The 55,951-nt window shown below is 63.6% G+C and carries 53 protein-coding genes and 1 other RNA gene (2 of these 54 running past the window's edge); 22 read left to right on the top strand and 32 right to left on the bottom strand.

Features of this window, described 5'->3' with window-relative positions; genetic code table 11:
• From JN279_RS19040 to JN279_RS19020, 5 genes are all read right to left on the bottom strand, one after another.
• Positions 1-2,226, bottom strand: the 5' portion of a protein-coding gene (locus JN279_RS19040) for an efflux RND transporter permease subunit (RefSeq protein WP_202353602.1). 936 nt of this gene lie to the left of the window's left edge; 2,226 of the gene's 3,162 nt are visible here — the first part of the coding sequence; the start codon lies at positions 2,224-2,226; the stop codon falls past the left edge of the window.
• A complete protein-coding gene (locus JN279_RS19035; protein ID WP_202353601.1) occupies positions 2,223-3,512 on the bottom strand; it encodes an efflux RND transporter periplasmic adaptor subunit in 1,290 nt (429 codons plus the stop codon). Before JN279_RS19035 ends, JN279_RS19040 begins: the two co-directional genes overlap by 4 nt.
• Before the next feature lie 213 nt (positions 3,513-3,725).
• A complete protein-coding gene (locus tag JN279_RS19030; protein WP_202353600.1) occupies positions 3,726-4,322 on the bottom strand; it encodes a LysE family translocator in 597 nt (198 codons plus the stop codon).
• Between the two features lie 117 nt (positions 4,323-4,439).
• A complete protein-coding gene (gene ilvN, locus JN279_RS19025; RefSeq protein ID WP_096447268.1) occupies positions 4,440-5,015 on the bottom strand; it encodes an acetolactate synthase small subunit in 576 nt (191 codons plus the stop codon).
• 78 nt (positions 5,016-5,093) lie between these two features.
• Positions 5,094-6,875 carry an acetolactate synthase 3 large subunit gene (locus JN279_RS19020; protein WP_096447270.1) on the bottom strand — a complete coding sequence of 594 codons (1,782 nt, stop codon included), beginning with the start codon at positions 6,873-6,875 and terminating at the stop codon, positions 5,094-5,096.
• A gap of 475 nt (positions 6,876-7,350) precedes the next feature.
• Between JN279_RS19020 and JN279_RS19015 the strand changes: the two genes are divergently transcribed.
• Complete coding sequence (locus JN279_RS19015; protein WP_202353599.1) at positions 7,351-9,153, top strand: NAD(P)/FAD-dependent oxidoreductase; 1,803 nt, start codon at positions 7,351-7,353, stop codon at positions 9,151-9,153.
• 89 nt (positions 9,154-9,242) lie between these two features.
• Here JN279_RS19015 and JN279_RS19010 read toward each other — a convergent pair whose 3' ends face one another.
• The 3 genes from JN279_RS19010 to tmpA form a co-directional block, all read right to left on the bottom strand.
• A complete protein-coding gene (locus JN279_RS19010; protein WP_096447274.1) occupies positions 9,243-10,385 on the bottom strand; it encodes a PcfJ domain-containing protein in 1,143 nt (380 codons plus the stop codon).
• Between the two features lie 711 nt (positions 10,386-11,096).
• Positions 11,097-11,681, bottom strand: a complete 585-nt coding sequence (tmpB, locus tag JN279_RS19005) for a (R)-1-hydroxy-2-trimethylaminoethylphosphonate oxygenase (RefSeq protein ID WP_202353598.1) — start codon at positions 11,679-11,681, stop codon at positions 11,097-11,099.
• A complete protein-coding gene (tmpA, locus tag JN279_RS19000; RefSeq protein ID WP_202353597.1) occupies positions 11,678-12,829 on the bottom strand; it encodes a 2-trimethylaminoethylphosphonate dioxygenase in 1,152 nt (383 codons plus the stop codon). Before tmpA ends, tmpB begins: the two co-directional genes overlap by 4 nt.
• Before the next feature lie 120 nt (positions 12,830-12,949).
• Between tmpA and JN279_RS18995 the strand changes: the two genes are divergently transcribed.
• Positions 12,950-13,837, top strand: coding sequence for a LysR family transcriptional regulator (locus JN279_RS18995; protein WP_202353596.1), 888 nt, complete (start codon positions 12,950-12,952; stop codon positions 13,835-13,837).
• A gap of 10 nt (positions 13,838-13,847) precedes the next feature.
• Here JN279_RS18995 and JN279_RS18990 read toward each other — a convergent pair whose 3' ends face one another.
• Genes JN279_RS18990 through JN279_RS18980 form a run of 3 tightly spaced genes read right to left on the bottom strand, consistent with a single transcriptional unit; the run spans position 13,848 to position 15,284 of the window.
• The gene (locus JN279_RS18990) at positions 13,848-14,378 is read right to left on the bottom strand and encodes a GNAT family N-acetyltransferase (RefSeq protein ID WP_202353595.1); all 531 of its coding nucleotides are present in this window, start codon (positions 14,376-14,378) and stop codon (positions 13,848-13,850) included.
• Between the two features lie 29 nt (positions 14,379-14,407).
• Positions 14,408-14,716, bottom strand: a complete 309-nt coding sequence (locus JN279_RS18985) for a hypothetical protein (protein WP_096447284.1) — start codon at positions 14,714-14,716, stop codon at positions 14,408-14,410.
• Positions 14,717-14,720: 4 nt separating this feature from the next.
• Positions 14,721-15,284, bottom strand: coding sequence for an XRE family transcriptional regulator (locus JN279_RS18980; RefSeq protein ID WP_096447286.1), 564 nt, complete (start codon positions 15,282-15,284; stop codon positions 14,721-14,723).
• Positions 15,285-15,438: 154 nt separating this feature from the next.
• Here JN279_RS18980 and JN279_RS18975 point away from each other — a divergent pair, with 154 nt between their 5' ends.
• Positions 15,439-17,271 (top strand): ATP-binding protein, encoded by a 1,833-nt coding sequence (locus JN279_RS18975; protein WP_096447288.1) that lies wholly within the window; start codon positions 15,439-15,441, stop codon positions 17,269-17,271.
• 224 nt (positions 17,272-17,495) lie between these two features.
• On the opposite strand, the gene JN279_RS18970 is transcribed toward JN279_RS18975, so the two are convergent.
• Positions 17,496-18,287, bottom strand: a complete 792-nt coding sequence (locus tag JN279_RS18970; RefSeq protein WP_096447290.1) for a GGDEF domain-containing protein — start codon at positions 18,285-18,287, stop codon at positions 17,496-17,498.
• 105 nt (positions 18,288-18,392) lie between these two features.
• Positions 18,393-19,358 carry a tRNA (adenosine(37)-N6)-dimethylallyltransferase MiaA gene (gene miaA, locus JN279_RS18965; protein WP_096447292.1) on the bottom strand — a complete coding sequence of 322 codons (966 nt, stop codon included), beginning with the start codon at positions 19,356-19,358 and terminating at the stop codon, positions 18,393-18,395.
• Here miaA and serB point away from each other — a divergent pair.
• Together serB and JN279_RS18955 are read left to right on the top strand one after the other, a co-directional pair.
• Positions 19,348-20,235 carry a phosphoserine phosphatase SerB gene (gene serB / locus JN279_RS18960; RefSeq protein ID WP_202353594.1) on the top strand — a complete coding sequence of 296 codons (888 nt, stop codon included), beginning with the start codon at positions 19,348-19,350 and terminating at the stop codon, positions 20,233-20,235. The genes miaA and serB overlap by 11 nt on opposite strands.
• On the top strand, positions 20,232-20,804 hold the full coding sequence (locus JN279_RS18955) for a GNAT family N-acetyltransferase (RefSeq protein WP_096447296.1): 573 nt from the start codon (positions 20,232-20,234) through the stop codon (positions 20,802-20,804). The genes serB and JN279_RS18955 overlap by 4 nt, the downstream gene beginning before the upstream one ends.
• Positions 20,805-20,838: 34 nt before the next feature.
• Here JN279_RS18955 and JN279_RS18950 read toward each other — a convergent pair whose 3' ends face one another.
• The 6 genes from JN279_RS18950 to JN279_RS18925 form a co-directional block, all read right to left on the bottom strand.
• The gene (locus JN279_RS18950) at positions 20,839-22,353 is read right to left on the bottom strand and encodes a DegQ family serine endoprotease (protein WP_096447298.1); all 1,515 of its coding nucleotides are present in this window, start codon (positions 22,351-22,353) and stop codon (positions 20,839-20,841) included.
• A gap of 150 nt (positions 22,354-22,503) precedes the next feature.
• Positions 22,504-22,692, bottom strand: coding sequence for a DUF2065 domain-containing protein (locus JN279_RS18945; protein WP_096447300.1), 189 nt, complete (start codon positions 22,690-22,692; stop codon positions 22,504-22,506).
• A gap of 3 nt (positions 22,693-22,695) precedes the next feature.
• Positions 22,696-23,664 carry a protease modulator HflC gene (gene hflC, locus JN279_RS18940; protein ID WP_096447302.1) on the bottom strand — a complete coding sequence of 323 codons (969 nt, stop codon included), beginning with the start codon at positions 23,662-23,664 and terminating at the stop codon, positions 22,696-22,698.
• Positions 23,664-24,779: an FtsH protease activity modulator HflK gene (gene hflK, locus JN279_RS18935; protein ID WP_096447304.1), complete on the bottom strand. Its 1,116-nt coding sequence runs from the start codon at positions 24,777-24,779 to the stop codon at positions 23,664-23,666. The genes hflC and hflK overlap by 1 nt, the downstream gene beginning before the upstream one ends.
• Positions 24,780-24,948: 169 nt before the next feature.
• On the bottom strand, positions 24,949-25,467 hold the full coding sequence (locus JN279_RS18930) for a dihydrofolate reductase (protein ID WP_096447306.1): 519 nt from the start codon (positions 25,465-25,467) through the stop codon (positions 24,949-24,951).
• The gene (locus tag JN279_RS18925) at positions 25,467-26,483 is read right to left on the bottom strand and encodes a DUF4424 domain-containing protein (RefSeq protein WP_096447308.1); all 1,017 of its coding nucleotides are present in this window, start codon (positions 26,481-26,483) and stop codon (positions 25,467-25,469) included. Before JN279_RS18925 ends, JN279_RS18930 begins: the two co-directional genes overlap by 1 nt.
• Before the next feature lie 171 nt (positions 26,484-26,654).
• Between JN279_RS18925 and cobF the strand changes: the two genes are divergently transcribed.
• The 8 genes from cobF to JN279_RS18885 all read left to right on the top strand — a co-directional run bounded on the left by cobF (position 26,655) and on the right by JN279_RS18885 (position 36,464).
• Positions 26,655-27,431, top strand: coding sequence for a precorrin-6A synthase (deacetylating) (gene cobF, locus JN279_RS18920; RefSeq protein WP_096447310.1), 777 nt, complete (start codon positions 26,655-26,657; stop codon positions 27,429-27,431).
• 322 nt (positions 27,432-27,753) lie between these two features.
• Complete coding sequence (locus JN279_RS18915; RefSeq protein ID WP_096447312.1) at positions 27,754-29,289, top strand: FGGY-family carbohydrate kinase; 1,536 nt, start codon at positions 27,754-27,756, stop codon at positions 29,287-29,289.
• A complete protein-coding gene (locus JN279_RS18910) occupies positions 29,286-30,062 on the top strand; it encodes a DeoR/GlpR family DNA-binding transcription regulator (RefSeq protein ID WP_202353593.1) in 777 nt (258 codons plus the stop codon). The genes JN279_RS18915 and JN279_RS18910 overlap by 4 nt, the downstream gene beginning before the upstream one ends.
• Positions 30,059-31,765, top strand: coding sequence for a glycerol-3-phosphate dehydrogenase/oxidase (locus JN279_RS18905; protein ID WP_096447316.1), 1,707 nt, complete (start codon positions 30,059-30,061; stop codon positions 31,763-31,765). The genes JN279_RS18910 and JN279_RS18905 overlap by 4 nt, the downstream gene beginning before the upstream one ends.
• Before the next feature lie 347 nt (positions 31,766-32,112).
• Entirely contained in the window at positions 32,113-32,772 is a 660-nt protein-coding gene (locus JN279_RS18900; RefSeq protein WP_096447318.1) for a DUF2291 domain-containing protein, read from the top strand.
• Positions 32,769-34,349, top strand: a complete 1,581-nt coding sequence (locus tag JN279_RS18895; protein ID WP_096447320.1) for a sugar ABC transporter ATP-binding protein — start codon at positions 32,769-32,771, stop codon at positions 34,347-34,349. Before JN279_RS18900 ends, JN279_RS18895 begins: the two co-directional genes overlap by 4 nt.
• Positions 34,312-35,478, top strand: a complete 1,167-nt coding sequence (locus tag JN279_RS18890) for an ABC transporter permease (protein WP_202353592.1) — start codon at positions 34,312-34,314, stop codon at positions 35,476-35,478. Before JN279_RS18895 ends, JN279_RS18890 begins: the two co-directional genes overlap by 38 nt.
• Positions 35,479-35,510: 32 nt before the next feature.
• On the top strand, positions 35,511-36,464 hold the full coding sequence (locus tag JN279_RS18885; protein ID WP_181823900.1) for a D-ribose ABC transporter substrate-binding protein: 954 nt from the start codon (positions 35,511-35,513) through the stop codon (positions 36,462-36,464).
• 54 nt (positions 36,465-36,518) lie between these two features.
• On the opposite strand, the gene JN279_RS18880 is transcribed toward JN279_RS18885, so the two are convergent.
• The 4 genes from JN279_RS18880 to modA all read right to left on the bottom strand — a co-directional run bounded on the left by JN279_RS18880 (position 36,519) and on the right by modA (position 39,565).
• Positions 36,519-36,860, bottom strand: a complete 342-nt coding sequence (locus JN279_RS18880) for a winged helix-turn-helix domain-containing protein (protein ID WP_095202221.1) — start codon at positions 36,858-36,860, stop codon at positions 36,519-36,521.
• Between the two features lie 76 nt (positions 36,861-36,936).
• Positions 36,937-38,049 (bottom strand): molybdenum ABC transporter ATP-binding protein, encoded by a 1,113-nt coding sequence (gene modC, locus JN279_RS18875; RefSeq protein WP_202353591.1) that lies wholly within the window; start codon positions 38,047-38,049, stop codon positions 36,937-36,939.
• Positions 38,046-38,750, bottom strand: a complete 705-nt coding sequence (modB, locus tag JN279_RS18870) for a molybdate ABC transporter permease subunit (RefSeq protein ID WP_096447324.1) — start codon at positions 38,748-38,750, stop codon at positions 38,046-38,048. The genes modC and modB overlap by 4 nt, the downstream gene beginning before the upstream one ends.
• A 20-nt stretch (positions 38,751-38,770) precedes the next feature.
• Complete coding sequence (gene modA / locus JN279_RS18865; protein WP_096447326.1) at positions 38,771-39,565, bottom strand: molybdate ABC transporter substrate-binding protein; 795 nt, start codon at positions 39,563-39,565, stop codon at positions 38,771-38,773.
• Between the two features lie 211 nt (positions 39,566-39,776).
• On the opposite strand from modA, the gene JN279_RS18860 reads away from it, so the two are divergent.
• A complete protein-coding gene (locus JN279_RS18860) occupies positions 39,777-39,986 on the top strand; it encodes a TOBE domain-containing protein (protein ID WP_096447328.1) in 210 nt (69 codons plus the stop codon).
• A gap of 10 nt (positions 39,987-39,996) precedes the next feature.
• Here JN279_RS18860 and JN279_RS18855 read toward each other — a convergent pair whose 3' ends face one another.
• Together JN279_RS18855 and JN279_RS18850 are read right to left on the bottom strand one after the other, a co-directional pair.
• Positions 39,997-40,791, bottom strand: coding sequence for a thymidylate synthase (locus JN279_RS18855; protein ID WP_096447330.1), 795 nt, complete (start codon positions 40,789-40,791; stop codon positions 39,997-39,999).
• A 179-nt stretch (positions 40,792-40,970) separates the two neighbouring features.
• Positions 40,971-41,282, bottom strand: coding sequence for a DUF2853 family protein (locus JN279_RS18850; protein ID WP_096447332.1), 312 nt, complete (start codon positions 41,280-41,282; stop codon positions 40,971-40,973).
• A 169-nt stretch (positions 41,283-41,451) separates the two neighbouring features.
• Between JN279_RS18850 and ssrA the strand changes: the two genes are divergently transcribed.
• Positions 41,452-41,812, top strand: a transfer-messenger RNA (tmRNA) gene (gene ssrA / locus JN279_RS18845).
• A gap of 109 nt (positions 41,813-41,921) precedes the next feature.
• A complete protein-coding gene (locus tag JN279_RS18840) occupies positions 41,922-42,473 on the top strand; it encodes an AAA family ATPase (protein WP_096447334.1) in 552 nt (183 codons plus the stop codon).
• Positions 42,474-42,518: 45 nt separating this feature from the next.
• Here JN279_RS18840 and JN279_RS18835 read toward each other — a convergent pair whose 3' ends face one another.
• Entirely contained in the window at positions 42,519-43,724 is a 1,206-nt protein-coding gene (locus JN279_RS18835; protein ID WP_096447336.1) for a multidrug effflux MFS transporter, read from the bottom strand.
• A 188-nt stretch (positions 43,725-43,912) separates the two neighbouring features.
• Here JN279_RS18835 and JN279_RS18830 point away from each other — a divergent pair, with 188 nt between their 5' ends.
• The 4 genes from JN279_RS18830 (at position 43,913) to JN279_RS18815 (ending at position 45,726) form a co-directional block, all read left to right on the top strand.
• Positions 43,913-44,602 (top strand): TetR/AcrR family transcriptional regulator, encoded by a 690-nt coding sequence (locus tag JN279_RS18830; RefSeq protein ID WP_096447338.1) that lies wholly within the window; start codon positions 43,913-43,915, stop codon positions 44,600-44,602.
• Between the two features lie 146 nt (positions 44,603-44,748).
• Positions 44,749-45,285, top strand: coding sequence for an SspB family protein (locus JN279_RS18825; RefSeq protein WP_096447340.1), 537 nt, complete (start codon positions 44,749-44,751; stop codon positions 45,283-45,285).
• Between the two features lie 11 nt (positions 45,286-45,296).
• Entirely contained in the window at positions 45,297-45,491 is a 195-nt protein-coding gene (locus JN279_RS18820; protein WP_096447342.1) for a DUF4169 family protein, read from the top strand.
• 10 nt (positions 45,492-45,501) lie between these two features.
• Positions 45,502-45,726: a ribbon-helix-helix domain-containing protein gene (locus tag JN279_RS18815; RefSeq protein WP_096447344.1), complete on the top strand. Its 225-nt coding sequence runs from the start codon at positions 45,502-45,504 to the stop codon at positions 45,724-45,726.
• On the opposite strand, the gene JN279_RS18810 is transcribed toward JN279_RS18815, so the two are convergent.
• Positions 45,723-47,519 carry a chloride channel protein gene (locus JN279_RS18810; RefSeq protein ID WP_096447346.1) on the bottom strand — a complete coding sequence of 599 codons (1,797 nt, stop codon included), beginning with the start codon at positions 47,517-47,519 and terminating at the stop codon, positions 45,723-45,725. The genes JN279_RS18815 and JN279_RS18810 overlap by 4 nt on opposite strands.
• Before the next feature lie 151 nt (positions 47,520-47,670).
• Here JN279_RS18810 and JN279_RS18805 point away from each other — a divergent pair, with 151 nt between their 5' ends.
• Entirely contained in the window at positions 47,671-48,108 is a 438-nt protein-coding gene (locus JN279_RS18805) for a MarR family winged helix-turn-helix transcriptional regulator (RefSeq protein WP_096457472.1), read from the top strand.
• Between the two features lie 25 nt (positions 48,109-48,133).
• Here the strand turns inward: JN279_RS18805 and ubiA are convergent, their stop codons facing one another.
• Both ubiA and JN279_RS18795 read right to left on the bottom strand, forming a co-directional pair.
• On the bottom strand, positions 48,134-49,048 hold the full coding sequence (gene ubiA / locus JN279_RS18800) for a 4-hydroxybenzoate octaprenyltransferase (RefSeq protein ID WP_096447348.1): 915 nt from the start codon (positions 49,046-49,048) through the stop codon (positions 48,134-48,136).
• A gap of 51 nt (positions 49,049-49,099) precedes the next feature.
• A complete protein-coding gene (locus JN279_RS18795; RefSeq protein WP_096447350.1) occupies positions 49,100-53,089 on the bottom strand; it encodes an AsmA family protein in 3,990 nt (1,329 codons plus the stop codon).
• 132 nt (positions 53,090-53,221) lie between these two features.
• Here JN279_RS18795 and JN279_RS18790 point away from each other — a divergent pair, with 132 nt between their 5' ends.
• Positions 53,222-54,190 (top strand): Dyp-type peroxidase, encoded by a 969-nt coding sequence (locus JN279_RS18790; protein WP_096447352.1) that lies wholly within the window; start codon positions 53,222-53,224, stop codon positions 54,188-54,190.
• Positions 54,191-54,240: 50 nt separating this feature from the next.
• Here the strand turns inward: JN279_RS18790 and JN279_RS18785 are convergent, their stop codons facing one another.
• The 3 genes from JN279_RS18785 to JN279_RS18775 all read right to left on the bottom strand — a co-directional run.
• Positions 54,241-54,762: a hypothetical protein gene (locus tag JN279_RS18785; protein WP_096447354.1), complete on the bottom strand. Its 522-nt coding sequence runs from the start codon at positions 54,760-54,762 to the stop codon at positions 54,241-54,243.
• A gap of 180 nt (positions 54,763-54,942) precedes the next feature.
• Entirely contained in the window at positions 54,943-55,446 is a 504-nt protein-coding gene (locus JN279_RS18780) for a hypothetical protein (RefSeq protein WP_096447356.1), read from the bottom strand.
• A protein-coding gene (locus JN279_RS18775; protein WP_096457475.1) for an FAD-binding oxidoreductase crosses the window boundary here: on the bottom strand, positions 55,447-55,951 show its 3' end. Its footprint extends 914 nt past the window's final position; only the last 505 of its 1,419 coding nucleotides appear in the window; the start codon falls outside the window, past its right edge; it ends in the stop codon at positions 55,447-55,449.

Genomic DNA, 55,951 nt, shown 5'->3' with positions numbered 1-55,951 from the left:
CGAACCGAAGATCGTGGAAACCTGGTCGGTGCCGAAGCCGCCATAGAGGGCGGAGCGCAGCGTGTCGGTATCGATGCCAAGCTGGGCAGCCTTGTCGCGATCGATGACCAGCGACGCCTGCAGCGCATTGTTCTGCAGGTCGCTGGTAACGTCGGTGAAGGTCGTGTGGTCGGCCGCCATCGCGTCATTCAGTTTCTGCGCCCACTGGTCGGTCAGGCCGGTATCGAGGCCCTGCACGACGAGCTGGTAGGCGCTCGCCGACGAGCGCGAGCCCAGCCGCAGATTCTGCACCGGCTGCATGTAGGTCTCGATGCCCGCCACACCAGCCAATTGCTTGCGCAGGTCAGCCTGCACCTTCTCGATGTTGGGTCGCTGGCTCTTGTCCTTCAACTGCACATAGAGCTGGCCCTGGTTCAGTGCATTGTTGCCGCTGCCTGCTGACCATGCCACATGCGAAACATAGGGCGAATGGGAAAAGACGCTTGCCACCTGCCCCTGCAGCTTCACCATGGCGTCAAAAGAAATGTCCTGGCGCGCAATGGTCGTCACCGAGATCTGGCTGATATCCTCCTGCGGGAAGAAGCCCTTCGGCGAGGCCTGGATCAGCCACACCGACGCCGCCGCAGTGCCGACAAAGACGAGGAACACCAGGAAGGTGTGCCGCAGGCAGAACGTCAGAACCCGATCGTAGCTGCGTGTGACGAGATCCTGCTTGTGGCCAGGACCGTGCTTGTCGCGATCGGCCTTGGTCACCGACAGCAGTCGCGAGCACAGCATCGGCGTCAGCGTCAGCGACACGAACATCGATGCCAGGATGGCGACCGTCACCACGACGGCGAACTCGTTGAAGATGCGCCCGATGACGCCGCCCATCAGCAGCACGGGAATGAACACGGCCACCAGCGAAATCGAGATCGAGATGATGGTGAAGCCGATTTCGCGCGCGCCCTTCAGCGACGCGTCGAAAGCCGACAGCCCATCCTCTTCCATGTGGCGGAAGATGTTTTCCAGCATCACGATGGCGTCGTCGACGACGAGGCCCACCGCCAGCGTTAGGCCCATCAGCGATATGTTGTCGATGGAAAAGCCGAACAGGAACATCGCGCCGAGCGTGGCGATCAGCGAGATCGGCACCGCCACGGCCGGGATGATGGTTGCCGTCACCCGGCGCAGGAACACGAAGATCACCATCACCACCAGCGCGATGGTCAACAGCAACGTGAACTGCACGTCGTTGACGGCTTGGCGGATGGAGGTCGAGCGGTCATTGAGCAGCTTGATCTGGGCGGCGGCTGGCATCTGGTCCTGGAAGGACGGCAGCATCGCCTTGACCTTGTCGACGACGTCGACGGTATTGGCGTCAGGCTGGCGCTGCACGGCCATGATGATGGCGCGGGTGCCGTCATACCAACTCGCCGTCGTCGTGGTCTGCACTGAATCCACGACGCGGGTCACCTCGCCCAGCCGCACCGGGTGGCCGTTCTTGGTGGCGATGATCAGGTTGGAGAAGCCGGCGGCGTCGGTCAGCTGGGTGTTGGCGGTGATGGTGAGCTGCTGCTTGTTGTTCTGCAGCACACCGAGAGGCGTGTTGCTGTTGGCCGATGAGACCGCCGCCTGCAACTGGTCGATCGAGATGCCGCGCGCGGCAAGCGCGGTCGGGTCGATCTGGATGCGTACGGCGTATTTCTGCTGGCCGAAGATCGAAACCTGCGCCACCCCGTCGATGGTCGACAGCGACGGCGAGATGACGTTTTCGGCGAAGGCATCGAGGTCGGTCAGCGGAACCGTGTCGCTGACCAGCGACATCAAGAGGATCGGCGCGTCGGCAGGATTGACCTTGCGGTAGCTCGGCGGTGACGTCATCTGCGGCGGCAGCGATTTCTGCGTGCGCGCGATCGCCGCCTGCACGTCCGCGGCGGCGGCATCGATATCGCGGTTGAGCACGAACTGGATGGCGATCGAGGTCTGGCCGAGCGAGTTGGTGGTCGAAATGGAATCGATGCCGGCAATGGTGGCGAACTGCTTGATCAGCGGCGTCGCCACCGATGTCGCCATGGTTTCCGGCGAGGCGCCCGGCAGTGAAGCCGAGACGTTGACCACGGGAAATTCGGCGCTCGGCAGTGCCGCCACCGGCAGGAATTTGTAGGCGAACAATCCGCCCAGCACGAGGGCGAACGACATCAGAAGGGTGGCGACGGGTCTGCGAATGCAGAATTCGGAGATCATTGGGCCGCCTCGCCGGCGTTGGTCGCCTGGGCCACCTTGGGTGCGGCAGCCGCAGCCTTGGCCTGGCCTTCATGCACGGCGGCGCCATTCTTCAGCCTCGTCTGGCCTTCCGTGACCACCTTCTCACCGGCCTTCACGCCCTGGCTGATGGCGCTGTTTTGGCCTTCGGTCAGCGCCACCTGCACCGGCCGCATCTCGACGGTGTCGTCCGGCTTGACCACATAAACGAACGGCCCCTTCTGGCTGGGCTGCACCGCGACGGTGGGAACGGAGGTCATCTGCGGCATGATGCCGGCGTCGAGGATGACGTTCACATACTGGCCGGGCCACAGCGAAAGATCGGCATTCGGAATGCTTGCCCGCGTGGCGATCGTGCCCGACGCGGTGTCGACGCTGGAATCGACGAAATCGAGCGTTCCCTTGCCGATCGGCGTGGGGTCGCCGTCCTTGGTCAGCGTCACCGCGCCTTGCTGGGGATTGGCAAGCGCCTTGTGCAACAGCGCAAGGTCGCTTTCCGGCAGATTGAAGTTGACCTGCAGCGGGTCCATCTCTGTGATGGTCACCAGCGGCGTCGCCGTGCTGCTGTTGCCATTGCTGGTGGTGACGAGATCACCGACGGCAACGCTGACGGCGCCAAGCCTGCCGGAAATCGGTGCGGTGATGGTGGCAAAGCCAAGCTGGACATTGTCGGCGTCGATCGTCGCCTTGTCGGCATCGACGGTTGCGGCCGCCGCCTTCTGCGCGGCTACCGCCTGGTCGTAGGTCTGCTGTGTGCCGGCCTGCTTGGCGACAAGGTCCTTGGCGCGCTGAAGATCGGAATTCGAACTGGCAAGCAGCGCCTGGTCCTTGGCGAGCGTCGCCTGGTCCTTGGCGAGTTGCGCCTTGAGCGCGCGGTCATCGAGCTGGAACAGAACGTCTCCGGCCTTCACCATCTGGCCGTCCTTGACATCGATCGACACGATCTGACTCGAGACCCGCCCGTTGATGTTGACCACGGCTGGAGAGGAGACGAAGCCGATGGCATAGCGCCGGATCGGGAAGTCGGCCGTCGTTGCCATCGCCGAAACGATCGATGCCGAACGGGCGCCATTGCCACCGGCCCCCTGCTTGCCCCCGGCTGCCTGCCCCCCGGCTGCCTGCTTGTCGGTTGCCGCTTTGTCTGATGTCGCGACCTGCTTCACGCCGATGAGCTGCTGAACCTTGCCCAGCGCGTCGGGCGAAAGGTAGAGCCAGGCCGCGCCCGCACAGGCGATCGCAAGCAATGAAAGGATGACTTTTCCACGCATCGACAAAGGCCTCTCCGTCCGACACGCCATAGCCAGGTGGTCGTATTCTAGCGCAACTCACGGCTGATTGCCGCGATTTCGCCGAATAGATAGGACACGCATTTGTTGGAAAAGGGCCAAAACACGGCATTACGAAGATTTAATGTGCACTGCACAATGACTGTGCAGCCTGCCATGGCCGCCGGCCGAAGCCCGTCGAACCGTCGGAGAATCCTATTTGAGCATCGGCCACAGCGTCGCCGCCAGCAGCACGCCCATGGCGATGTTGAACCATTTCAGCCGCACCGGATCCGACAGGAATCCCCGCAGCGCCGTACCGAATCCCGCCCAAACCGAAACGCTCGGCAGGTTGACGATGGTGAAGGCGATCGAGATCAACACCACCGACAGGAACGGGTGCTCGGCATTGGCATAGACGGCCATGGCGGTGATCGCCATCACCCAGGCCTTGGGATTGACCCACTGGAATGCCGCCGCATCGATGAAGCGCATCGGCCGCGCGTTCGTCTCACCCTTGCCGGTCAGCGAGCGCGACATGGCGATCTTCCAGGCGAGATAGAGCAGATAGGCGGCACCGGCGATCTTCAGTCCAGTGTGCAACGCCGGAAACGCCGTCAACACAGCGCCAAGGCCAAGGCCGACGGCAAGCAGCAGGACGAGAAAGCCGATGCTGATGCCCAGCATATGCGGCACCGTCCTGGCAATGCCGAAATTGACGCCGGAGGCCAGCAACATGAGGTTGTTCGGCCCCGGCGTGATCGAGGTCACGAAGGCATAGACGAGCAGTGCGAGGAATGCGTCGAGTGACATGTTATCCTCCCAGATACGTCAGCATCATTGTCACTTTTTCGCCGACTGCGCAAAGCCCAGCGCCCGGCCATTGATCGAGCCAGGCGTTGAGCGGATCTCTTTGCGCGGAAGCGGGTTCTACATCCCCTGCGGGCCGCGGTTCATCGCCGCCACGCCGGTGCGACAGATTTCGACCAGGCCGAGCGGCTTCATGATGGCGATGAACTGGTCGAGCTTGGAGCCCTTGCCGGTGATCTCGAAGATGAAATGCTCGGTGTTGGCATCGATGACCGAGGCGCGGAAGGCGTCGGCCAGCCGCAGCGCCTCGACGCGGGCGTCGCCAGTGCCGGCGACCTTGACCAGCGCCAGTTCCCGCTCCAGCGGCCGCTCCTGCCCAAGCTCGTGCGAGCGGACAGTCAGATCGACCACACGATGGACCGGCACGATGCGCTCGAGCTGGTTCTTGATCTGCTCCATCACATGCGGCGTGCCGCGCGTCACGATGGTGATGCGCGACAGGTGCTTCTCATGCTCCGTCTCGGACACGGTCAGGCTCTCGATGTTGTAGCCGCGTCCGGAAAACAGGCCGATGACCCGGGCGAGTACGCCGGGCTCGTTGTCGACCAGCACGGAAAGCGTGTGGATCTCCGGCCGCTCCGTTTCCTTGGCGATGAAGTAGGCGGAGCCGGTCGGTTGAAGGTGCTGTGCGTTCATGACATGGATCTCAAATTCTTGATCTAATTATTTGTTTGCGCACGGCTTCTTTCGACAAGCCCTGCCTTGGCCCGTCGATTACACCAGTTCCCTGCCCTTGGCGTCGATGGCGTTCGCCACGGCCTCGTCGGTGGCTTCGTCCGGCAACAGCATCTCGTTGTGCGCCTTGCCCGACGGGATCATCGGGAAGCAGTTGGCGAGATTGGCCACGCGGCAATCGAACAGCACCGGCTTCCGGACCGAGATCATCTCCTTGATGGCGTCGTCCAGTTCGTCCGGCTTCTCGCAGCGTATGCCATGGCCGCCATAGGCTTCCGCCAGCTTGACGAAGTCCGGCATCGCCTCGGTGTAGGAGTGCGACAGCCGGTTACCGTGCAGCAGCTGCTGCCACTGGCGCACCATGCCCATATACTGGTTGTTGAGGATGAATATCTTGATCGGCGCCTTGTACTGCACCGCAGCACTCATCTCCTGCATCGTCATCTGCACCGAGGCGTCGCCGGCAATGTCGATGACCAGCGCATCGGGATGCGCGATCTGCACGCCGAGCGCTGCCGGCAGGCCATAGCCCATCGTGCCGAGTCCGCCCGACGTCATCCAGCGGTTCGGCTTTTCGAAATGATAGTGCTGCGCCGCCCACATCTGGTGCTGGCCGACCTCGGTGGTGATGTAGGTGTCCTTGTCCTTGGTCAGTTCGTAGAGCCGCTGGATGGCATACTGCGGCATGATCACGTCATGGTTCATCTTGTAGGCGAGTGAATCGCGACCGCGCCATTTGGCGATCTGCTCCCACCAGGGGTAGAGCGCCTTCTTGTCGGCTTTGGCGGTTGCCCGCCACAGCCGCACCATATCCTCCAGCACCCGGCCGACATCGCCAATGATCGGCACTTCGGTGTGCACGTTCTTGTTGATCGATGACGGATCGATGTCGATATGGATCTTGCGCGAATTCGGCGAGAACGCGTTGAGCCGCCCGGTGATGCGGTCGTCGAAACGCGCGCCGATGCAGATCATCACGTCGCAATCGTGCATGGCCATGTTGGCTTCGTAGGTGCCGTGCATGCCGAGCATGCCGACCCAGTTCTTGCCCGATGCCGGATAGGCGCCGAGACCCATCAGCGTCGAGGTGATCGGGAAACCGGTGAGGTCGACCAGTTCGCGCAGCAGATGGCTCGCTTCCGGGCCGGAATTGATGACGCCGCCGCCCGAATAGATGATCGGCCTCTTGGCACCGGCCATCAGCTCGACCGCGGCCTTGATCTTCTCCAGATCGCCCTGGACCTTGGGCTGGTAACTGGTGCGCGGTGCGATCTGCGGCGGGACGTAGAAACCCTTGGCGAACTGCACGTCCTTGGGGATGTCGACCACCACCGGACCGGGACGGCCGGTCGTCGCGACATGGAAGGCTTCGTGGATGGTCGCGGCGAGCTCGTTGACGTCCTTCACCAGCCAGTTGTGCTTGGTGCAGGGCCGCGTGATGCCGACCGTGTCGCATTCCTGGAAGGCGTCGGAGCCGATGAGCGAAGTCGGCACTTGGCCCGTCAGGCAGACCAGCGGGATCGAATCCATCAGCGCGTCCTGCAGCGGCGTCACCGCATTGGTGGCGCCGGGGCCTGATGTCACCAGCATGACGCCCGCCTTGCCGGTCGAGCGCGCGTAGCCTTCCGCCGCATGGCCGGCGCCTTGCTCGTGCCGCACGAGAATGTGCTCGACGTCGTCCTGCTGGAAGATCTCGTCATAGATCGGGAGCACCGCGCCGCCGGGATAACCGAAGACATGCTTGACGCCATTGTCCTTCAGCGCCTGCACCACCATTTCGGCGCCCGTCATTTCGCGCCGCTCACTCTGTCCGTTGCTCATCGGTCTGGTCCCGTACTGTCGCCCCTTGGGCGTTGCCATTTGGGTGTTGTTGGTCGTTTAGTCGTGTTTCAGGCAATAAAAAAGGCCCCCGAGGGAGCCTGTGTGTTGCGCATGGGAGGTTTTCGCCCGGCGGTTACACCGCCTTGCCCACGCGCCTTCCTACGAGAATGAGTGCCTTTTTCATGGTCGCGGACACTACGGGCGGGCAAGGCGCCCTGTCAACGGCAAAAATCGCGCCGGCGATGAAGGCGCTCCGCAATTCGATAAATAGCCGTCACGATTTCGCGATGGGACACCGCATCGTGCCTGCATCGGGCAAACCCTGACCGGCTCGGGAGCAGCATTTTCCGGATAAGTCCTTGAAGCCACGCGAAACTATGGTGGGGCGTGACGAACGCCGTCCTCTCTGCCGATACTTGATCGTCCGGCTCGGGAGGAGCCACCACGACGGCCAGGATTTCACGGAGGAAGACTTATGCTCGACAAGGCCCCAAGCAAGAAACTGTCCGACCTGCTCGACAAATTCGGCGGCGCGCTGGCCGCCAATGACATCGACAAGGCCGTCGGTTGTTTCCAGGAGGATTGCTACTGGCGCGACCTCGTCACCTTCACCTGGAACATCAAGACCATGGAAGGTCGGGATCAGGTCCGCGACATGCTGGAGAGCCAGTTGTCGAAGACAAAGCCGTCGCATTGGGCACTCGCCAAGGGCGAGGACGCCACCGAGAGCGGCGGGGTGATCGAGGGCTGGATCAGTTTCGAGACCGAACTGGCGCGCGGTTTTGGCCATATCAGGCTGAAGGACGGCAAGATCTGGACGCTGCTGACCACCATGGTCGAATTGAAAGGTCACGAGGAACCAGCCGGCTTCGCACGGCCGATGGGCGCCAAGCATGGCTCGGGCAAGAACCGTCCGACATGGAAGGAAGAGCGTGAGAAGGAAGCCGCCGAGCTCGGCTTCAAGACGCAGCCCTACACGCTCATCATCGGCGGCGGCCAGGGCGGTATCGCGCTCGGCGCAAGGCTGCGGCAGCTCGGCGTCCCGACCATTATCGTCGAGAAAAACGAGCGGGCCGGCGACAGCTGGCGCAAGCGCTACAAGTCGCTCTGCCTGCACGATCCGGTCTGGTACGACCATCTGCCCTATATCGATTTCCCGAAGAACTGGCCGGTCTTCTCGCCCAAGGACAAGATCGGCGACTGGCTGGAAATGTACACCAAGGTGATGGAGCTGAACTACTGGTCGTCGACGGAGGCCAAGAGCGCCTCCTATGACGACAAGAAGAAGGAATGGACCGTCGTCGTACACCGCGACGGCAAGGACATCACCCTGAAGCCGAAGCAGCTTGTGCTGGCGACGGGACAGTCCGGCAAGGCCAATCTGCCGAAATTCAAGGGCATGGAGACCTTCAAGGGCGACCAGCACCACTCCTCGCAGCACCCCGGCCCCGATGCCTATGCCGGGAAGAGAGCTGTTGTCATCGGCTCCAACAATTCCGCCCATGACATCGCCGCGGCCCTGTGGGAAGCCGGCGCCGACGTCACCATGGTGCAGCGCTCGAGCACTCATATCTCCAGATCCGACACGTTGATGGAGATCGGACTGGGTTCGCTCTATTCGGAGCAGGCGCTGCAGAATGGCATCACCACGGCCAAGGCCGATCTGATTTTTGCTTCGCTGCCCTACAAGATCCTGCACGAGTTCCAGATCCCGGCCTATGCCGAGATGAAGAAACGCGACGCGGCGTTCTACAAGGGACTGGAAAAGGCCGGTTTCATGCTCGACTGGGGCGACGACGAGTCCGGCCTGTTCATGAAGTACCTCAGGCGCGGCTCTGGCTATTACATCGACGTCGGCGCTTCCCAGTTGATCATCGATGGTTCGATCAAGCTGAAGAGCGGCGTCAACGTCGAAGAGATCAAGCAGCATTCGGTTGTGCTCAGCGACGGCTCGGAACTGCCGGCGGACCTCATCGTCTACGCCACCGGCTACGGCTCGATGAATGGCTGGGCCGCCGATCTGATCTCGCGCGAAACCGCCGACAAGGTCGGCAAATGCTGGGGCCTTGGCTCCAACACCACCAAGGACCCCGGCCCCTGGGAAGGCGAGTTGCGCAACATGTGGAAGCCGACGCAGCAGGAAGCGCTGTGGTTCCATGGCGGCAATCTGCACCAGTCGCGCCATTATTCGCAGTTCCTGGCGCTGCAGTTGAAGGCCAGGCATGCCGGACTGCCGACGCCGGTCTACGGACTGCAGAAGGTGCACCACAAGGGATAGCCGGCAAGCTCGGGGGCCGTCTGCCATCCCGCATCGGCAATAGGAAAAAGCGTGCCCCCGCGCGGCATCTCCGCCGCGCGGGGTTCGTTTCAGTCACGCAGCGTCACGCCCCTCGCCTTGGCCCAGCGCTCGATGATCTTGCGCTCGTCGGGCAAGGCAAGTCGGTTGGAGAAACCGCGCACCTGCACCGCCCGGTTCTGCGGGTTGACCTCGATCGTCAGCAGCCGCTCGATCTTGCCGAGGGCCGTGCGCCGCAGCACCCAGATCGAGGCGTAGCCAGCGATACATTTGGTCGCATACGTCGAGACGCAGTGATGCATCGCTCGGCTTTCGGCGACCAGATCCTCGGCCGTCTTCAGCTGGCGAACGAAGAAGCGTTCGCCATGCGCCTTCGCCTCCTTGACCGACGGTTGCCACTCCCAGTCTTCGAGCCGCGAGCCCTCCCAGGCGCCCTTGACCGGCGCAGCCCGGCCGCCGGCGCGGCGGCGCATGGCCTCGATGCGCTCGATGGCGGCAATGTCGCGGTGCCAATCGGACATCTGCTTGCGCAGCGAGGCGAGCGTGCGTCCCTTCAGGCTGTAGGCTCGATCGTGCCGATACATCGCGCCGACATAGTCGCAGAGATCGTCGATCTCCTCCTTCGACGTTGGCTGCCCGCAGAAGAAGCGAGCCATCTCGCGCCAGAAAGGCAGTTCGGCGCGCGGCGTGCGTGCGATCTTGGTGCGCGCAAGGCGAGCGGCCAGCCCGAAATCGTCCGTATAGGATCGAATGATCGCCAGCCAGAACGCCTCGTCGAAGGTCAGGTTGCCCGACAGGTTCAGGAAGCAATGCACCTCCTTGCGCGACAGCCACGCATTGGCGCCGGCCTTGTAGAGCGAGTCACCACGTGCAACCGCGACGTACCACCACTTGCGCAGCGCAATCTCGTCGGCATGCAGCCCCGAACTGTCTTGCCAGATGGCCTCGAGTGCGGCCGAGACTGGATAGCGCGCATAGAGATGGCGCGCAGCGGCCAGCCGCAGCCGCGCCGGGTCGCGCGTCTTCAGCTTCGGACGCCACAGCCCGCCGTCGCGGATCGCTATGCCGGCAAAGCCCCGGCGTACCTCGTCGAGCGCCCGCTCGAAATCCGGAGCGGCGCGCGACGCGGGAGAAACCCGTCGCAGCGTTGCTTGATATGCTTCAATGCGTTCGCGCTCGGCATCCTGCCTGCGCTGGATCATGGACCTGGCCATGGCCGTTCTTCCCGATTGGAACCCTGTCAGCCGCGCGCAACTCCAGCGCCGGCACGGACTGTGTCATCTGGATTGGCGCGACATGTGACAGGTCTCCTCTGGGGATGACGGGTTGGAATGGGCGGGCTCTCTAGGCTCACCGACAGTTTGGAGCAAGAGACATTCTTCTAATGTTTACAATGGCCTGAGGGAGTGTTGCAAAGGCGCATCTCAGGCCTTCGGGCGGCCGCGATCGTCGGCCGGGAGCCGGTCGGCGCCCACCGTCTCGTTGATATCAGCGGCATCGAAGCAGCCACGGACAACGACCGCGACGCATGGCTGCGTTGCGGTTGTCAGATTGTCAGGAAATCGCAATCCGCTATGGCGCGGGTTAGACCGTCAGACCACCGTGGAGGCGCGAAATGCGTGAACAAGTTCTCATCATGCCTCCTTCAAGAATGGTCGATGCGGCGGATCAAGGAGGGCCGCATGTCTGGCGTGGCTAATACTCCTGAACCATCCCGACAGCAATATGGCGAACGGGGCTAGCATCGGCAGGCTCGAACGAACCGACCGCGCCGAACTGGCTTGGCTCAGCTTGGGAACGGACCGGTTGTTCGGCGCCAGCGCCAGGCAGACGCTCGCCGCAGCTCTCCGGCCGGAATGCGGCCACCGCGTTTTCACCATCGAAGCAGAAACACATAGGCTGTCCCTCCCGGTGATGAACCGCCGTCAGGCGCGGTTGGCGAAATCGTGCACGACGCGCTGCAGCAGCGGCACGTAGTCGCGAAACGCCCGTGTCTTCATGTCAGCGATCTTGCCGCCCTCGTCCCAGATCCGGACCCGCACTGCCTCTTCGTGGAACGGGTTCTTGCGGAAATCGGCCACCTCACCGGCGCTCATCGGTCCACCCTGCAGCGACAGCGTATGCACCGAAGCCGGCGACAGCTTGGAGAAATAGGTCGGGTCGGTGGCGCAGAGATAGCGCTTGGCCGCGACATGCAGCCTGACGCATTCGACGATGACCGGCGGGAAGAACGGCGCCAGCACCTCGCCGCCGGCCTCGTCATGATGCTTGTCCTCGACATCGTCGGGCGAGTAGGTGCCGAACTCGCTGGTGTAATGGCCGATGTCGTGCAGGAGTGCTGCGGCCACCAGCACTTCGGGCGCACCGTCCTGCTCCGCCAGCCATGCGCCCTGCAGCATGTGCTCGGACATCGTCACCGGCTCGCCGAGATAGGATTCCGCGCCCCGGCGTTCAAAAATGTCGGCGATGAACTCGACGATGGTGTCCGCGTTCAGATCCTGGCCGCTCATTCCGCGGCCTCCTTGAAGCTGTGTTCGATCGCCGCAAGTGTCGACAGCAGGCCATCCTTGTCGGCGTAGCAGCCTTGCAGCCAGCGCTTGCCGGTGCCGGAAAACGCCTTGCGGGCATGCATGACGCGGGTGTTGTCGACGATGAAGGCCTGGCCCGCTTCCAGCTTGAACGTCACTTCGAAAGAGGGATCCTCGATCAGCTCGGCAAACCGGCGATAGGCGGTATAGTAGGCGTCCATATCGGCGTACGGCACGTCGACGACAGGCGCCAGCGAGCGGTTGTTGAAGCGGACGCAGATCAGTTCGCCATCCGGTCCAAGCTCGATCATCGGCCGTTTCGCCTGCAGCCGCACGCTGGACGAGCCGGCATATTCAAAACGTGCCGGACAGGAACTCAACAGTCGAAAGCCTTCCGGGTTTTCGGCCTGCAGCGCGGCCGCCACGGCAAAACCGTCGACCACGCTCGACTCGCCACCCTCCACCGTATTCTCGATGCAGGACAGGATCTGCAGCGTCGGCACCGGATCGCGATAGGGATTGTCGGTATGCGCCTGAAGACCGAGATTGGTGTAGGCGAGATTGTTCGGATTGACCTCGGCGCGCACTTCGAACCAGCGGCCGTAATTGGTCTCCCTGATATAACCGAACAGATCGGAGACCTTGCACAGCGCCCCGGATTCGGCCGGCAGGCCGTCCATCACCGCAAAGCCGTAGGTCCTTACCGCCGAAAGCCATTCGCGCAGGACGCTGCGGCTGTGAGAGGCCGCCGCGTATCTGGCGCGCGGCACCGAATTCTGCATCGTCGCCTTGGTCCAGCGCTGGACGATATCGCCCGTCCAACCCGGCTCGCGAAGCTCGTCGCGATCATAGGCGTTGGCACTCAGCCATTGCGCGGGAAAACTGACCGTTTTTCCTTCCGGCACGAAGCTGACTTCCAGCGCGCCGCCCTTGATCGCGGCCGCGCCGATCCTCGTTTCGGCCGGAATGTCGAGAATGGTGATCAGCCGCTGGCCATTGCCGGCGCTGCGCGTCTTGTCGTCGAGCGCATTGTCGCGCAGCCACATGGCGTGAAAGCGGGTGCGCCTCCCACTTTGCCAGCCAAGTTCGATTGTTCTGCCTTCGTCGCCAACCAGCGCGTGGGTGAGCATGGAGATCCGTTCCTGTCCTCTACGCCCCGCAGCCCGATCCGCAGGGTTTCGATTGCATGTTGGTCGCGCGACAGGCATAACTCAAATTATCATTTTTTGGCCAAAGACCATAAATTTCTAATGCCTTGGAAACCCATTCCCACTCTGCCTCCCCTCGACTGGCTGCGCAGTTTCGAGGCGGCGGCGCGGCTGTCGAATTTCACGGCGGCAGCGGCCGAACTCGGCCTGACCCAAGCCGCCGTCAGCCAGCATATCCGGCTGCTCGAGGACCGGTTGAAGACGCGTCTGTTCTCGCGGCTGGCGCGCGGCGTCGCGCTGTCGCCCGAGGGCGCTGCCTACCTGCCGCACATCCAGTCGGCCTTCGCCACCATCTCCAGCAGCACGACGGAACTGTTCGAGCCGCGCGCCGTCCAGACCGTCTCGATCCGGGTGCCGATTTCTTTCGCCCTGCTGATACTGGCCCCGGCGCTGCCCGATCTCGCCGAGGCGCTGCCGCGCATCCAGCTCGATCTGGTGACCATCCATCGGCCGACCGACTATGATTTGCCGGGCTCGGCGCTCGACATCCGTTTCGGCAACGGATTCTTTCCCGGACGCGAGGCCGACAGGCTGACCGCCGAGCGGCTTGTGCCGGTGGCAAGTCCGGCGCTCGCCGGTGCCGCCGACTGGACAGCCCTGCCGCTGCTTCTGGTCGCCGGTGCGCGCGAAATGTGGTCGGAATGGTTCGCGGCGGCCGGATTGGCCGGCCACCCCCAGCGGTCGCACCGCTTCGACAGTTTCGTCGCCGCGCTGGAAGCCGCGAGCGCCGGGGCCGGCGTGCTTCTGGGCTCGCGGCCGCTTGTCGACGCAGCACTCAAGAACCGGAGTCTGGTGCCGCTTTCCGAGTTCGAACTGTCCAGCACCTCGGGCCATTTCCTGACCAAGGCATCGACCGCGCGCCTGACCAGTGCCGAACAGGATTTTCGCCATTGGCTGCTGAGACAGCTCTCCGGGGAGATCTCGGCCTGACCGCCGCTGTCTAGCGCCACGTGGCGCCGATGCGCTTCCAGTAGATCAGCGTGCCGGTCAGTCCGCCATGCGGCTTCAGCGCAAAGTCCGGTATTTCGCCGGCCAAGGTGAAACCGAGTTTTTCGTAAAGGCCCGAGGCGCCCTCTTCCGTCGCCGTATCCAGCACCAGCAGCGTTCGTCCCTTCTCGACGGCGAGGCGTTCCGCCGCTCGCATCAGGCGCGTTCCCACACCCCTGCCCCGGTATTCGACCGATGTCATCAGCTTGGCGATCTCGGCCCGGTGTGGCTGGTTGGGTGGAAGGTCGAGCAGCAGCGTGACGGTGCCAGCCAGGACCTTGCCGTCCCAGGCACCGAGCACCACCCTTTCGCCCTTTGCCGCCGCGGCCAGCGACCTCTCCCAGAACGCATTTGCCGCTTCCGGCGCCAGCGGATGCATGAAGCTGACGGAACCTCCGGCGGCAACCGTTTCGACCAGCAGATCCGCCAGCATCGCCAACGTTTCCGCATTGGCGCCCAGCGTTTCGATTTCGATGGAATTCATGGCCAGTCCTCTGGAGATGATGATTGGGCTCAGTCGAGATGGCGCACCCGCCGCCGCTTGCGCGCGGCCTTGATGGCGCTGATGCGCTCGGTGTCTTCTTCCCTGAGGTGCCGCCCACGTTCGAGGATTTCGAGCGTATATTCCTCATAGGTCAGGCCCAGCCGCTCGGCCTTGTCCATGCGCATCAGCATGACCTCGCGGCTCGGCGCCCTCCACGCCTTGGCGTGCGCGGCCTGCCAGGCCAGGAAGATGTAAGGATCGCCCTTGCCCCAGGGTGGCCCTTTGTAATCGTCAAGAGGCGGCCCCCCATTGTGGGAGCGTTTTGGCCGTCTCGCCATGATCTCAGCCCCTGACCAGCGCGACGAGATAGTCGGCGCCCGCCTCCGGGGCATGGAAGCTGCAGTCCGACGGCGCGCCCAGCGCCAGGCAGTCGCCGGGCTCCATCCTGTGCACCACATCGCCCTCGGTGAAGTCGAGCCGTCCGGAAATCAGCCAGATCTGCTGCTTGATGAAGGCGTAGGAGGCCGCCGGCAAACTGACCCTGGCGCCCGCCGGCAGATGCACCTTGATCAGTTCGAGCGGCATGTCGCTGGCCGGTGACAGATGCCGCCTGACATAGCCTGTATCGGGATCGCGCCACAGCGGCTGGTCGGCCTCGCGCAGCAGCCCGCCGCCTTGCAATTCCGCCCGCGCGATCAGGGTCGACAGCGTCATGCCGAAAGCCGCAGCGATGCGCACCAGAAGGGCTGCCGTCGGGCTGGTCATGCCGCGCTCGATCGTGCTCAGCATGGCCTTGGAAACGCCGGACCGCTCGGCGAGCTCGGCCAGCGACCAGTCCCGCATGGTCCTTTCCGTGTGGATTCGCCTGCCGATGGTGGAGGAAATGTCGTTCGCTATATCATCCATTTGTCTATTATAGCGAAAGGCAGAGATTGGAGAAGAGCCATTTCGCGACAATTTTCGCCAGGCGCTTAATCGTCTCTACACCATCCGACCTCATCCGACCTTAACCCCATTCTTGTAGGGTCTGATCTCCAGGGAAATGGGGATTGGCCAGTCCATGTATGTCGAACGCGAAGCTTCCGTCGGAGAACCGACATCGCAGGAGCGCCGCAACGCAGAGCAGAACGACCGGCGCATCCTGGGCAATGTCGTGCAATGCGACGGCGCACGCGCCACCATCAGCGCCTATGCGGACGATGTCGACGGCGCGGTGACCGGCCTCTGGACGGTCGGCAAGATGATCTCGATCAATCTGGGCACGACGCGAACCGTTGGCCTGGTCTATGGCATCGGCAAGTCGGACCGCGCCTGGAGCAACGAAGGCCAGAACGCCATCGAGGTCAGCATCGAGCTGATCGGTGAAGTGCGCGACGGCGCTGAGCCAGGCGCCAAACCGGTCTTCGACCGCGGCATTACCGCCTATCCGCATATCGGGGCGATTGCGCACCGCATCCGCACCCGCGACCTGCAGGCGGTCTACGATCTGGCCGGCCGTCATTCCATCACCATCGGCTCGCTGGCGCAGGACGAGACGATCGCCGCCAACATCGCCATCGACGACACGCTGGCGCGCCATTTCGCCATTGTCGGCACCACCGGCGTCGGCAAATCCACGGCTGTTTCGCTGCTGCTGCGCAAGTCGATCGAGGCACGCCCGGATTTGCGCATCCTGATCCTCGACCCGCACAACGAATTTGCGAGCTCGCTGCCCGAATATTGCGTCAAGGTCGATTCCAAGACGCTCGACCTGCCGTTCTGGATGTTCAAGCTCGAGGAATTCGCCGAGGTGCTGTTTCGCGGTCGTGAGACCGATGCGGAAGAGATCGACGCTCTGCGCGACCTCATTCCGCTCGCCAAGAACCTCTACCGCAACCCGAATTCAGGCGCCTATCTCAGGCGCGGCAACGACGCGCTGACCGCCGATACGCCGGTGCCTTACCGCATCGTCGACCTGCTCAAGCAGATCGACGAGCGCATGGGCATGCTCGAGAGCAAGAACGAGCGGCCGACACTGAAATCGCTGAAGACGCGCATCGAATCGGCCGCCGCCGATCCACGCTACCGCTTCATGTTCAGTTCGCGCCTGATCGAGGACACCATCCACGAGACGATTGGCAACATTTTTCGCGTGCCGCATCACGGCCGCCCGGTGACCTGCTTCGAGATGGCCGGCATGCCTTCCGAAGTGGTCAACTCCGTCTGTTCGGTGCTGGCGCGCCTGGCCTTCGATCTCGCTCTGTGGAGCGAGGGCAAGCTGCAGCTGCTGTTGCTGTGCGAGGAAGCGCATCGCTACATGCCGGCCGATCCGCGTCTCGGCTTCGCGCCGACCAGGCACGCGCTGTCGCGCATCGCCAAGGAAGGCCGCAAATATGGCTGCTATCTCGGCGTCGTCACCCAGCGCCCCGGCGAACTCGACCCGACCATCCTGTCGCAATGCTCGACCTTCTTCGCCATGCGGCTCGCCAACGAGCAGGACCAGGCGATCATCCGCTCGGCCATCGCCGATTCTTCCGCCTCCACGCTTGCCTTCCTGTCGTCCATGGGCCAGCGCGAAGCCATTGCCTTCGGCGAAGGCGTGGCGACGACCATGCGGCTGAAATTCGAAAGACTGCCCAGCCACCTGCTGCCCGGCACGTCCAAGCGCGAAGAGGCTATCTCGTCGAAGAGCGGCGACGATGTCGACCTGGTGGCGATCGTCGAGCGGCTGCGCAACGTGCCGAAACCGACACCGCAGGCGATGGCCTTCGCCGAAGTGGTCGATTCCAGCCGCCAGGCCGGCGATCCCGACTACCGCAAGCCGGCAACCGGCCGGGCGCCAGCGGACGACGATTTCGACATGCGCTACGGCCTGAAACCCGCCACCTTCGGCCTGCGCCCCCAGAACGACTGAGCCTGGCGTCAAGTCCATCTGCCGATAACACTGAGCACCTACGTCAAACATCCAAGGGCCAAGCTTCGTTGGCCAGCCTGGGTAAATCCCGTCAGGGAATTCGTCAGGCCAATCGGCTGGTGCTGTTTTCGAGAACCGGAGCGGAGCGGACATTAAGTCCGTGAGCACCGGAAGCGCAGAAAACGGCGGCAGACGGCCGGCCTCACGAATTCAATGATGGGATTTTAGGCGCAGACGCGGTTGCGGCCTTGCCTCTTGGCTTCATAGAGCTGGCGGTCGGCGCGACGGTAGAATTCCTCGGCCGTTTCCTTGCGGTCCCAGACGGCGAGGCCGACGCTGGTGGTGATCTTGAGGCGGACATTGCCCGAGAGGATCGACATGTTGGCGATCGCCTTGCGGATGCGCTCGGCGAATTTGGCCAGCAACTCCGCCTCCATGTTGGGCGTGACCACGGCGAACTCCTCGCCGCCCAGCCGCGCCACCACGTCGTGGTAGCGTGTCATGTCCTTCAGGCAGCTGGCGACAGCCTTGAGCACCTCGTCGCCGACATCGTGGCCGTGGGTGTCGTTGACCTGCTTGAAATGGTCAAGATCGAGGATCATCAGCCCGACCGGCTTTTCGATGCGCCGGAACTCTTCGAGATATTCCTTCAGCGCATCGTCGAAATAACGGCGATTCTGCATGCCGGTCAGGCCGTCGGTCAGCGCGGCATGCTCGAGCGTTTCGGAGCGGGCGCTGAGCGAGACCGTCATGGCGCGCAGCTTGCCTTCTTCCGTCGCCTGTTTGCGGATCAGCGGATAGATGAAGAAGATGCCGAAGAACAGCGCAGTCGCCAGCAGCACACCGGTCGCGAACAACAGCTTGTTGAGGTAGATGACCTTGTCCAGGCCCGACTGCGTATGGAGTTCCGTGGCGAAGGATTGCAACAGCCCATAGGCGTGCAGCGTCACCAGGCCAGCGGCCAGGATCACGAAAATAAAGACGAAAAAAGCGGATTCCGCCTTATGGAAACGCATCTGCTCCCCAATGGAAAAGTGCCCATCGACCTTATGGCACGGACCGCCTTACGGAGCGTTAATCCCGGCAACTTCGGCGCGAACCCTTCCGTCATGGTCAACTTTTTAAGTTGCATTAGCAACAAGTGTTTGGATCGTGGTTTCGAGATCGTCACCCGGGCGCAATCTCTGCCATTCCGGCCCCAACTGATGGCGAAACCAGGTCGTCTGCCGCTTGGCGTATTGCCGGGTTGCGATCTTGGCGCGCTCGATCGCCTCGGGAAAGCTCAGCTGTCCGGCCATCGCCGCCTGCAGGTCGCGAACGCCGATCGCCTTCATCGCCGGCAAGTCCGGATCGAGGCCAAGGGCTGCGAGTCGCCTGACCTCCTCCAGCGCGCCCTTGTCCAGCATCTGGTCGAAGCGCCTCTCGATGCGGTCAACCAGCGCGGCCCGATCCGGCTCGATGACCAGGAAACGCGCCGTCCGCCTGTCGATGAGCGGCCGGCCGCGCTCAGCCTGCCAATCCAGGATCGACCGGCCGGAGGCATCGAGCACTTCGAGCGCCCGCACGACGCGCTGGCTATCGGTTGGCTTGAGCTGCATGGCGGCTCTCGAATCCTCGCGCAGCAGCAGGCCGTGCAGCTTGACCGCGCCTTGCTCCTTCAACTCGTAGCGCCAGCGGTCGCGGATGCGCGGTGGAATGTCGGGCATTTCCGAAATGCCCTCGGCCAGCGCCCGAAAATAGAGGCCGGTGCCGCCGACGAAGATCGGTCGCCGCGACAGCGCGCCGTCATCGATGAGTTTCATCACATCGCGCAGCCAGGCGCCCGTCGAATAAGCGGTACCGGGATGGACGTGGCCGTAGAGAAAATGCGGCACGCGCGCGAGGTCGGCGGCCTCCGGCCGGGCGGTCAGCACTTCGAGAACTGAATAGCCCTGCATGGAATCGGTGTTGACGACAACGCCGCCTGCGCGTTCGGCCAGGTCGAGCGCCAATGCCGACTTGCCGCTGGCGGTCGGCCCGGCTATCAGGATCGCGTTCTTCACGCGGCCTTCGCCCGCATCCGCGCCGGAATTCTCGATGCCGCTCATTGCCACGCTTGTTTCCCGTCCCGCCGACCGCGCTCTGTCGCCGTCGCTTGCGAATATGGCCTCGCGCTCGGTCGGCGCAAGCACCATCGCCTGGCTGGCTGAAGGCATTGCCTGCGATCTTGCCCTGTCGCAAGAGGCTGACGCCACCGATACCACGGCTGCCCTGCGCGCCACATTGGCTGGGGAACCGGTCGATGTGATCGTCCAGCAGGCCGAAACGCGTCGCAAGAAAATCCTCATCGCCGACATGGATTCGACCATGATCGACCAGGAATGCATCGACGAACTGGCCGACGAGATCGGCGTCAAGGAGCACGTCGCGGCGATCACCGCGCGGTCGATGAACGGCGAGATCGCTTTCGAGCCGGCGCTGCGTGAACGGGTGGCGCTGCTGAAGGGACTCGATGCCGCCGTCGTCGACCGCATCGTTGCCAATCGGCTGACATTGGCCTCGGGCGGCCGCGCGCTGGTCCAGACCATGCGTGCCAACGGCGCCTGGGCGGCACTGGTCTCGGGTGGCTTCGAAGTGTTCACGACCCGCATCGCCGCCATGCTCGGCTTTCAGGAAAACCGCGCCAATCGCCTGCTCGAACAGGACGGACGTTTCACCGGCCTGGTCGGCGAGCCGATCCTCGGCCGCGCCGCCAAGGCCGAGGCGCTGCTCGAAATCTCGGCGCGGCTTGGCCTGACGCCGGCCGATACCATCGCCGTCGGCGACGGCGCCAACGACCTCGACATGATCCGCCTCGCCGGCACCGGTGTGGCGCTTCATGCGAAACCGACAGTGGCGGCGCAGGCCAAGGTCCGCATCGACCATGGCGACCTCACCGCTTTGCTCTACCTTCAGGGCTATCGGAGCGAGGAAATCGTCCAATGAAACCCATGCGCACCGAGCGTCTCATCCTGCGCAATTGGGAGGACCGCGACCGCGAGCTCTTCCATCGCATCAATTCCGATGAGCGCGTCATGGAATTCTTCCCGTTCCGCCGCGACCGTGCCGCCGCGGACGCCAAGATGGACGAATTCCACGCCTGGATCGAAGAGGACGGCTATGGCTTCGCTGCGGCCGAGATTGCCGCGACCGGCGAATGCATCGGTTTCGTCGGCCTCCTCGCGACCGACCATGTACCATCGCTGCCGGCCGACACGATCGAGATCGGCTGGCGGCTGGCGCCCGAATTCTGGGGCAAGGGCTATGTCACCGAGGCCTCGGAAGCCTGGCTGGCCTACGGTTTCGAGACATTGGCCGTCGACGAGATCGTTTCCTTCGCCGTCGCGGAAAACCACCGCTCGACCGCCGTCATGAAACGCCTCGGCATGACGGCCGACCCATCGGCTGACTTCGACCATCCCAGCATTCCCGACAGCCATCCCGCGCTCAAGCGGCACGTGCTTTACCGGCTTTCGCGCGCGGACTGGTGGGCAAGAAAAAAGGCGGCTGGTTAGCCGCCTCTTTTTTGAAAATCGCCGGATTGAAATCTCAATCCATCCGGATCGTCACGAAGCGCAACTCGCCGGTCTTCGACGCCAGCATCAGGAGCGCGTTCTTGCGGCCCTGCTCCTTCAGCGCGCCGATCCGGTCCATGACGTCCTTGGGCGTGGCGACCGATTCCTGCGCGATCTCGGTGATCACCTCGCCGGGCTGGATGCCGCGCTCGGCGGCGGCCGAATCCTTGGCGACATCGGTGATGACGACGCCGGAAACATCGGCGGCGATGCTGAACTTCTTGCGCGTCTCGTCATTGAGTTCACCGACGGTCATGCCCAGCACAGAGGCGGTCGAAACGGCCGGAGCCTTGTCGCCCTTGTCCTGGTCGGTGTTGCCGTTCTCGCCACTGGCGAGCTTTTCGCCATCCTCGAGCCGGCCCAGCGTCACCTTCACCGTCTGCTCGACACCCTTGCGCACGATCAGCACGTCGACGGCCTTGCCGACCGGGCTTTCGGCGACGACGCGCGGCAGATCGCGCATCTCATGGATGTCCTTGCCGTCGAACTTGATGATGACGTCGCCTGCCTGGATGGTGCCGTTGTCGACCGGTCCGCCCTTGATGACGCCGGCGACCAGAGCGCCCTTGGCTGTCGCCATGCCGAGGCTCTCGGCGATGTCGTCCGTGACCGGCTGGATGCGCACGCCGAGCCAGCCGCGCCGGGTCTCGCCAAACTGGCGCAACTGGTCGACGACGCCCGAGGCGAGCTGCGACGGGATGGAGAAGCCGATGCCGATCGAGCCGCCGGACGGCGAAATGATCGCCGTGTTGATGCCGATGACCTCGCCAGCGCTGTTGAACAGCGGTCCGCCCGAATTGCCGCGATTGATCGCCGCATCGGTCTGGATGAAATCGTCATAGGGACCGGAATTGATGTCGCGGTTGCGGGCCGAGACGATGCCGACCGTGACCGTGCCGCCAAGGCCGAACGGATTGCCGACCGCCATCACCCAGTCGCCGACGCGCATCTTGGTGGAATCGCCGAACTTCACCGCCGTGAGCTTGTGGCCCTTCGGATCGACTTTCAGCACCGCGACATCGGTCTTGGTGTCTGTGCCGACCAGCGTCGCCTTCAGCGTCACGCCATCGGAGAAATTGACTTCGATGTCGTCGGCGTCCGCAATCACGTGGTTGTTGGTGACGACGATGCCTTGCTCGGCGTCGATGACGAAGCCGGATCCCAACGACTGCACCTTCTGCGCGCCATTGTCCTTGTCGCCGCCGCGGTTCTTGAAGAAATCATCGAAGAAGTCCTGGAAGGGCGAGCCTTCGGGAAGCTGCGGCATCGGCACCGCACCCGGCCCTTCCGTGCCCTTGACCGTCTGCGAGGTCGAGATGTTGACCACCGCGCCGAGCACGCCTTGCGCGAGGTCGGCCACCGAAGCAGGTCCGTCTGCCGCGAAGGTCGGCATCACGAAGGACGGGACGGCGACAGTACCGACAAGAAGCGCTGCCGTGCCGGCGATGAAGGTCCGCCGTGCCGCGCGCAAAAGGAATGTGGATGTCATCGAGAAGCCTCCCGGTCTTTCTGAAAGAGAAAGCGCAACGGTGAAAACACCGTGTTGCGCCATGTTGGCAAAAAATACGGCACGTTTGCGGCTACGACTACCGGCAGAGGATAAATCCTCCGTTATGCCGCAGACGAAAACCTGACGTTCTCATCCGCCCCGCACCAGCCAGACGATGCCGACACCGATGGCGATCGCGACCAGCCCGGCGATCCGCAATGCATTCTCCGGCATCGACAGCACCTCGCCCGCGAGCTTCCGCGCCAAGCTGGGAAAACCGCCATAGACCAGGCCCTCTATGACAAGGACCAGGCCTATCGCCGCGAAAAAGTCCTGCACCGGCTATTGCTGGCCGGTGCTGGGTTGCGTCGTCGGCGCGGCAGGTGCCGTCGCCGGTGCAGCCGGAGCTGCTGGCGGCTTCGCCGGCCCTTCCTTACCGTCGGGGTCGCGGAAGTAGCGGAAGAACTCCGAATTCGGCGACAGCACCATGGTCGTTCCGGTGTTGTCCAGCGCCGTGCCATAGGCGTTCATCGACCGGTAGAAATCGAAGAAGGCCGGATCACGCTTGTAGGCGTCCGCGAAGGTGGCACTGCGCTGGGCTTCGCCCTCACCACGCAGAATTTCGGATTCCTTCTGCGCTTCGGCAACGATCTCGACCACTTCGCGGTCGGCGCGTGCCGTGATGCGCTGTGCCGCTTCATTGCCGCGTGCCCGGAGCCGAGCGGCCTCGGCCAGGCGTTCGGCCTTCATGCGGTCGTAGGTCTGCTGTGAAACCTCGGCCGTGAGGTCGGTGCGGCGGATGCGGACATCCTCGATCTGCAGGCCGAGCGAGGTGGCATCGGGCCGCAGCTGATCGCGCACTTCGCGCATCATCACGGCACGCTCTTCCGAGAGCGCCGCCTCGAAGTCGCGCAGACCGTAGACGCGGCGCAAGGCAGCGTCGAGACGGGTCCTCAGCCGCGCTTCGGCCAGTTCGATCTGGCCGGACACCGCGGCACGGAACACGCGCGGATCCGAGATGCGATAGGCGATGAAGGCATCGACCTCATAGAACTTGCCGCCCGACACCTGGACGCGGATGTTGTCGAGGTCGAAGCGCAGCACCCTGTTCTCGATCAGTTGCACCGTATCAGCGTCGAAGAACGAGAACGGCGCCTTGAAATAGATGCCGGGCTCGCTCTTGACGTCGACGATCTCGCCGAACCTGAGCACGATCGCCTGCTGCTTCGCATTGACCACGAAGACAGAGGAATAGATGAGGAACAGGATGACCGCCGCGATGACGACGAAGATGGGAAGACGGTTGGCCATCACTGGGTACCTCCCGTGTTCGCCGCAGGCGCAGCCGGAGCCGGCACTTTCGGCTGCAATGCCGGCAGCGGCAGATAGGGCACGACGCCTTGTCCGTTGCCCTGCTCGACGATGACCTTGCTCGAGTCCTTCAGAACCTTCTCCATGGTTTCCAGATAGAGGCGCTTGCGGGTCACATCCGGCGCCTTGGCGTATTCGTCGTAGACCGAGATGAAGCGCTGCGCTTCGCCTTCTGCCTCCTGAACGACACGGTTCTTGTAAGCAGCCGCGTCCTCGCGGATCTGCGCCGCAGCGCCCCGTGCCCCGCCGAGCTTCTGGTTGGAATACTGGTTGGCCTGCTCGACGAATTTGTCTTCGTCCTGCTCGGCGCGCTGCACCTCGTCGAAGGCATCGGCCACTTCGCGCGGCGGGGCCGCGTCTTCGATCGAGATGGCATTGACCTGCAGGCCGGCCTTGTAGCCGTCGAGCGTGGTCTGGATGATTTCACGCACGGAGGCCGCGATACCCTGACGGTCGTCGCGGAAGATGTCCTGTGCCGGTCTCCGACCGACAGCTTCACGCATGGCGCTTTCGGCCACCTGGGTCAGCATACCGTCGGGATCGGACACGTCGAACAGATAGGCTCTCGGATCCGAGACCTGATAGGCCACCGAAAACTGGACATTGACGATGTTCTGGTCGCCAGAGAGCATCAGGCCGTTGCCGCTGGTGTTGCCACCGCCGATGCTGACGAGCTGCTCGGAGATCTTGGCCGTTTCGACGGTTTCGAGTGGCCACCAATGGAAATGCAGGCCAGGCTGGGAGAGTTCGGGCTTCGGCTTGCCGAAGCGCAATTCGACGGCGACCTCGTCCGGCTGCACGGTATAGACCGCCTGGAATGCCCAGAGAACGACCAGCACCGCGGCGACCAGTCCGAACACGGCCGGGCTGGCGCCGCCGCCACCGGGCAGCGCGCGCCGCAGCCGGTCCTGGCCGCGGCGGATGATGTCTTCGAGATCGGGAGGCGAGCCCTGCGGGCCGCTCGGTCCCTTCGGACCCTGCCCCCAGGGTCCCTGATTGCCGCCGCCGCCGCCCCATGGGCCGCCGCCACCGCCGCTCTTGTCGTTCCAGGGCATGAATGTCCTTTCGCTTGGAATTCCCTCAAGCGCCGGTGTTACGGCGCAAAATCCAGTGTTGTTCTTCTATAGGGATGTGGCAGCACGCTTTCAACGCGATGCCCCGCCGACATCATCCGTTTTGGGTCGGTAGCGACCCTTTGTCGTCTTTCAATAGCTTTTTTGTCTTTCAATGTATCTCGCGGCGGCGCTCGTAAACCGAATAGCGCGTAGCGTGGCTGTCCTTTTCTCCGGCCGGAACCTCCTGCGAACTGACCGCGCGCCATGTCTGAGGGTCGATCGGCGGGAAATGCGCGTCGCCGTCGACGGCGGCCAGCACATGGGTGACGTGCAGCCGGTCGGCGAGCGGCAGCGCCTGCGCATAGATCTCGCCACCGCCGATGACGCAGACCTCGTCGACCCCAGTCATGCAGCGTCCGCGCACCGTTGCCAACTGGATCGCCGCCTCAAGCGTATTCGCCACCTCGACGCCTCCGGCGCGCCAGACTTTGTCGCGAGTGACGACGATGTTCAGCCGGCCCGGCAACGGGCGGCCGATGCCTTCATAGGTCTTGCGGCCCATGATGATGGGCTTGCCCATCGTGTCGGCCTTGAAACGCTTGAGGTCGGTGGAGAGCCGCCAGGGCAGTCCGCCATCCCGCCCGATCACGTTGTTCTCGGCGATGGCGACATAGATCGCGACATGCATCAGTTCGCATCCCCGCCATTGCTGTCCGACGGTTCGAGCAGCAGGATATCAATGTCGTGCTCTGGGTAAAAATCGCTCGCGGTCATCTCGAAGGTTGTCGGCCCAACCTTTTTGACATTGTCGCCGCAGAACGAGAGAAGGGCTTTCGCGTTGCTCTTGTCGATGGTCAGCTTGAACTTGCCGATGGTGCCCGCCGCCCAGTTGCCTCCGGTGGTCAGGATGTAGGCGATGCGGCTTTCGTTGTACTGAGGATAGCCATCCGGATTGTCCTTCGCCGCCTTGCGCACCGCGTTCTCGAACGTGTCGTCCATGCAGTAGCGGGTCTTGTATGTCGCATATTGCCCCTGGAACTGGCCGTCATAGAAGAAGCTGACCGAAGACGTGCCGCCGACGCTCGGCTTGTAGCGATGGGAAACGTGAACGTCCTTATTGGCCGGAAAGGTCGAGCGCCACCAGTAGGTCGAGCGCAATTGCCAGAACGGCGCATAGTTTGATTTCATGCCGCTGCCGTCATCGGCGGTGTCCTCGATGATGATGCCGCGGTTGACCCAGTCGTCGGCCACTGCCTTTGGCAGCTTCGCCAGCGCTGCCTTGGCGGCATCGCCGAACGGATTGAACGGCACATTCTGCGCCTTGAGGTCAGCGCTGATGTCGATGCCGAGCGCGAACACCTTCTGCTCGAGCTGCGGCCTTGCCGGTGCACCGTCGATCGTCACCTCGAAGCCGAGGAAATTGTCGCTCTGGTTTTCAGGAATCGCCGGCATCTCTTCCGGATCACCCGAAATGTCGGGCATTGGAAAGGCGACGATCGCGCTGACGTCCTTGTCGGTGTTGTTGTGGAAGACGTAGTCGACCGTCACCTTTTCGGGCGAGATGAAGAGGTCCTCGCTTTGCATCGCGACAGCATCGCTGCGCGACAGGATCAGGCCACCGGTGCCGAGCTCGGCAACCGAATCATTGGCCAATGCGGGTGCCGCCGAAAGCGCCAGCGCTGCCGTCAGAACATATCGCAACATCAAAGCCCCCTCGGCAAGAATGCCCTGACGACCCTAGCCGTTTCAATGTGGCGTTTCAAAGCCCTTCCGCATCCGCGGACCCGCCAAAGCGGTCTGGACACGCGAGCAGCGGTCTGGACACGCAAGCAGCGGTCTGGACTAACAGCTTCCGATCGGGCAGGAGTTCGCCCCATGCGCAAGCTTCTCGTCATCGGCATCGGCGCCGGCAATCCCGACCACATGACCGTGCAGGCCATATCAGGCCTGAACCGTGCCGATGTGCTGTTCATCCCAGACAAGGGCGCCAAGAAGAACGACCTTGCCGAATTGCGGCGCGAGATTTGCGACCGCTTCGTCACCAACCTCAAATCGCGCCGCGTCGAATTCGACGTGCCGGTGCGCGCCGAACCGACATCCTCCTACCGCTCGACCGTCGACGACTGGCACGAAGCCATCGCCGCTATCTATGAAGCCCTGATCCGCGACGAGCTTTCCGAGAATGGCTGCGGCGCCTTCCTGATCTGGGGCGACCCTTCGCTCTACGACAGCGCGCTGCGTATCCTCGAGCGGGTGCGCCTGAGGGACAATGTCGCCTTCGAGTTGGAGGTCATCCCCGGCATCACCGCCATCCAGGCGCTTGCCGCCAGTCACAGAATGGCACTGAACCGCATCGGCGATTCCGTGTTGATCACCACTGGCCGCCGGCTGACCGAGGAAGGCTTGCCCGCCAATGCTGGCGCGGCAGTGGTCATGCTCGATGGCAAATGCGCCTTCAACACGCTCACCGACAAGGATGTCTTCATTCAGTGGGGTGCCTATCTCGGCACGCCTGACGAGATCATTCTCTCGGGCCGCATCGGCGATGTCGGCGCCGAGATCGAAAAAGTCCGCGAAGAAGCCCGTCGGCAAAAGGGCTGGATCATGGATACCTATCTGCTGCGCAAGCCCGGCGAGCCGGACGATATCTAGCCAGCGTCGGCGCCGCATGGGTAACAAGTCCGGCGAGACGGTTTGGTGGCTCGCAAGAGTCAGAAAAAACAGCGTATTATGCTAATTTGATAATCAAGCGCCGTCTCGCGGAACCCACCCGTGCGGCGTATATCACATATATTGACGTTAAATTCACAGAATTGTATGATCAGTTGGCCGGTTCGAATCCCGCCGCTGTTTCCATCGGCGGCTGCAATCGGCAACGGCGGATCCCGGCGAGGATGATTTCCATGATGTTCAGCGCCACCCTTGTTCAGGACCAATTCGCAACGCTTACCGGCTCACGCTGAACGGGATCATCATGTCCAGCCTGCTTGGGATCGACAACGGCCTGACGGTGACGAAGGCAGTGATCTTCGATGCAGATGGCTCGCAGCTGTCGGTGGCCAGGCGCCGCGTGCCGCAATCCATGCCGCATCCCCGCTGGGTCGAACGCGACATGCTGGGCCTCTGGCAGGCGACCGCCGAGGCGATCAGGGAAGCCATTGCTCTCAGCGGCAGGCCGGCTGACGACATCAAGGCCGTGGCGGCGACCGCGCATGGCGACGGGCTGTACCTGCTCGACAGGAACCGCCAGCCGCTCGGCCCCGGAATATTATCGCTCGACAGCCGCGCCGGCGAAATCGTCGATGGATGGACCAAGGGTTCGGTTTTTGCCGATTCTCTCGCGCTGACCGGGCAGGTTCCGCACGCTTCGGCACCATCGGCGATACTGGCCTGGCTGAAAAAGCACGACCCGGAACGTTTCAGCCAGATCGGCCATATCGTCGGGTGCAAGGACTGGCTGCGCTTTTGCCTGACGGGCACCGTCGGCACCGATCTGACCGAGGCGAGCACCTCGTTCACCGACGTGCGCACGCAAGCCTACGCGCCCGAGGCGATGCGCATCTTTGGGCTGGAAGAACTGTTCGCGGCTTTGCCCGGAGTTGCGCATTCGGCCGACATTGTCGGCTACGCCACCGCAGAGGCGGCAGCACTGACCGGGCTTGCCGAAGGCACCCCTGTCGCTTGCGGCCTGCACGACGTCACCGCCTCGGCGCTTGGCATTGGCGGCCACGAGGATGGCGTGGTCAGCATCGTCGCCGGCACCTACTCGATCAACGAAGTGGTCTCCGCCGAGCCGCGCACCGATCCGCGCTGGTTCTGCCGCAACGCCATCGACCACGGCCGCTGGAACAACATGTCGATCTCGCCGGCCTCGACGGCGAATTACGACTGGTTTCTCGACACGCTCTGCCGCGCCGAACAGGACGAGGCCAGGAAGACCGGCGGCTCGATCCACCAGATGCTGGCGACCGAAATCGACACCGCGCTGAAGAAGCCGTCAACCCTGCTCTTCCACCCCTATCTGTTCGGTTCGCCCTACGGCAATTCCGCCAGCGCCAGCTTCGTCGGCTTGCGCGGCTGGCATGACCGCGGCGACATGCTGAAGGCGGTGCTGGAAGGCATAGCCTTCAACCACCGCACCCATGTCGAAGCCCTGCGCGACGGCTTTGCCGTTCGCGAGGTGCGGCTGACCGGCGGCGGCTCGCGCAATCCGGCCATCGCGCAGATGTTCGCCGACGTGCTCAACGTGCCGGTGATCGTCACTGCGACCGACGAGGCGGCCGCCTACGGCGCCGCCCTTTGCGCCGGCGCGGCAATCGGCCTGTTCGCCTCGCCGCAGGACGGCGCGCGCGCCACCTGCACGGTGAGCCGCGAATACCGCCCGGACCCGGCACGCAGCGCCGTCTTCGACGAGCGTTATTCCATCTATGGCCGCGTTGCCGAACAGCTCAGGCCGAAATGGGCGGAAATCGAAAGCCTTGCAGAGCAGGAAATGGGGGGCACGGCATGATCAAGGCCGACGAACGGCGCGAAGAAATCGCCGAATACGTGATAAAACTCGGCCAGGTGCGCATCGACGATCTGGTCGAGCATTTCGGCGTATCGCGCATGACCATCCACCGCCACATCGACCAGTTGGCGCACCAAGGCGTGCTGCGCAAGCTGCATGGCGCCGTCACCGTGCAGCCATCCGGCCTCTACGAAAGCGCCTTCCGCTACCGGGTGACGGTTGGGCGGGCGGAGAAGGACGCGCTGGCCCGTGCCGCGATGGATTATGTCGAGCCGGGACAGGCGATCATCCTGGACGATTCGACCACGGCCAATGCCGTTGCGCCGCTACTGCTCGAGGTCACGCCGCTGACCGTCATCACCAACAGCGTGTCGACGGCGGCCTTGCTGACCAATGTCGACGACATCGACTTCATCTGCCTCGGCGGCCAGTACCATCGCACCTACAACGCCTATATCGGCATCGTCTGCGAGAATGCGATCTCGCGACTGCGCGCCAATCTCTTGATTTGCTCGGCATCGGCGATCAGTGGCACCACGGCCTTCATCCAGGATCAGCATGTGGTGCGGGTCAAGCAGGCGATGATGGGGGCGGCGATCAAGCGCATTCTTCTGGTCGACCATTCCAAGTTCGACAAGGTGGCTCTGCACGTGCTCGACGACCTGATCAGCTTCGAGGCGGTCCTGGTCACCGACGGCATCAGCGACAAGCATGCGCAAAAGCTGGAGCAGGCCGGGGTTCAGTTGCGCGTCGTCAAGACGGCGAGGCCATGACATCAACGGCCGAAAGCCATCACGGCTCCGAGCGCCATGGCGCACCCGATGAGGGTGATATCGATGTTGTCATCCTCGGCGCCGGCATCAACGGAGCCGGCCTGTTTCGCGATCTCAGCGCGCAGGGCGTCAGCTGCTGCATTGTCGACAAGGCGGATTTCGGCTCCGGCACCAGTGCGGCGCCGTCGCGCCTGATCCATGGCGGGCTTAAATATCTCGAAACCGGCGAATTCGGGCTGGTGGCGCAGTCGACGCTGGAGCGCAACCTGCTGCTCAAGAACGCTCCGCACTATGTCTCACCGCTGCCGACGGTCATTCCGATCTTCTCCTGGAGCAAGGGCATGTGGGCGGCGCTGCGCACGCTGCTGGGCTCGACCAGCGCGCCGCGCAGCCGAGGTGCTGTCCTCATCAAGATCGGCCTGATGATCTATGATTTCTACGGCTCCAGGCACCGGGTGATGCCGCGCCATCGGCTCGTCGGGCGCCGTCAGGCGCTGCGCGACATGCCGGCGCTGACCGGCTCGATCGTCGCCACCGGCACCTATTACGACGCCAAGATCACACACCCCGAACGGCTGGTGCTCGAGCTGATCGCCGACGGGCTGGAGGCCAATCCCAACTCCAGCGCGGCCAACTACACCGCGCTGGTCTCTTCCTCGAACGGAGTGCTGGCCTTCCGGCGGGAGAATGGCGGCGAATTCTCGCTGCGGCCGAGACTGGTCGTCAACGCCGCCGGCCCATGGATCGACCATGTCAACGCAGCACTCGGCGCGCCGTCCAAGATGATCGGCGGCACCAAGGGCTCGCACATCCTGTTGAAGCACGATGCCCTGGTGCAAAGCCTGGCTGGGCGCATGCTCTATTTCGAGGCCGATGACGGCCGCATCTGCCTTGTCTACGACTATCTCGGCAAGGCGCTCGTCGGCTCGACGGATCTTGCGGCCGACAATCCGGATACGGTCCGCTGCGAGCCGGCGGAAATCGATTATCTGCTGGAAAGAGTGCGCACACTGTTGCCGGGCATGCGGTTCGAACGCGACCAGATCGTCTATGCCTATAGCGGCATCAGGCCCCTGCCCGCATCCGACGCCGCTTTCCCCGGCCTGATCAGCCGCGACCATTCGGCGCCGGTGGCGGAACCGGAGCCGTCGCGCCCCTTCCCGATCATCTCGCTGATCGGCGGCAAATGGACGACATTCCGCGGTTTCGCCGAGGAAGTCGCCGACACCGTGCTTGATCGTCTTGGCCGCGCCCGCAAAGTGACGACGCGCTCGATGCCGATCGGCGGCGGCAAGGACTTCCCGGCCGACACAGCGGCGCGGTCGAGATGGCTGGTCAGTGCCGCATCGGCCTCAGGCATCGACCAGGCCCGCCTCGACCAGTTGCTGTCGCGCTATGGCACCAAGGCGTCGCGGATAGCCCGCCACCAGGGCGCATCGAGCAATGAAGACCGCTTGCCGGACTCGAGCGACTACAGCGTGTCGGAGATCGACTACATCGCTCGCAATGAATTCGTCGAACATCTCGCCGATATCGTCATGCGGCGCACGACCCTGGCGATCAGCGGTTCCCTGACGATAGGCGACTTGCAGCAGGTCGCCATCGTTGCTGGCCGGGCGATCGGCTGGACCCCGCAAAGGACCAGCGAGGAGATCGATCAAGTTGTCACGCAGCTCAACGGCGCCAATTTGATGGGGCTGTAACCGGAGCGCCGCGCCAAACTGGCCTGAGCGCGGCACCGCCACCTTGCCGGCTTGAAGCAACCGTATCACGGCATCTGTGAGATATTGTTGATTTCTAAAAACTCAATAAAATCAATAGCATTGCTCGATCTATGGCAGTCGTATGGTCACATGAATGTTACATTATCGGCGAAGTATCACAGACATTGACGGTAATTTCACATCGATGTATGGTCGATTGCGTTGGAGGAGCACGCTGCGGGAGGGGTCGATGCAGCGGACCGACCGTCCAGCGGCTTATGCGGCGCTTCACGCCAACAAAATGGAATGCCACCCCTCATCGCCGCCACTGCACAGGTCGTCACAGCATGAGTTCGCAGCCAGCAGCCACCACGATGAACCGGCGAGGATCGCCTGGCCTGCGCTGGGTGGCCGTCGCGGTCGCGATCCTGGTGCTGCTCGGCGCGATGATCCTCGACACCAAGATCGTCATGATCGGCTCGGCCGAGGACACCCGCAAAGCCGCGTTTTCGCCGGAGGCGTTCGGCAAGGCTGAATTTCCGAACGTGCAATCCGCCGTGGAACAGCGCGCCGTCGATGCGCCGACGCTTGCCGCGGCCATCGCCAAGGACAAGGCGGCGGCGGAGAAACAATATGGCGTGCCGGCCAATGTCGGCACCGAATTCTCGGTCAAGTTCACCGGTGTGGTCGGCGAAGGAAAGTCGGGCATCTACACCGTCAAGGTCGCCGACGTTCCGGACAATCTGGTCATTCGCGTCCAGACCGGGCCGGCGATCAACGGCACCGATCTGCGCGACGCCACCGGCGCGATCACCTTCGGCCAGTTCACCAACCAGATCGAGTACCAGAACGCGGGCTCGGCCCTGAACAATGAGATGAAGAAGCAGGTGCTGTCGGCCATCGACAACACCCAGCTCACCGGCAAGACCATCTCGGTCGTCGGCGTCTTCAAGCTGATCAATCCCAAAGGCTGGCTGGTCGCGCCGGTGAAGCTGAGCGTCCAATGAATGCGGCGCCCGAGTTCGAGCCGGCGCCGGGCGACACCGTGCTTGCGGCCCGCCACATCGTAAAGACCTATGGCGGCACGCATGCGCTGAAAGGCGTCAATTTCGACATACGTCGCGGCAAGGTCACGACGCTGTTCGGCGAAAACGGTGCCGGCAAGTCGACATTGATGAAGATCCTGTCCGGCGTGACGACGCCGACTTCGGGAAGCATCGAGCTCGACGGCCAGTCCGTCACCTTCTCTTCCGCTTCCGACGCCCGCGATTGCGGCATCTCGATCATCCATCAGGAACTCAGCCTCGCGCCCAATCTCAGCGTGCGCGACAACATCTTCATGGGCCGGGAAATACGCGGCGCGACCGGCGTCGATTTTGCCGAGGAAGCCCGCCAGACGCGGCTGCTGATGGCCGAGCTCGAGGAAGACATCGATCCGCTGACGCTGGTCCAGGACCTGCGCCTGGGGCAGCAGCAGATCGTCGAGATCGCGCGCGCGCTTTCGGTCGATTCGCGCATCCTGATCATGGATGAGCCGACTTCGGCGCTGAGCGCCACCGAGGTCGAGGTGCTGTTCAGGGTGATCCGCGACCTGACCGCCCGCGGCGTTTCGATCGTCTACATCTCGCACCACCTTGAGGAGGCGTTGCAGATCACCGACTATGCCGTGGTGCTCAGGGACGGCGCGATCACCGCGACGGCCAACGCCAGGCACATCAACCTCGAATGGATCGTCCGCAACATGGTGGGCGAGAACTTCGACCTCGGCTCGCCGCCCACCGGCTATGCCTTCGGCGAGGTCGCTCTGTCGGTCGAGGACGTCAGCGTCGCCGATGCCTCGAGTTCGGAACGGTCCGTGGTCGACAGGCTGTCGCTTGCCGTGCGCAGCGGCGAGATCGTCTGCATCTATGGGCTGATGGGCGCCGGGCGCACCGAATTGCTGGAATGCATCGCCGGGCGCCTGCAGCCATCGGGCGGGCGCATCCTGCTCGAAGGCAACGACATCTCCCGCCTCGGAATTGCCGAACGCATCGCCCGGGGGCTCGTCCTGGTGCCCGAGGACCGCCAGCGCGACGGCCTGGTGCAGACCATGTCGGTCGGCGCCAACCTGTCGCTCGCCAGCATCGGATCCTTCGTCAGGGGAATGTTCTTGTCGCGCTCGCAGGAGCGGTCGCTGGTCGAAGCCTCCATCCGCGACGTGCACGTCAAGACCGCGGGCGGCAGCGCGCCCATCGGCTCGCTGTCCGGCGGCAACCAGCAAAAGGTCGTCATCGGCAAGATGCTGACCACCAATCCCAAGGTCATGCTGCTAGACGAGCCGAGCCGCGGCATCGACATCGGCGCCAAGGCGGAGGTGTTCCGGCTGCTCAGCGAACGGGCGGCCCGCGGGCTCGCCGTCGTCTTCTCGACCTCGGAAGTCGCCGAATGCCTGAGCATCGCGCACCGGATCATCGTCATGCATCGCGGCAGGATCTCGGCCGAATTCACTGCCGATGCCACGAAGGAAGAGATCATGGCCGCTTCCGGCGAGGCCGTGGTCTCCGACCATGAAGAACACAGGAGCCACCACCGTGACCGACGCTAGCCCCGATCGCAGCCGCTCCCCGAGGGTTTCGCCAAGGGTTTCGACCGACGGCTTCAGCCTGGCCAAGCTTCTGCTGGAGGGCCGCGCCTTCTTCGCGCTGATCGCGATCATCATCGTCTTCTCGCTGCTGTCTCCCTACTACTTCTCGGTCGGCAATTTCCTGACCATGGCCTCGCATGTCGCCATCTTCGGCATACTGGCGGTCGGCATGCTGCTGGTCATCCTCAATGGCGGCATCGACCTGTCGGTCGGCTCGACGCTGGGCTTCTCCGGCGTGATCGCCGGCTTCCTGATGCAGGGCGTGCAGCTGACCTCGTTCGGCGTCATCCTCTACCCGCCGGTCTGGGTCGTCGTGGTGCTGGTCTGCGTGCTCGGCGCCCTGGTCGGCCTGGTCAACGGCGTTCTCATCGCCTGGCTGAAGGTGCCCGCCTTCGTCGCCACGCTCGGCATGCTCTACGTCGTGCGCGGCGCGGCGCTGCTGATGACCAACGGCCTGACCTACAACGATCTCGGCGGCAAGCCGGAACTCGGCAACACAGGCTTCGAGTGGCTCGGCTTCAACCGCCTGCTCGACATCCCGATCGGCGTGCTGGTCATGGCCGTCATTGCCCTCATCGGCAGCATCATCCTCAACCGCACCGCCTTCGGCCGCTGGCTCTACGCTTCCGGCGGCAACGAACGCGCCGCCGAACTCTCCGGCGTGCCGGTCAAGCAGGTGCAGGTCTCGGTCTATATGCTCTCCGGCATTTGCGCGGCGGTGGCCGGTCTTATCCTATCGTCCGAACTGACCTCGGCGGGACCAACCGCCGGCACCTCATACGAGCTCACGGCAATTGCCGCCGTCGTCATCGGCGGTGCGGCTCTGACCGGTGGCCGGGGCAACATCCGCGGCACGCTGGTCGGTGCCTTCGTGATCGGCTTCCTGTCCGATGGTCTGGTGATCATCGGCGTCTCTGCCTATTGGCAAACAGTGTTCACCGGCGCGGTCATCGTGTTGGCGGTGCTGCTCAACGCCATCCAGTATCGCCGCCGCGTCAAGCTTCCGAGCCCGACCGGCGGCTCGCCCACTTCTCCACAAAAGGACAAGGCCACAACGGCCGATCCCGCCCTCGAGAAGACTGCCGGTTGACCGGCGCGATTGCTAACCAAAGGAGGAACTCTATGTATCGCAGTGCCAGAATTCTGATGCTCTCGGCCTTCGCCCTGGCCGCACCGATCGTCGCGGCAAGCGCGGCGTCGGCCGGTGGCCTCATCTCGATCATCGTCATCGATCCCGCTAACCCCTACTGGCTCACTGAAGGCAATGTCGCCAAGGCCGAAGCCGAGAAGCTCGGCTACACCGCGACCGTCGGCGCCTCCAAGGCCGACACCAACACCGAGAGCAAGCTGATCGACACGGCGATCACCAACAAGTCCGTGGCCATCATCCTTGACCCGGCCGATGCCAGCGGCTCGATCGGCGCTGTGAAGAAGGCGATCGCCGCCAACATCCCGGTCTTCCTCGTCAATGCCGAGATCAACCAGGAGGGCCTCGCCAAGGCGCAGCTTGTCTCGAACAACGCCCAGGGCGCAGCACTTGGCGGCCAGCAATGGGTGACGGCCATCGGCGAGAAGGGCAACTATGTCGAACTGCTCGGCGCGCCATCCGACAACAACGCCGCGACACGGTCTAACGGCTACGAGACCGTGATCAGCCAGTATCCCGACCTCAAGAAGGTCGGCTCGGAAGTCGCCAACTGGGACCGCACCCAGGGCCACGACAAGATGCAGAGCCTGCTCCAGGCTCATCCCGACATCATCGGCGTGACCAGCGGCAATGACGAGATGGCGCTCGGTGCGATCGCGGCACTGAAAGAGGCTGGAAAACTGTCGAGCATCAAGGTCGGCGGCTTCGATGGCTCGCCGGACGCTGTCGCCGCCATCAAGGCCGGCGACCTGCAATACACCGTGCTGCAGCCGGTGGCCGTCTACTCGGCGAAGGCCGTGCAGCAGGCGGACTCCTTTATCAAGACCGGCAAGACGGGTGCTGCGACCGAGAAGCAGCTGTTCGACTGCCTGCTCATCACCAAGGACAATGTCGACAAGTACACGGCTCCGTTCACGCTCTCGGAGTAAGAAACCGACGAGGGGTGGCCTTTCGGTCGCCCCTCTCCTGTTCCCGCCGATCACTCAGCCCGCATCGATCTCCGCCTGCAGCGCATCCATATGCGTCGCCGCTGCGGCGGTCGCTGCGCGCTCGATGGCGCGGAAACGGCTGACCACCGCCAGGCCGATGGCCGTCAGCTGCGCGCCGCCGCCCTTGCGGCCGCCGGTCTGTGCCGCAACCAACGGCTTGCCGAACACCCGGTTCATGTCCTCGACCAAGTCCCAGGCGTGCTTGTAGGACATTTCCATGCCGCGCGCGGCGGCCGAGATCGAGCCAAACGTGGCGATGTGCTCCAGAAGCTCGATCTTGCCCGGACCAATCCGCCCGTCTGGATCGAGATTTATCCGCAAGCTCAGCGATGGCATCTTTGCTCCTCCGCGGTCACCTCCACTTCGGCAAAACCGCTATTCCAAAATAATATAGCGCCGATCGCCGCACCTGTCAGCCATCGACCTCGAGCGGCAGGCCGGCGCCGGTGTTGGCCTGGTCGAAGCTCACTGTCTTGACCACCGCGAAAACCTTGCCGCCGAGCCGCAGCTTCAGCGCCTGCCGCGACTGTTCGGTGATGCGGGCCAGTACCGTTGCGCCATTGCAGTCGATGCCGACCTCGACCGCCGGCCCCTCGCCCGGGCGGATCGCGACGATCGTACCTTGCAGGATGTTGAGCGCGCTGAGGCCCGTCGGCCTCTCCGTGGCGATCATCACATCACGGGCACGAATGCGGACACGCACGGGAGCGCCGGGCTTCATTGCAAGGCGCGGCACACGGATCTCGCCGGCGGCCGAGCCGAGCACGGTCATGCCGAACACCTCATCGTGACTCAGCACTTTCGTGTCCAGCACCGCCCCGCCCTCGCCGCGCTCCTCCGCCGGCAGCAGGTCGAGCCTTTGCATCACCGCCTCGGTCGGACCGCTGGCAACGACCTTGCCTTGCGCCAGCATCACCACGTCGCTCGCCAGCCGCGCCACTTCGGCGATGGAATGGCTGACATAGACGATCGGGATCTTCGTCTCGTCGCGCAGCCGTTCGATATAGGGCAGGATCTCCGCCTTGCGCGCCTCGTCGAGCGAGGCCAGCGGCTCGTCCATGAGCAGAAGTTTCGGACTGGCGAGCAGCGCCCGGCCGATCGCCACGCGCTGCTTCTCGCCGCCGGAGAGTCTTGCCGGGCGCCGCCCAAGCAGCGGACCGATGCCGAGCAGTTCGACAACGGCATCCATCTCGGCGTAGCGCTCTGATGGCGGCGTGAACCAGCGGCCGTAGCGCAGATTGCTGGCCACGCTCATATGCGGGAACAGCCGCGCGTCCTGGAACACCATGCCGATCCGGCGCCTGTGCTTCGGCACGAAAATGCCGGCATCGGTATCGACCAGCACGCGGCCGTCGACCGCGATGCGGCCCTTGTCGGGCCGGATCAGCCCGGCGATCATGTTGATGAGCGAGGTCTTACCGGAGCCTGACGGCCCGAACAGCGCCGTCAGCCGCCCGGCGCTCTCGAAGCGCGCCTCGATGGCGACATCGCCGAGCCGGTGGCCGATGTCGACGAGGACGCTCATTCGATATCCATCCGACGCCCGACTCGCCGCGCCAGCACTTCCGAGGCGACCAGCGCCGCCATCGAGATGACGATCGAGATCAAGGTCAGTCGCAGCGCGCCCTCATCGCCGCCCGGCACCTGCGTGAACGTGTAGATCGCCGAGGGCAGTGTCTGCGTCTCATTGGGAATGTTGGAGACAAAGGTGATCGTCGCGCCGAACTCGCCCATCGCCTTGGCGAAGGCCAGGATGGCGCCGGCGATCAGGCCGGGCAGGATCAGCGGCAGCGTGATGGTGGCGAACACCCACAGAGGATTGGCGCCCAACGTCCCCGCCGCCGCCTCCATCTTGCGGTCCACCGCTTCGATCGACAGCCGGATCGCCCGCACCATCAGCGGAAAGCCCATGACGGCGCAAGCCAGCGCCGCACCCGTCCAGCGAAACGAGAAGACGATGCCGAAATGCTCGGCCAGGAAGGCGCCCGCCGGACCGCGCTTGCCGAAGGTAAGCAGCAAGAGATAGCCGGTCACCACGGGCGGCAGGATCAGCGGCAGGTGGACCACGCCGTTGAGCAGCGTCTTGCCCCAGAATTGTCCGCGGGCAAGCAACAGGGCAATCAAGATGCCCGGCGGTAGGCTGAAAAGCATCGCCACGGTCGCCACCTTGATGGACAGCCGGACCGCATTCCATTCGTCGGGAGTGAGGTCCAGCAGCCAGGTCATATTGCGCTATCGGGCCCTTTTCAGTTGCTCGGCGTGAGCACGGTAAAACCCTGTTCCTTGAAGAGCGCGCCGGCCTTGGCGGACTGCAGGCATTTCAGGAAAGCCGGCGTATCCTTGTCCTTCGAATCGGCGATCTGGGCAACCGGATAGATGATCGGCGGATGCGAATCCTCGGGGAAGGTGCCGACCACTTTCACGCCCTTTTCGGCATGCGCGTCGGTGGCATAGACGATGCCGAGCGCAGCCTCGCCTGTCGAAACCAGCTTGAGCGCCGCGCGGACATTCTCGGCCTGCGCCACCTTGCCCTCGACCGAGGACCAGACGCCGAGCGATTCCAGCGCCGCCTTGCCGTACTTGCCGGCCGGCACCGCCTTGAAGTCGCCCATGGCGAGCTTGCCGTCGCCGACCAGCTTGGCGAGGTCGAAACCCTTCTCGATCTTGGTTGCAACCGTCGAATCCTTCGGCGCCACCAGCACGATCTCGTTGCCGAGCAGCTTCACCTCGGTGTCCGGCTTGGTCAGCTTCTTGTCGGAGAGATATTTCATCCAGTCGAGATCGGCTGAGATGAAGACGTCAGCCGGTGCCCCGCCCTCGATCTGCTTGGCCAGTGCCGAGCTCGCCGCATAGGAGACGGTCGCGGCCTCGCCGACATCGGCCTGACAGGATTTGTTCACCGCATCGAGCGCGTCCTTGAGGCTGGCCGCCGCGAACACCACGACCTTGTCTTGCGCATATGCGGCCGGCACCGCCGCCATCAACGTCGCCGCAAGACCGCCAATGGCGATCGCCCTCAACCCGAAATCTTTGCGCGTCATCGAAAACTCTCCCTGGTTTGAAATCCGTTCGGCGCGAAGCCTGCCGATCGATATATCCGTATGAATATAACAAGGGAAGGCCTGGCAGCTTTCGAAAACGCCTATGCCCGTCGATTGTTCTGCTAAGACGAGCGGGAAACCCTAATGCGTGCCGCCCAAAAGTGACCTCGGTTTTGGGGGAACGACATGCATAGAAGCAAAGGAGAGCCCAATGAAGATCAGCGCCCGCAACGTCCTCAAGGGAACGATCACCGAGATCGTCAAGGGGGCCACCACTTCGCATGTCAGGATTGACATTGGCAGCGGCGCCATCGTCACCGCCTCGATCACCAACGAAGCGGTCGCCGACCTGAAACTCGAAAAGGGCAAGCAGGCCTATGCCGTGGTCAAGGCCTCGGACGTGATGGTCGGGGTCGACTGAGTCCAGCGGCTCAAACGGCGATCGGCGCCTTGATGCTGGCATCGGCGACGTAGTTTTCCAGCTGGAAATCCTCGAAGCGGAAGGCGAACAGATCCTTCACCTCCGGATTGATCCACATTGTCGGCAGCGCCCTCGGCGTACGCCGCAATTGTTCGCGTGCCTGTTCGAAATGGTTCGAATAGAGATGCGCATCCCCCAGCGTGTGGACGAAATCGCCCGGCTTCAGCCCGGTCACCTGCGCCACCATCAGCGTCAGCAGCGCGTAGGACGCGATGTTGAACGGCACGCCGAGGAAGATGTCCGCCGAACGCTGGTAGAGCTGGCAGGAAAGCCGGCCCTCGGACACGTAGAACTGGAACAGGCAGTGGCAAGGCGGCAGCGCCATGGCTTCCACCTCGGCCGGGTTCCACGCCGAGACGATCAGCCGCCGCGACTGAGGATTGCGACGTATCTCCTTCAGAAGATTGGCGATCTGGTCGATCGAGCCGCCATGGCCGTCCGGCCAGGAGCGCCACTGCTTGCCGTAGACCGGGCCAAGGTCGCCATTCTCGTCGGCCCATTCGTCCCAGATCGTGACGCCGTGGTCGGTGAGGTATTTGATGTTGGTGTCGCCGGCCAGGAACCACAGGAGTTCATGGATGATCGACTTCAGGTGCAGCTTCTTGGTGGTGGTGACCGGAAAGCCGCGCGCCAGATCGAAGCGCATCTGGTAGCCGAAGACGGAGCGCGTGCCGGTGCCCGTGCGGTCGCCGCGATCGGCGCCGTTGTCCAGCACATGCTGCAAGAGGTCGAGATACTGGCGCATCGGTTCCGGCTCGATTCGAGGTTTCGCCAATCATAGCGCATGTCAGCGCTGACGCCACACCTGTCTGAGGTCTTCCCCACCAGGATAGGAAGCGGAGCCGTCTTTGGAACTCGCCCTGGCGGGCCGGATGCGCAGAAGGCCGCGCTGATCGGCCGCCAGAGTAGAACTATTCTGAGGTCTCACAGGGAGCCGAGTTTGCCCAGATCCTTGGCCACCAGATAATAGAAGGTCACACGGCTCTTGGTGTTGTCGGCGTGCATCGCCTTGCAGGTCTTCTCGATCGAGGCGTCGGCCTTGGCCCCGTCGCTGACGCCGAGCTTCTTGGCCACCCAGCTCTCCTTGACGCGCTCGAGCTCCTTCGGATCGGTGCAGGACACCAGCGAAGAATCGCGGTTCCTGAGCGCAATGCCCAGATGCTTGACAATCTTTTCGACCGCGTCGGCGCTGGCGCCCGCGTCGTACTTCTTCACATCCGCAAAATAGTCGGCCATCAAAATTCCCCTCGTCGGCGCCACGGATCCGATCGATGAGGGCTGTGGCGCGCTTCGCAATCTGTGCGCTAGGTCGGTAACTCCTCACCGCTCGCAAAGCTTCCGTTGAGACCGCGCCCAAGTCAACCCTTGCCGTCGCAATTTGACATGAGCGACAAAGCCTCATTGCGGCCTTTCATTTCCGCGCAACGCCCCCTATATTCGTTTTGTCGGCTTGACCGACTATGGCGATAAATGGGCGATGAAATAAGCCGTTCGGACCCGGGGGCGGTACCCGGCGCCTCCACCAAAAGCCGCTGTTGACGACAGAGCGGTTTTTGCTGGGGGCGAAATAGGATCGACGAAGGTGTAAAGATCGTACTTTTGCCCGGCATTGTACCGCCGTCATCGGGCTAAACTTATAGTTGCCAACGACAACTATGCGGAAGCTCGTCTCGCTGCTTAATGCAGTGCGAACGCTTCAAATCAAGCCCTAGGGGTTCGCACTTCTAGGCGGGGTTCGGAGGTACCTGGCAACAGAAACCTCCACTTCTCCCCCTCTCAATCACGTCATGCGTAACGGCCGCTTTTTGCGTCCGGACTTCGCACGGTCTCGGCCACGAAGCCCCGCATCGCGTGCTTCCTTCTCCATGGGCAAAAATGCAAAACGATTCCGATCGATTCTTCGTGCTGACCGGCGGCCCGGGCTCCGGCAAGACCACCCTGATCGAAGCCTTGCGCCGGGTGGGCTTTGCGACGTCAGTCGAAGCCGGACGCGGCATCATCCGCGACCAGCGCGCCATTGGTGGATCCGCCCTGCCCTGGGAGGATCGCACGCTATTCGCCGAACTGATGCTGTCCTGGGAGATGCGCTCATATCAGAACGCGATCGAACGGAAGGGGCCGGTCTTCTTCGATCGCGGCGTGCCTGACACGCTTGGCTATCTCAGGCTGAGCGGCTTGCCCGCGGCAGCACACATCAGAACCGCCGCCATGCGTTTCCGTTACAATCCGCGCGTGTTCATCGCTCCGCCCTGGCCGGAAATTTTCGCGCAGGATGAAGAACGCAAGCAGACACCGGACGAGGCCGAGCGCACTTACCATGCGCTGGCCGGCGTCTATACGGAGCTGGGCTACGAACTGGTTCCGCTGCCCCTGGCGCCGGTCGAGGCGCGGCTGCGTTTCGTGCTGGCCAAGGCAGGGCTGAAATAAAAAAGGCCGGGAAAACCCGGCCTTTTCATGGGTTTGCAAACAGTGCTACTCCGCCGGCGCTTCGACCACCTCGCGCGAGCGGCCGAGCGTGACCTTGGCCAGCGTGAAGGAAATCACCGCGCAGAGCGTGATGCCGGCGACCATCGGCAGCGGCGTGCCGTCGAAGAACAAGCCGGCGACGCCCATGGCGAGCGCGCCGATGGCGAAATGCAGCGTGCCCATCAGCGCCGACGCGGTACCGGCGATCTCGCCATGCTCTTCCATGGCCAGCACCGACGTGGTCGGTATGACGAGGCCGAGGAAGCCGTAGCCGACGAACAGCAACGCCGCCATCACGTCAAGCCGGTCGACGCCCGTCGCCATGATCGCCAACAGCACCACCATCGTCGACGCATAGCCGGTGACTGCCACCCACACCACGCGCTTCAGCCCGAAGCGCCCGGCCAGCAGTCCCGTCAGCTGCGACATGCCGATGAAGGCCACCGCATTGATCGAGAAGAACACGCTGTAGACCGAAGGCGACAGCCCGTAATGGTCGATCAGGATGAAGGACGAGCTCGACAGATAGACAAAGAAGCTCGCAATGCCGAAGCCGGCGATCGCCACCAGGCCGAGGAAGTTGCGGTCGCCCAGCAGGAAGCGATAGCCGGCAAGTGCGGTGCCGAAGGAGGAACCGACGCGTTCCTCAGCCGGCCGCGTCTCCTTGAGCGAGGTCGCGAGCAGGATGGTGGCGAGCGCTGCCGCGCCGGTCACCGTCCAGAACACGGCGCGCCAGCCGAAATTCTCGATGATCTGGCTGCCGGTCAGCGGCGCCAGGATCGGCGACACCGAAAACACCAGCATCAGCAAGGACATCAGCTTGGCCGCCTCATTGCCGGTGTGCAGGTCGCGCACGATGGCGCGGGGTATGGCCATGCCGGCGCTGGCGCCGAGGCCCTGCAGGAAGCGGAAGGCGATCAGCCACTCGATGGTCGGCGCCATTGCCGAACCGATGCCGCCGACCATGAACAGCGCAAGGCCGCCATAGAGCGGCAGCTTGCGGCCGACCATGTCGGAGATCGGCCCGACGACGATCTGGCCAAAACCCATCGACAGGAAGAAGATCAGCAGGCTCATCTGCACGGCGGCGGTGCCGGCGTGCAGATCCGCGCCAATCGACGGCAGTGCGGGAAGATACATGTCGATGGCGAACGGGCCGATGGCGGACAACAGGCCGAGCACGACCGCGATGCGGAGGAATTTGGGACTCATGATATTGGCTTCTTTCGAAATCTGGTTGCCGCCGCCAGGCGACGTCTAACCCTAGGACGTTCCATCCCATGAGACACCGACACCGAAGGAGCGAATTCTATTCGTCCCCGGTGCGAAATCTCTTTATCGTATGTCCACAAAATTAGACACTCTTGTCCAAATCGTCAATCACCTCTATATAGATTTTCATGAGAGCGAGCGTTTCTCCTGACACTTTCCCGCCACGCGGCCACGAGGCCAAGCGCCTGTCCATCGTCGACGCCGCCGCCGGCGTGTTCTGCCGCGAAGGCTTCGCCGGCGCCAATATCGACCTGATCGCCGCGGAGGCCGGCGTGTCACGCCAGACCGTCTACAATCACCATGGCGACAAGGAAAAGCTCTTCATGGCCGTGGTGCGCGACCTCACCGAGCGCTGCAATGTCGGCATCTTCGCCACCATCGCCACCTTTCCCGACCAGCCAGGCGATCTCGAAGCGGATTTGATCGGCTTTGCCGTGCGCCTGAACCAGAACTGCATCTGCAACCGCGACGGAAAATTCCTGCGCAAGCTGATCCAGACCGAAGGCGAGCGCTATCCCGAATTGTTTGCCGAATGGCGCGAACAAGGTCCGGGCAGGACATGGCCGGCAATTGCCGCCCGCTTCGCTCGCCTCGCCTATGGCGGCCACCTCACCATCGACGACCCCGACGTCGCGGCGCGCCAATTCCTCGGCCTGGTCAATGCCGAACTGCAGACCACCTTCATGCTCGGCGGCACGCCCGGCGAGGACGAGGTGGTGCAATCGGCGACGAATGGCGTGCGCACTTTCCTGCGCGCTTTCGGCAAACGCCCTGCCCCGGGCAGCGTCAAAAAGCACACTGCGCTGGCTAACGCATAACATTTGCAGTTGCCGCCAGGCCGCCTTGCCGATCAAATCGTTGGCAATAGTCCTCGCTTAGGCGTGGCGGCCGCCTATATCAGGTTTACGCCGCGCTCAAGCTTGATTACAGCTATGCGGACGATTCAACGGAACCCGACCACCACATGGCCGACGACCACATCCGCTACGACATTCTGGCCCAGGAGGCGTTGCGCGGCGTCATGCGCAAGGTCCTGGCCGAAGTCGCACGCACCGGCCTCCCCGGCAACCATCACTTCTTCATCACCTTCCTGACCGGCGCGCCCGGCGTGCGCGTCTCCTCGCGGCTGCGCGAACGCTATCCCGAACAGATGACCATCGTCATCCAGTTCCAGTATTGGGACCTCAAGGTGACCGACACCGGCTTCGAGGTAGGCCTGTCCTTCTCCGACGTGCCGGAGAAACTCGAAATCCCGTTCTCAGCCGTGCGTGGCTTCTACGATCCCTCGGTCAATTTCGAGCTCGAGTTCGACGTCAAGACCGATGCCCAGCCCGACGAGGAGCCGGCCCAGCCGGCGGCCGAGCCGCTGACCATCGTTTCCGAGAAGAAGCCGAAGGCCGAGACGAAGGCTGCCGCCGAGCCGGAGAAGAAGCCCGCCGCGGCTGACGCCGGCGCCAAGGGGGCCGAAGTGGTTTCGCTCGACGCCTTCCGCAAGAAATAGGCTCCCGGGCCATGGCCGACATCGTCAACCTCCGCCAGGCTCGCAAGCAGAAGGCGCGGGACGAGAAGACGCGCGTCGCCGAACAAAACCGGGCCCTGCACGGCCGTTCCAAGGCGGAGAAGCAACGCGACAGGCTGATTGCCGACAAGGCCGAGAAATTTGTCGCCGGCCATCGCCTCGATCCGTCCGGCAAGGACGAGCAGTGAGTCTCCGGCCGTGAGCGTCGTCGAAAAGCGCTCGGTGACCATTCGCGGCCATCGCACCAGCTATTCCCTCGAAAAACCCTTCTATGACGATCTGGTCGCCATCGCTGCGGCGCGAAAACTGACGCTGGCCGCACTCGTCGCCGAAGTCGACGAGACGCGGCCCCGCGACACCAACCTGTCCTCGGCGCTGCGGCTCTATGTCCTGGAATGGGCGAAGCGTGGGGCGAACGCCTAGACTCCCTCGACCGCGTCCGTCTTATTCCCGCGCCTTGTGCCGAAATCAAGCAAGGTCGAGCGGTCACGCTCCTCGGCCTGCTTGCGCGACCGCACGCGCATCAGATCCTTCCAGCCGACATAGCCGACCAGTTGCAGGCTTTCGCGGGCGACGACCGGCAGATGCGAGACGTTGGCCATCAGCAGCTTGTCCGAAAGGCCTTCCAGATATTCGTCGGGATAGGCAAGCGTCACCTTGCTGCCGGCCAACAATTCGCCGAGCGTCGTCGTCCTGTGCTTGCCGGCACGGCGCCAGCGCAGGATCGCCGGCGGATCGATGAGGCCGAGCACCTGCCTGTTCTCGTCGATGACCGGGAAGCTCGGATGCCGCGTTTCCGGCGCGGTCAGGAACGCCGCAGCGCCATGCAGCGTCATCGTCGCCGGCACGCTTTCGACCTGCGACGTCATCACCTCGCGCACCCTGGTCAGGGCGAACGGATCGACGCGATATTCGCGCACCAGATGATGCCCACGCCTCGCAACTTTTTCAGTCAGGATCGAGCGCTTCATCAAAAGCACGGTCACGGCATGCGCCGTCGCGCAGGCTGCGATCAAGGGGACGAGCACATGCGTGTTGCCGGTCAGTTCCACGGCGAAGAAAGTAGCCGTCAGCGGTGCCCGCATCGTGCCGCCCATGGTCGCGGCCATGGCCAGCAGCGCCCAGAAGCCCGGATCCGCCGCCGGCAGGATGCCGGCGAGCACCGCCCCCATGGCGCCACCCATGATCAGCAGCGGCGCCAGCACGCCGCCGGACGTCCCTGAACCGAGCGCCACCGACCAGATGATGGCCTTGACCACCAACAGCATCAGCGCGGCGGCAGCAAGCGTGCGGCCATCCAGCATGTCGGCGATGTTGTCATAGCCGACACCGAGCGCCCGTGGCTCGATCAGTCCGCCGATGCCGACCACCAGGCCGCCGATCATCGGCCACCACATCCAGTGGATGGGCAGTTTCTGGAAGGCATCCTCGCAGGCATAGACCATCTGGGTGAGCAGCCCCGACAGCAGGCCGGCGCAGATACCGACCAGAACCCAGCCGCCAAGCCCGACAAACGAGACCGCCATGCCACCCTGAAACGGAAAGATCGGCCCGGGCAGATGCAGCACGGTACGCTCGACTTCGGCAATGATCGCGGCAACCGCCACGGGGATGAAGGAGCGCGGCGTCCATTCGAACAGCAGCAGTTCCACCGCCAGCATGATGGCCGCGATCGGCGTGCCGAACACGGTGGTCATGCCGGCGGCGGCACCCGCCACCAGCAACGTCTTGCGTTCGTTGTCGCTGACCGGCAGCATTTGCGCGATCAGCGAGCCGATGGCGCCGCCGGTCATGATGATCGGCCCTTCGGCGCCGAACGGCCCGCCGGAGCCGATCGAGATTGCCGACGACAGCGGCTTCAGGATCGCCACCTTGGCGCCGAGTTTTGAACGCCCGAGCAGGATCGCCTCGATCGCTTCGGGAATGCCATGGCCACGGATCTTCTCGCTGCCGTAGCGCGCCATCAGGCCGATGATCAGCGCGCCGATCACCGGCACCACCACCGCGGCAAGCCCAAGCGGCGTATCCTGCAATTTCAGATCGGCGAGCGTGAACTGGCCGAAATAGGCGATGTTGGTGGCAAGCCGGATCAGTTTCAAAAGCACGATGCCGGCGAACAGCGCTGCCGTGGCCACCACCACGGCTATGGTGGCAATGGTCAGCACGCGCGCGTCGGTGGTGAAATCCCTGAGATGGCCGTTTTCGGAGGGCTTCATGGCTGGCTTTCTGGCGGTGGCCGGATCTCGGATATGCCGGCATGGCGAAGACGCCAGCCGGCTTTGTCGGCTCGCTATGTATCGTAACACGATATAAATTCAAGCCGGTTTTGCAGCAAAATCGTTTGAGCCTTTTGCCGGAATGGAACAAATGTCTGGAATGACGCAGCCCAGGAAATCCCGCCCCGCCATCGAACTGGCCGACTATCAGCGGCTGTCCGAGTTCCGCTATCTGATCCGGCGCTTCCTCGAATTCAGTCAGCTGCAGGCGGAAGACGCCGGGCTCACGCCGCGCCAGCACCAGGCGCTGCTGGCGATCAAGGGCTATCCGGGCGGCGGACCGGTGACGGTCGGCGACCTGGCGGAGCGCCTGCGCATCCGCCACCACAGCGCCGTCGAACTGGTCAACCGGCTCGGCGAGGCGGGACTGGTCGTGCGGGATCAGGACAAGGACGACCATCGCCGCGTGCTGCTGCGGCTGACCGAACGCGCCGACGATTGCCTGGCCGAACTCTCGGCAGCCCATCTCGACGAGCTTTCGCGCATCGAACCCGTGCTGAGGCGCCTGCTTGATCAGGGCAGCGAGTGACGCTCAGGCGTCTTGAATGAGCGGCTCACCATGTTCCGATGAATGCAGCGCAGGCCAGAAGGACCCCGGTTAGAATATTCGCAAGGAACAGACGATAATTCACCTCCGGGCGGGCAAGGTCGATCCGCCAGACCTGCCAGGCAAGGTGCGCGGTGATCACCAGCATGCCAATGGCGTAAGGCAGCGACATGCCCAGCAGGCAGCCGCCAAGCGACCACGCTGCGATCGTCAGGACATAAAACAGGCCAATGCACGCCCTGCCGTACCGCCCGAAGAGGATTGCCGTCGATTTGAGGCGAAGACGGGAATCATCTTTCACGTCAACATAGGCATAGACAGTGTCGTACCCGATCTGCCACGCGATGGCTCCGGCCCACATCAGCACGGCTCCGACCGGCACATGTCCTGAAATCTCGGCCCATGCCATGAGCATCCCCCAATTGAACGCTGCGCCCAGCACGGCTTGGGGCCAATGCGTGAATCGCTTGCAAAGCGGATAGATGAACACGAGCGGCAGAACGCATATCGCGATCAGGCGCGCATAGGGGGTCAGAAAGAACAGGAGGGAAGCCGCAAGCGCAAGCTGAACGACAAGAAAAACAAAGGCTTGCGAGGTGCCGATCTGCCCGCTCGGCAACGGCCGAAATCGGGTCCTCTCGACGTGGCCGTCAAACCTTCGATCTGCAATGTCATTGACTGTGGCGCCGGCGCTTCTCATCAGCAGAGCGCCGAGAGAGAAGACCGCCAGTTGGCGAAGATCCGGAAACCCGTGCGACGCTTGAATAAGCGCCGCCCAACAAGGAAAAAGCGTCAGCCATATTCCCACCGGGCGATCCAGCCGTGCCAGTCGCGTATATGGCCGCCACGCGGGCGGCAATCGGCGATCCACCCAATCGCCCCGATGAATATCGCTTAAATCCGGGCGGCTCAAAGTCGTCATCGCTGGATCCAAATTCCGGGTGCAGTGCCCCCGGGGTGATTCACCGTCTGCCTACTGCAACGACTTCAACAGATTGTCGATCGTGAACGGATTGGCCTTCGGCTTGGCCGGCGGATTGTCGCTGGCTTCCGGCAGCGGCGCGCGCTCGACCTTCGGCTCGGCGGCCTTGCGCTCGGCCTCCAGTCGCGCTTTTTCCTGCGAAGCGATACGCTTCGCCTCCTCGGCCTTCTGCCGCTGTTCTTCATCGGCTTGCGCCTTGGCTGCCTCGTCAGCGGCCTGCTGTTCGGCCGCCGCCTTTGCATCAGCATCAGCCTTGGCCTTCGCGTCGGCATCCGCCTTGGCTTTGGCCTCAGCATCGGCCTTTGCTTTCGCTTCCGCGTCGGCCTTCGCCTTGGCCTCCGCTTCAGCCTGGGCCTGGGCGTCAGCCTCCGCTTTCGCCTTGGCATCGGCCTCGGCTTTCAGCCGCGCCGCCTCTTCCTGCTGGCGCAATTCCTCGGCGGCCTTGTCGCGCGCGTCCTGCAGCGCCGCGTAATAGCGCACTTCGCGCCGCAGCCGCTGCTTCTCCAGCAACGCCGCCTGCATCGCCTCGACGCGCTGCTGCTCCTTCTCCAGCGCGCGCTGGGTCAGGAACTGCGCCAACGGCTCGCTGTCGAACTGCCGCTTGACGGCGCCGAACGGTCCTTCAGCGGTGAAATTGACGACCGGCTCGGAGCCGACCAGCGCCTCGTCGCCGGGCCGGTAGGTGATGGCGCCCTTGGCGGAAACCGTGCTGGTGTTGAGATCGGCCGTGACATCGGCGGACAAGGTCGCCGCCGGATTTTCAAGGCTGATCGGTGGCGCCCGCAGCATGCCGCCGGCAATTGTGAAGGCGATGTCGGCGTCCTTGGCCGGGAAATTGCCATCCGCGGCGATCCCGGGCGCAAAGCCCGCGGTCTTGGCCGCATCGATGTCGCGCCCGATCGCATCCGCCTTGGCAAGGAAGGCGCTGAACGCATCGGGATTGACGCCGGCGACCTGCAAACCCTTGAGCGCCGCCGTGCCGGAACCCGACAGGGCAGCGATCATCGCATCGACCGACTTGCCGCTGGTCGACAGCGTCGTCGAGAAATCGCCGACGCCGCCAATGCCGGCATCCGGCAACACGTTTGCCAGATCGGCACCGGCCAGTTTCATCTGGCCGGTGAACAGCCCGGTGCCATCAGTGTTTTTCAACTCGAACAGCCCGGTCAGCGCCCCGCCAAGAAGTTTCGCCTTGAGGTCCGAGACGCGGATGCCTTCCTGGTCGAGCTTCAGCGAAAAAGAAGCATCATAGGCGGTGGCGAGCGGTCCGGCTGCAAGGGCCGCCGTCGTCAGGTCGAGGTCGGCGGTGAACGGCAGGCTGGATTTCTGGCTGAAGGGCGCTGCCGGCCAGACGCCACCCTTGGCGCTCTTGTCAGCCGCATTTTTGTCGGCCCCATTTTTGTCGGCAAGGAAAGCGGAATCGCCGAACAGCGCCACTGCCATCGGATCGAGGTCGAGCTCGTCAAGCGCCAGCGCGCCGGCCAGATGCGGCAGGCCGTCCTTGACGTCGATGTTGACGTCGCCGGACACCGCTGCCTCATTGATGGCGCCGCTGACATTGTCCAACACAAGCAGACCGTTGCCGTAATCGCCTTGTGCCGAAAGCGACGTCGACATGCCAGCGCCCATGCCGGGCAGGCCGATGCCTGTCGTCATCAGCCAGGGTTCGATGTCTGCGGCATCGAGGTTGATCTTGCCCTTGGCGGTCGGGCCCTGCGGCGTATCGGCAACGGTCCCTTCGAAGCCGGCCTTGAAGTCATTGCCGGCAAGGCTGAAAGTCGTCCCCAGGCCACCGCCAAATGTGCCCTTGGCCTGAATGTCGGTGGTTGCCTCGCCCAGCATGCCGAGCGGCAGCGCCGGCAGGCCGTAAAGCGCAAGCAGCGCGGTGGCGTCGGGGTTTTTGGCGTTGAAGGTCAGCGTCACCGGCGCTTCAAGCAATTTGTCGGGCGCCCCCTTCCCCGACAGCGAGGCAGAAAATGCCGTGCCGCCGGCCTTGCCTTGTCCGCTTACCGCCAGGCCGGTCGTGCCATCGCCATTGTCGGCGGCACTTGCCACGAGGTCGACGCGGGCGTCCTGGAACAGGTCCGGATAGGCGGCCGCGCGGCTCGCCAGCCCCTTCAGCACCGCATTGTCGGGATAATGCTGCGCGGCGACATCGATCAGCGGCTTCAGGTCGACGGCGACAACCGATGCATCGAGCTTGCCGGTCGGGCTCGCGGGAAAATCCTTGATCCGGCCCGTCGCGCTGATCGAGGCGCCGGCCAGCCCGCCGAGCGAGAGCCGGTCGACTTCAAGCAAGCCGTCGCGCAGCCTGAGCGCGGTGTCGACCGTGTCGGCGGTCAAACCGCCGGCGCTGACCGGGCCGGCCTTTATCTGGAAATCGAGATCGCTGTTGGCAAAACGGTTGGCGCCCTTGTCGCTGACGAAGATCGAGGCGAAGGCCGCCAGCCCGTCGACATCGAGTTCACCGCCCTCGAGCCGCATCAGCACCGATGGCTTTGCGTCGTCAGGCTGGCTGGAATCGATGCGGCCGGAAAACTTCGCCTTGCCGAGGATCAGTTCGAGATCGCTGAAGGATTGATGGTTTTCCGAGAGATCGACCTTGGCCTTGAAACCGGCGGCGGGCAGACGACGGATCGCCTCGTCGACATCCCTGGAAAGCCAGGCGGCAAAACCAGAGGGTTGCGCCACGGCCAGCAGCAACGAACCGGTGAAGCCGAAATGGCCCTGCACGTTGAGCGCAAGCATGCCATCGGCTTCCAGCGTGGTGCGGCCGGGCAAGGTCGCGGCAAGCGATTTGATCGACCAGCCGCTCTCAACGGGCTCGGCGGAGAGATGCACGTCACGCACCGTCGTGTCGCCCGCCACCACCGCCGGCAGCTTGACCTCGACGGTGCCAGGAATGGTCGGCTTCGGCAGATCGAGCAACGCCTGCTCCAACCCGGCAATACGTTGATCCAGTGTAAGGCCGGTGCCGGCCTGGCCCCCCACCGCCTCGTCGAACTGCACCTGTGCGCCATTGGCCTCGATGGCGAAGCTCGGCTTCTGGCCGAGATCGACCGAAGCCTTGCCGTCGGCGGTGTAGGGATTGTCCAGCGGCCCGGTCTCGAAACGGAATTCGTCGACGCCAAGCTTCTGGTGGTCGAGCGAGAACTTGCCGTTCAGGCGAAAACCGGGATCGGGCTTGCCGGCACTGACCTTCACCGTCTCGCCATCGGTGCCGCGCAATTGGGCTGAATTCTTGTCGGCGCCGGAAATCTTGAACTGGCCGGAATAGACAGCGGCACCGTTGACGATGCCGGCATTGCCGTCGGTTTCGATGACCAGCGGATAGGCGTCGGGATCGGCCTTCAGCCGCAGCCGCATCTGGCCATTACCCTCGGCCTTGCCGGTCGACGCCGCGATCGTGGTGCGCAATCCGTCCAGCCGCAGCGTGCCGTCCATGCGCCACGGACCGGCCAGCGACTTGGCCGAAATGGTCGAGTTGATCTCGGAAAAGATATGGCTGCGTCCGCCGGCGGCATGGCGCAGCTCGATCTGCCCTTCCGTCACCGTCAGCTTCTCGATCGAGATCTGGTTGAGGTCGAAGGGCGAGGACGGCCGCATCGCCCAGTCGACGGTGCCGTCATTGGCAATGTCGATCGTCGCCTTCGGATGCACCAGCCGCATGTCAAAGATCAGCACCTCGCCGCGCAGGAAAGGCGCCAATTCCGCATCCATCGAAAACGTCTCGACGGTCATGGCCGGCCGGCCGTTGGGACCGCCGGCGACGGCGACGTTGGAGAAGGTCACCGAGGGGAATGGCAGCAGCCGCGCCGTAGCGTCGCCCTGCACGGTCACCTTTCTGCCAAGGATGGCGCTTGCCTCACGCTCGAACTGGGCGCGGTAGCCGGTCCAGTCGACAAAGTACGGCACCACCAGCGCCGCGCACAGCACCAGCACAAACAAGCCACCGAAGATCACGAACAGGCGTGCGAGCATCAGCTCCGAACAGGTTGATTGAAATTCTGCCGCACTCTACCCGCATCCGCGTGTCGATAAAGAGGCAATTCATCCTGTATTGCCTCATCCCGGGCGATCTGAAACAAATCCGGCAAAAGCGGAGATTCTCGAATGTCGGGCAAGAACTGGGACCGCGTGCCGATCGACGCGCAGAGCGTCGATGCGCCGCTTTCACAATCGGCGATTTTCCTCGTCGTCACGGTCGCCGCGGAACAGGCGGCCCTGGCCAAGGTCTGCTCCGTGCTCGGCGAACTTGACGATCTGGTCAAGAATGTCGGGTTCCGCGACCTTGGCGGCCGCCTGTCTTGCATCGCCGGCATCGGCCGCGATCTCTGGGACCGTCTCAGCCCCGGCCGGCGGCCGCTGGAGCTGAAACCCTTCGCGCCGATCAAGGGAGCGGTCCATTCGGCGCCATCGACACCGGGCGACCTTCTCTTCCACATCCGGGCAGAACGGCCCGATATGTGCTTCGAGTTCGAACGTATCCTGCTCGACCGGCTCGGTCCCGATGTAACCGTTGTCGACGAAGTGACGGGTTTTCGCTATTTCGATGCCCGTGACCTGCTCGGTTTTGTCGACGGCACCGCCAATCCGACCGGCCTCGACCTGCCCGCCTCGGCGCTGGTCGGCGACGAGGATGCCGACTTTGCCGGCGGCTCCTATGTCGTCGTCCAGAAATACCTGCACGACATGCAGGCCTGGGCGCGCATTCCAACGCCGGAGCAGGAAAAGATCATCGGCCGCACCAAGATCGACAACATCGAGATCGACGATGACGACGCGCCGCGCAAATCGCACAAGTCGCTGGCCACGATCGAGGATGCCGACGGCAACGAATACGACATATTGCGCGACAACATGCCGTTCGGCAGGCCCGGACAAAATGAGTTCGGCACCTATTTCATCGGCTATTCCAGGTACCTCTGGGTCACCGAAAAAATGCTGCAGCGCATGTATGTCGGCGACCCGCCGGGCGCCTATGACCGCCTGCTCGACGTCTCGACGCCGCAGACCGGCACGACATTCTTCGCGCCGACCCGTCCGATGCTGCAGGCGCTTGTCAAGGGCGCGCAGCAGTAACGTCCCGCCGCACGGTAAGGCTGGGCCTGACGGCCCCTATCCGCGGGACCTCAGCGTGCGTCGCGCTTGGCTTGCGCCACCTTGCCCGCCTTGCGCTGCCGGCCGAGTTCCGCCGGCCGCACCAGCTTCGGCGCCCGCTCGTTGGCCACGGCCCGCATGCCCTGGTGAGCCGTCCGCGAATTGTGCGCGGGACCGTCCGCCGGCGCGCCTTGCTTCAAGGCCAGCGCCTTGCGTGCATTGCCGACCAGTGAAATACGAGCCGCCAGTTGGCGCCGCCGCTCGGCCTCGCCATTCAGCCGCCGCATCGCGTTTGCCAGCACCGCGAGCTTGACCTGCGAACCGCCGTCGGCCTTTGACGGCGCAGCGCCTTTCGGCGCGCCCTTGCCGCGTATCTCACGCCGGCGGCGGTGCGCCTCGGTCTGCGCCTTGTCGCGCTGCTCCCGCAGCAGCTTGACCAGGCCGGAAAGGTCGGCATCGGAAAGCTCCTGCACCGCCGGATGGTGCGATTTCTCCACCAATTCCTTTTCATCGGCGCTCAGCGCGCGAGCTTCTTCCTTGCGTGAAATGGCCATGACGATCCTCCTCCTCTGGCGGCACGCCTGTCCTTTCAGGCTTGCCGCCCGGGGAGCCTCGACCCGAATGGTGGCGCGGTCAAGACGAGCCTTTGTGTCCCGGCGTGTTCGGGTTGTCTTCATCAGGCCCGAGCTTATGTGTCGCGCGTGACGACCTTGCGAGACCTTCGCCTGGAGAGTTCAGGCGCGCTGTCCGACAGCCTCCATCAGCACGGTCAAAACCGCTCCCTTGTGAAGACTGGTCGAGAAACTCTCGGCAATGAACTCGAGCGTCGAATCGTGGAACGCCACGATGAAATGCCGATAGTTTGAAAACAGTTCGGGCGTATGGGAAGAATGAACCCGATTTGCCTTTTCCAGAGAAGCGATCCACGACGAGTTGCGGACCTCAAATGCCTCGTGGGCCCGCAAGCCCAACGGATAAAGACGATGGCCACTGATGGCCTCGTCATTAGGCGGGCCGAACTGAAATGCCAGATAAGGCTCTGCCGTCAGGATGGCGACTGACTGGTTGCCTGTCAGCGGCGAAACCGAGCGCGGATTCGTGCCATCGAAAGACGGATCCGGAGTATTGGCGAGGTAGGCGACGAGCAACCTGCCTTCATCCGCAAACACATGAGGCAGCGGAGCGCCAGCGGACAACAGCGGCACCTCGATCGGCAGCAAGGTCTCGGCGGTTGACATCTAATGGCCGTCGCCGGGCAATATCTTGCCGGGATTCATGATGTTTTGCGGGTCGAGAGCCTGCTTGATGGAACGCATGATGTCGACACCATGGCCAAGCTCGGGCCGCAGGAAGCCGATCTTGCCCTGGCCGATGCCGTGTTCGCCGGTGCAGGTGCCGTCCATGGCAATCGCCCGCATGTTGAGCCGCGCGACGAATTTTTCCGACAGCGCGATCTCCTCGGGATCGTTGACATCCATCAGCACCAGCACGTGGAAATTGCCGTCGCCGGCATGGCCGACGATCGGCGCGATCAGGCCCATTTCGGCGATATCGGCTTCGGTCTCGGTGACGCATTCGGCAAAGCGCGAGATCGGCACGCAGACATCGGTCGACAGGCCCTTGGCGCCCGGCCGCAGCGTCAGCGAGGCCCAGTAGGCATCGTGCCTGGCCTTCCACAGTTTGGTGCGTTCCTCGGCGACGCTGGTCCACAGGAACGGCCCGCCGCCATTCTCCTCGGCGATC

The organism is Mesorhizobium sp. 113-1-2, from assembly GCF_016756475.1.
GTDB classification, from domain to species: domain Bacteria; phylum Pseudomonadota; class Alphaproteobacteria; order Rhizobiales; family Rhizobiaceae; genus Mesorhizobium; species Mesorhizobium loti_C.
This window is presented reverse-complemented; position numbering and strand designations above follow the sequence as displayed.

Bases quoted from the DNA above. Each gene is read 5' to 3' on its own strand.
- JN279_RS19035 (WP_202353601.1), bottom strand. From the start codon at position 3,512: ATGCGTGGAAAAGTCATCCTTTCATTGCTTGCGATCGCCTGTGCGGGC.
- JN279_RS19030 (WP_202353600.1), bottom strand. From the start codon at position 4,322: ATGTCACTCGACGCATTCCTCGCACTGCTCGTCTATGCCTTCGTGACC.
- ilvN (WP_096447268.1), bottom strand. From the start codon at position 5,015: ATGAACGCACAGCACCTTCAACCGACCGGCTCCGCCTACTTCATCGCC.
- JN279_RS19020 (WP_096447270.1), bottom strand. From the start codon at position 6,875: ATGAGCAACGGACAGAGTGAGCGGCGCGAAATGACGGGCGCCGAAATG.
- JN279_RS19015 (WP_202353599.1), top strand. From the start codon at position 7,351: ATGCTCGACAAGGCCCCAAGCAAGAAACTGTCCGACCTGCTCGACAAA.
- JN279_RS19010 (WP_096447274.1), bottom strand. From the start codon at position 10,385: ATGGCCAGGTCCATGATCCAGCGCAGGCAGGATGCCGAGCGCGAACGC.
- tmpB (WP_202353598.1), bottom strand. From the start codon at position 11,681: ATGAGCGGCCAGGATCTGAACGCGGACACCATCGTCGAGTTCATCGCC.
- tmpA (WP_202353597.1), bottom strand. From the start codon at position 12,829: ATGCTCACCCACGCGCTGGTTGGCGACGAAGGCAGAACAATCGAACTT.
- JN279_RS18995 (WP_202353596.1), top strand. From the start codon at position 12,950: ATGCCTTGGAAACCCATTCCCACTCTGCCTCCCCTCGACTGGCTGCGC.
- JN279_RS18990 (WP_202353595.1), bottom strand. From the start codon at position 14,378: ATGAATTCCATCGAAATCGAAACGCTGGGCGCCAATGCGGAAACGTTG.
- JN279_RS18985 (WP_096447284.1), bottom strand. From the start codon at position 14,716: ATGGCGAGACGGCCAAAACGCTCCCACAATGGGGGGCCGCCTCTTGAC.
- JN279_RS18980 (WP_096447286.1), bottom strand. From the start codon at position 15,284: ATGGATGATATAGCGAACGACATTTCCTCCACCATCGGCAGGCGAATC.
- JN279_RS18975 (WP_096447288.1), top strand. From the start codon at position 15,439: ATGTATGTCGAACGCGAAGCTTCCGTCGGAGAACCGACATCGCAGGAG.
- JN279_RS18970 (WP_096447290.1), bottom strand. From the start codon at position 18,287: ATGCGTTTCCATAAGGCGGAATCCGCTTTTTTCGTCTTTATTTTCGTG.
- serB (WP_202353594.1), top strand. From the start codon at position 19,348: ATGCCGCTCATTGCCACGCTTGTTTCCCGTCCCGCCGACCGCGCTCTG.
- miaA (WP_096447292.1), bottom strand. From the start codon at position 19,358: ATGAGCGGCATCGAGAATTCCGGCGCGGATGCGGGCGAAGGCCGCGTG.
- JN279_RS18955 (WP_096447296.1), top strand. From the start codon at position 20,232: ATGAAACCCATGCGCACCGAGCGTCTCATCCTGCGCAATTGGGAGGAC.
- JN279_RS18950 (WP_096447298.1), bottom strand. From the start codon at position 22,353: ATGACATCCACATTCCTTTTGCGCGCGGCACGGCGGACCTTCATCGCC.
- hflC (WP_096447302.1), bottom strand. From the start codon at position 23,664: ATGGCCAACCGTCTTCCCATCTTCGTCGTCATCGCGGCGGTCATCCTG.
- hflK (WP_096447304.1), bottom strand. From the start codon at position 24,779: ATGCCCTGGAACGACAAGAGCGGCGGTGGCGGCGGCCCATGGGGCGGC.
- JN279_RS18930 (WP_096447306.1), bottom strand. From the start codon at position 25,467: ATGCATGTCGCGATCTATGTCGCCATCGCCGAGAACAACGTGATCGGG.
- JN279_RS18925 (WP_096447308.1), bottom strand. From the start codon at position 26,483: ATGTTGCGATATGTTCTGACGGCAGCGCTGGCGCTTTCGGCGGCACCC.
- cobF (WP_096447310.1), top strand. From the start codon at position 26,655: ATGCGCAAGCTTCTCGTCATCGGCATCGGCGCCGGCAATCCCGACCAC.
- JN279_RS18915 (WP_096447312.1), top strand. From the start codon at position 27,754: ATGTCCAGCCTGCTTGGGATCGACAACGGCCTGACGGTGACGAAGGCA.
- JN279_RS18910 (WP_202353593.1), top strand. From the start codon at position 29,286: ATGATCAAGGCCGACGAACGGCGCGAAGAAATCGCCGAATACGTGATA.
- JN279_RS18905 (WP_096447316.1), top strand. From the start codon at position 30,059: ATGACATCAACGGCCGAAAGCCATCACGGCTCCGAGCGCCATGGCGCA.
- JN279_RS18900 (WP_096447318.1), top strand. From the start codon at position 32,113: ATGAGTTCGCAGCCAGCAGCCACCACGATGAACCGGCGAGGATCGCCT.
- JN279_RS18895 (WP_096447320.1), top strand. From the start codon at position 32,769: ATGAATGCGGCGCCCGAGTTCGAGCCGGCGCCGGGCGACACCGTGCTT.
- JN279_RS18890 (WP_202353592.1), top strand. From the start codon at position 34,312: ATGAAGAACACAGGAGCCACCACCGTGACCGACGCTAGCCCCGATCGC.
- JN279_RS18885 (WP_181823900.1), top strand. From the start codon at position 35,511: ATGTATCGCAGTGCCAGAATTCTGATGCTCTCGGCCTTCGCCCTGGCC.
- JN279_RS18880 (WP_095202221.1), bottom strand. From the start codon at position 36,860: ATGCCATCGCTGAGCTTGCGGATAAATCTCGATCCAGACGGGCGGATT.
- modC (WP_202353591.1), bottom strand. From the start codon at position 38,049: ATGAGCGTCCTCGTCGACATCGGCCACCGGCTCGGCGATGTCGCCATC.
- modB (WP_096447324.1), bottom strand. From the start codon at position 38,750: ATGACCTGGCTGCTGGACCTCACTCCCGACGAATGGAATGCGGTCCGG.
- modA (WP_096447326.1), bottom strand. From the start codon at position 39,565: ATGACGCGCAAAGATTTCGGGTTGAGGGCGATCGCCATTGGCGGTCTT.
- JN279_RS18860 (WP_096447328.1), top strand. From the start codon at position 39,777: ATGAAGATCAGCGCCCGCAACGTCCTCAAGGGAACGATCACCGAGATC.
- JN279_RS18855 (WP_096447330.1), bottom strand. From the start codon at position 40,791: ATGCGCCAGTATCTCGACCTCTTGCAGCATGTGCTGGACAACGGCGCC.
- JN279_RS18850 (WP_096447332.1), bottom strand. From the start codon at position 41,282: ATGGCCGACTATTTTGCGGATGTGAAGAAGTACGACGCGGGCGCCAGC.
- JN279_RS18840 (WP_096447334.1), top strand. From the start codon at position 41,922: ATGCAAAACGATTCCGATCGATTCTTCGTGCTGACCGGCGGCCCGGGC.
- JN279_RS18835 (WP_096447336.1), bottom strand. From the start codon at position 43,724: ATGAGTCCCAAATTCCTCCGCATCGCGGTCGTGCTCGGCCTGTTGTCC.
- JN279_RS18830 (WP_096447338.1), top strand. From the start codon at position 43,913: ATGAGAGCGAGCGTTTCTCCTGACACTTTCCCGCCACGCGGCCACGAG.
- JN279_RS18825 (WP_096447340.1), top strand. From the start codon at position 44,749: ATGGCCGACGACCACATCCGCTACGACATTCTGGCCCAGGAGGCGTTG.
- JN279_RS18820 (WP_096447342.1), top strand. From the start codon at position 45,297: ATGGCCGACATCGTCAACCTCCGCCAGGCTCGCAAGCAGAAGGCGCGG.
- JN279_RS18810 (WP_096447346.1), bottom strand. From the start codon at position 47,519: ATGAAGCCCTCCGAAAACGGCCATCTCAGGGATTTCACCACCGACGCG.
- JN279_RS18805 (WP_096457472.1), top strand. From the start codon at position 47,671: ATGTCTGGAATGACGCAGCCCAGGAAATCCCGCCCCGCCATCGAACTG.
- ubiA (WP_096447348.1), bottom strand. From the start codon at position 49,048: ATGACGACTTTGAGCCGCCCGGATTTAAGCGATATTCATCGGGGCGAT.
- JN279_RS18795 (WP_096447350.1), bottom strand. From the start codon at position 53,089: ATGCTCGCACGCCTGTTCGTGATCTTCGGTGGCTTGTTTGTGCTGGTG.
- JN279_RS18790 (WP_096447352.1), top strand. From the start codon at position 53,222: ATGTCGGGCAAGAACTGGGACCGCGTGCCGATCGACGCGCAGAGCGTC.
- JN279_RS18785 (WP_096447354.1), bottom strand. From the start codon at position 54,762: ATGGCCATTTCACGCAAGGAAGAAGCTCGCGCGCTGAGCGCCGATGAA.
- JN279_RS18780 (WP_096447356.1), bottom strand. From the start codon at position 55,446: ATGTCAACCGCCGAGACCTTGCTGCCGATCGAGGTGCCGCTGTTGTCC.